Raw genomic sequence first — 57,671 nt, 5'->3', positions numbered from 1 at the left:
AATCGGATCAACCACAAAAACAGCTTTTTCATTTTGGTTCGGACTTGGCTCCCTCTTGGGGACGCACCAGCTCCAGCTTACGCATCAGCTGAAGAAAGCTGCGCTCCAGATCCCGGTAACGGCCGTAGATCACCCGGGTGCGGGCCACCACCACAATGTCATAGCCCGGCGCAAGCCGAGCTTCATTGGTACGGTACAGCTCCCGGATTCTCCGGCGGGCACGGTTGCGCTTGACGGCGTTGCCCAGCTTCACTCCTGTCGTGATGCCAAGCCGGCTAATTGGCCGGTTGGTCTTGCGGCAGTAGATGGCAAAATAGGGCGACACCGCGCTGCGGCCCTTGTTGTACAGGCGGCGGAATTCATGATTTTGTTTTAAGGCAATGGTGTGCTTCATAAATTCTACCTTTCCCCCTACTTTTCTCGAGAGAAAAGCAGGCAAAAGAGCTTTCCCGCTTTCTTGAAAGAAAGCTTGGCAAAGAACTTTCTGCGAAACTTTGTTTCGCTTCTGCTGTAAATCCAAAATGGTAGCTTCAATAGGACAAAAAAGCACAAAAAGTCCCGCATATGGGTGTATGCAAGAGAGAAACCAGGTGGGCTTGTCCCTCAAAAATGGAGAGAGCCTTCGCATTTCGGTCTGTCATGTTTCGGGCTGGGCCCGCGGTCGGGTCGACAACTCCTCCGTCTTCGGACAGACCCAGTCCGGCTTAAGCCGTCCTTGGGCTCTGTCCATCCGCTCCGGAGTCAGTCTCCCCTGCTGGCCTGCCCTACACATTTCTCTGTATGCACCGCAGGGGCGGGGGAATCATTCCCACGCCCCTAAATATGCGTTTCTGAATTGTGTCCTTCTGCCATATCGCATAGGAAGATCCGGTGTGCCCAGGCCATACAACTCAGGCAAAAACGGGATCTGTCCAGCCCACGGATCAGTGGGTCAGACGAGCGCGGCCCTTCGCACGACGGCGAGCCAGAACCTTGCGGCCATTGCGGGTGGCCATACGCTTACGGAAGCCGTGCTCCTTGGAACGCTGGCGCTTCTTGGGCTGATAGGTACGAAGCATGGGGGACACCTCCTCACTTGAATTCAAGCCGGCATCACCGGCCCAACAACAGCCGTTTCCGGCTGCGGTCTGCGTCAAAAGCTGGGCCTGCGGGGGGCACAAAACCATCCCCGGGCATATCCAGTACGGATTATTATAGACGAAAGTTTTTCTCCTTGTCAACTATTTTCTTTTCCTTTTTCCATCTTTTTTCCGTTCCTCCCGAAAAAACACAACATCTTGTGTTCATATTGCTACCTGCCCCATTGCTGGAAAAAATCACCCATACTATTAAAATAAAAAATACCCCGGAAAACCAGGGAGAACGCCTTGCGGCAGGGTGGTTTTTTTGCTATAATGACGATGACGAATTGCGCCCATTTTTTGATTGCGTCCGGAAAACAAACACCAAATGGGTCCCCTGCCCAGTTCGGGCCGGCAGGGACCCCATTTTCTTTTTCCCCGCTTTCTTTCTCAGGGCCAGGCCCTGTATTTCGGAGCTGCCGCTTTCACGCCCCCGGCGCTCTTGTTCAAGGAGGTTTTTCCATGAATCCTGCCGCTGACGTCTGGGCAAAGGTTTTGACCCTCATGCAGCCGGAGATGACCGCCACCACCATCAACACCTGGTTTGACGACGCCACCGCCGTGGCGCTGGAGGACGACCGCTTTGTCCTCTACTCCCCCACCCGGTTCAAGCGGGACATCATTGCCACCCGGTACGTCTCCAAGATCCAAAACGCCCTGCGGGAGCTGTTCTCCGCCGAGATGGACGTGGTGGTCCTTACGGAAGGGGAACTGGACCAATACCAGCAGCCCGCTCAAAAAAATGATTTCTTCCCCGGGACAGAGGAGTACACCTTCGAGCGCTTCGTGGTGGGCTCCTCCAACAAGTTTGCCCACGCCGCCGCCCGCGCCGTGGCCGACAACCCCGGTCAGAGCTACAACCCCCTGTTTATCTATGGCGAATCCGGTCTGGGCAAAACCCACCTGCTTTACGCCATCGCTCATACCATTCATAAGAACCACCCGGAGTACAAGGTGGTCTACATCAAGGGAGACACCTTCACCAATGAGCTGATCCAGGCCATCCGGGAGGGCCGCAACGCGGAGTTCCGGGAGAAATACCGCGGCGCCGACGTGTTCCTCATGGACGACGTACAGTTTATCGCCGGTCGTGACTCCACCCAGGAAGAAATGTTCCATACCTTCAACACCCTCTATGAGCTGAAAAAGCAGATCGTCTTCACCTCCGACCGGCCGCCTAAGGAGATGCTGCGCCTGGAGGACCGACTGAAGACCCGTTTTGAGTGGGGCCTGTTGGCTGACATTCAACCCCCGGACTATGAAACCCGCATGGCCATCATCAAAAACAAGGCCGTGCGCATGGGGGTGGAGCTGCCCGAATTCCTGCTCCAGCTCATTGCCGAGAACATCACCGCCAACGTACGGCAGATCGAGGGTACCGTCAACAAGATCATGGCCTATCAGCAGCTCATGGGCGACTCAGTGGACAAGGACACCGTGGTCCGGGCGGTCAAGGACATGTTTAAGGAAAAATCGGACATCGTGCCCACTGCCGACGTCATCATCGACGAGGTGTGTAAGTTCTATAACATTGAGCCCGCCACCCTCCGTGGCCAGGGCCGTGCCAAGGATATCTCTCTGGCCCGCCAGATCGCCATGTATCAGATCCGCCGCATGACCAACCTCTCTTTGAAGGAGATCGGCAAGGAGTTTGACAACCGGGACCATACCACGGTGCTGCACTCCATTGAGCGGATTGAGGATTTGGTCAAGACTGACCCGGAAAAGGCGGAGATCATTAAGGATATTACTTCGAATATCAATATCCGCTACGAATAACCTACTTTTCTCGAGAGAAAAGTAGGAAAAAGAGCTTTGTCCGAAACGAGTGTCCTTTTCTGAGCGATCAGAAAGGGACGAAAGAATCGCCGGGGAACACTTCGCCTGTGGCGGTGTTCCTAGGCGGCTTATCCCCGGACCCCTGTTTACGAGAGCGTGTCCCTTGGGCTGTTTGGTCTTTTCCGGCGTTCCTAAGTTTTGACCGTGCTCCTTTCTATTCTCGGCCCACTGGGGCCTGATGCCATTCAAATTTGAGAGTTCTTATATTCTAACGCACACCGCCTGGTGCCTGCCTACCTGTTTGGTGCGGCGATGATTGAGCGGACAGACCGCTCACGCCCAGCCGCGGACCAGCTGCCCTGGCTTTGCCGGAGTAGGCGGTGTCCGTACAGCGCAGACACTTTTAAATTTCTACCTTGCAGGCCCCAGTGGGCCGAGGCAAGAAGGACCAGCCTGTCCTGATTTTGCCCGCCGGAAGGTTATTGCTAAGAAAACAGGAGGGCGTCCCCCGCAATTGGGGGTCTGGGGGCAATGACTGTGAGCACCGCCGCAGGCAAGGTGCTCACCGGAAGCGGCCCCCAGCGATTCTCAAGGTGAATTGCCCCAGAGGGGCAAGAGAGGGTGGCCTGGGCCATTGGTTCCTTTCTGATCGTTCAGAAAGGAACATCGTCTCTCCCCCGCCCCGCTGGGCGGAATACTTTTAGTAGAACCATCTATTCCCAGTGTAATTGAATATTGATTGCATAAGTATTCATTTTATATACGCATAGTATCGAAAATCCCAGGCCGAACTGCATCTTAGTTATCCACACTTAAATGTGGATAACTTGGTGCATGTTGTGGAAAACTCCCGTGGGCACCACTACCTGTGGAAAGGGACCAAAATTCTTCCCCACCCCCTGTGGACGCGCTTTCCGTTGCGAGAGTAAGGCTGGAGGCGTTTTTCCACATTTTTTCCCCCTACGGGCTACTATTACGAAATTTAATCCTCTCCTCTCTTTAGAGAGAGCGGGGAGGAGCGACGCGAAGGAGGCAAACCCATGAAATTTTCCTGTGAAAAGGCACTGCTCACAGCGGCTGTATCCATTGCATCAAGAGCGGTTGCAGCGAAAAGCTCCATCCCTGCCATGGAGGGAATCCTGATCGAAGCCGACACTCGACTCCGCCTCACCGGTTATAATTTGGAAACTGGTATCCAGGCCACCGTCCCCGCTGAGATCAAGCAGCCCGGCTCTTTGGTGCTTTCTGCCCGCCTTTTTGGTGAAATTATCCGAAAAATGCCCGATGATGTTGTGGTTTTCACCTCAAAAGATTACATGGTCAACATCAAGTGCGGCATGAGCGAATTCAATATTTTAGGTACCGATCCCGAGGAGTTCCCCGAGCTGCCCACCGTGGACCAGCAGAACTCCATCACTCTGGAGCAGTCTGCTCTGCGCTCCATGATTGCACAGACCCTGTTTGCCGTCAGCGACAACGAGAGCCGCCCTGTCCACACCGGTTCCCTCTTCGAGGCGGACCACAACGATTTGACTGTGGTGTCCGTGGACGGCTACCGCTTGGCGCTGCGCCGGGAGAAGGCCGATAAAATTGAAGGATCGGAACAGTTTTCTTTCGTGGTGCCCGGTTCTGCCCTGAGTGAAGTGGAGAAGATCTGCTCCGGAGAGGGACCTGTTACGGTAAACCAGGGCGCCCGCCACATTCTGTTCCAGGCCGGAGACACCGTGCTGGTCTGCCGCCGGCTGGAGGGCGAGTTCCTTCCCTACCGCAACGCCATCCCCCGCAACAACCCCATTCAGATCCAGTGCGACACCCGCGCCCTCCTCTCCTCCATTGAGCGCGTCTCCTTGATTATCAGTGAAAAGCTCAAGAGCCCGCTGCGCTGCGTGTTTGGAGATGGTATGGTAGATATTACCACAAAGACCGCCATTGGCGATGCCGCCGACCAGTGCCCCATCGATGGAGACGGCCAGGGCCTGGAGATCGGGTTCAACAATAAGTATTTGATGGATGCGCTGAAGGCTGCCCCGGCGGATAAGCTGCGTCTGGAGTTCTCCTCCAGTGTGGCTCCTTGCGTGATCCTGCCCGCCGAGGGGGAGGAGACCTTCGTCTACATGGTGCTGCCCGTCCGCCTGAAGGCCAACTAAATTCCTTTTTTCGAGAAAAAAGGAATCAAAAAAGCTTTGTGCAAAGCTGCGCTTTGCTTCTGGGAGAGCTGCCCTGCGGGGCGGCTTCCATCAGAAAAAGATTTGAGACGATAGTTCGGTTTTGAAAATAAGGAGTGACTATGGAAAAAGAGACTGTCCAGATCCGCACGGAGTTTATTAAGCTCCAGGATCTGCTGAAATTTGCCGGAGCCGTGGAGACCGGCGGCGATGCCAAACTGATTATTCAGGAGGGCCGGGTCAAGGTGAACGGGGAGACCTGCACCATGCGGGGCAAGAAAATGCGCCCCGGCGACGTGGCCTGCATTGACGACCAGCTGGAGCTGACCGTCCAATGAAGCTAAACCGGCTGGAGCTGGACTTTTTCCGCAACTATGCCCACGTGGAGGCCACCTTTCACCCGCGGGTGAATCTCATCTACGGGGACAACGCCCAGGGAAAGACCAATCTGCTGGAGGCCATTGCCTACCTCTCCTCTGCCCGGTCCCACCGGGCCAGGTATGACCGGGAGCTCATCATGTTGGATCAGCCCCAGGGCTACATCAAGGGAGAAGTGGACAGCCGGGAGCGCACCTTTATTCTGGAGGCCAAGCTCTGCCGGGGCAAAACCCGACAGCTTTGGTCCAACGGCCTGCGGCTGAAAACCGCCGGGGAGCTGGCGGGAATTTTGACCACTGTCCTCTTCTGTCCCGAGGACCTCTACCTCATCCGAGAGGGTGCCGCCGCCCGGCGGCGCTTTTTAGATGGGGCAATCTGTCAGCTGCGGCCCAGGTATGCTCAGGCGCTGGCGGAGTATAACCGCCTCTACGAGCACAAGACCCGGATTTTACGGGACTGGCAGGAAAATCCCTCCCTGCTGGATACGTTGGACGACTTTAATCTCCGTATGGCCCAGTTTGGAGCCCGGATCATTCACTACCGGGCCCACTTTGTCCGGCGGCTGGGGGAACAAGCCCCCGCCATCCACGCCGATTTTTCCGGCGGACGGGAGCAGCTTGGACTGCGGTATGAGACGGTTTCCACCGTTCAGGACCCACTGGGCAGCGTGCAGGACATTTTTGAAAGCCTGATGCGCCACCAGGAGAGCCACCGCCGGGCGGAGCTGGACAGCCGCCAGTGTCTCAGTGGTCCCCACAAGGACGATCTGGTGGTGGAGCTGGACGGACAGAGCGCCAAACAGTTTGGCTCCCAGGGCCAGACCCGGACGGCGGCCTTGTCCCTGAAGCTGGCTCAGCGGGAGATCTTTCAGCAGGAGACCGGCGAGTGGCCGGTGCTGCTGCTGGACGACGTGCTGTCTGAATTGGACGGAAAACGGCAATCCTTTGTATTGAACCGCATTCAGGGCGGCCAGGTGTTCATCACCTGCTGCGAGCCAGAAAAGCTGGACGGCCTGGAGCGCGGTAAAAGCTTTCAGATCCAGGGAGGGAGCGTTCTCTCCCAGCGCTTGGTGTAAAGGAGGCGGCGGGATGCCCATTGTCATTGGAATTTTCTTTCTGCTGCCCCTGTTTTTCGGCGCTTTGGCGGAGTATCTGTGCTGTCGCCTGCCCCGGCGCCGGTTTTGGCGGTTTCTTCCGCCCGTGATTGCGGTTGTATTTCTGATTGTGGCCGTGTGTGTCCGGATACAGAATTGGGAGAGCAAAGACGTCTCCCCCCTCACCCAGTTGATCATTTTCCCCGGCGTGCCCGCGGTGGCGCTGCTGCTGGGGGTCTATCTGGGATGGCGGTTTTGGAAGTATCTTTGGTCGCCCAGAATCATTGATGATTTGAAATGAAAATAGGGTTCCGCCCTGTGGGGCGGGAGAGGGCGAAGTGTTCTTTCCAGCGATGGAAAGAACCAAAGATCGCCGGGGGACGGCTCCGATGAGCGCCTTCGCGCAGCGGGCGCTCATAGTCACCTTTTCCCCGGACCCCTATTTACGGGAGTGTGTCCCTTTGGGTTTATGTATGTTCCCGGCGGGCAAAATCAAGATCTGTTTCCGTACTACTCTCGGCCCACTGGGGCCTGTTGCCATCAAAATTTGAAGGCATTGCCACGCTAACATACACCGCCTCCTGCGTCCCTACCTGTTTGGTGCGGCGGTGGTTGGTTAGATCCCCAGCTACTGCCCAGCTGCCACAGCTTTTCTGCACCAGGCGGTGGCATTTCAACGGTATTTCTTGCAAATTTCAAATATGTAGGCCCCAGTGGGCCGGGGCAAGTGGTATCACAGATCTTGTCTTCGGGCCGCCGGTAGGTTTTAATCAAATCCCCAGGAGGGCGTCCCCCGTAACCGGGGGTCTGGGGGGCAGATGACTGTGAGCGCCCGCTGCGCGAAGGCGCTCACCGGAATCAACCCCCAGCGCATCTTTGGTTACTTTCTGTGCGAGCAGAAAGTAACATCCGTCTCTTAACAACGGAACCCGCCCCGCAGAGCGGAACCCTCCCCCAACAAACCAAATCCACAAAACAGACCATGAATGTGGAAAAAGGAGGCCACCATGTATCTTCATATCGGACAATCCGTGGTGGTCCCCTACCGCCAGATCTTAGGCATCTTCGATTTGGACAACGCCAGCTGGGCCTATAAGACCCGGGAGTTCCTGGAGCGGGCCGAGCGGGAGGGCCGGGCGGTCTGGCTGGGCGACGACCTGCCCAGATCGTTCATTCTGGTGGGCGAGGGAAACGCCCCACCCACCGTCTACATCTCTCAATTATCCACCGCAACTCTGCTGCGGCGGATGGAAAATAACTCCTTTGAGTAATATCTACCTATCAACAATACGGAAAGTTGAGAGGGGAGAGGGAAGAAGTCCCTTCTTTCCCCTCCCCTCTCAACCCTTCCAACGACTTGACCGGAGGTAAGCATATGGCAGAAAACAACGAGCTTCAGCAGCTCAATTCCACCCAGGTGGAGCACGAGTACGGCGGCTCTGAGATCCAGGTTCTGGAGGGCCTGGAGGCGGTGCGCAAGCGCCCGGGCATGTACATCGGCTCCACCAGTGAGTCGGGACTTCATCACCTGGTGTACGAAATTGTGGATAACTCCATCGACGAGGCCCTGGCGGGCTACTGCACCGATATCACCGTGACCATCAATCCCGGCAACACCATTACCGTCACCGACAACGGCCGCGGTATCCCCGTGGACATCCAGCCCCAGACCGGCCGGCCCGCCCTGGAGGTCGTCTTCACCGTTCTCCACGCCGGCGGTAAGTTCGGCGGCGGCGGCTACAAGGTCTCCGGCGGCCTGCACGGCGTAGGCGCCAGCGTGGTAAACGCTCTGTCCGAGTGGCTGGAGGTTCAGGTCCACAAGAACGGCGAGATCTATGAGATGAAGTTTTCCCGGGGAAAGATCACCCAGGAGATGAAGGTGGTGGGCAAGACCGATCACACCGGCACCACCGTCACCTTCAAGCCCGACCCCGAGATGTTCGACACCCTGGAGTACAACTACGAAACCCTCCACACCCGCATGCGGGAGGAGGCCTTCCTCAACGCCGGACTGCGTATCCAGACCGTGGACCTGCGTCCCGGCCAGGAAAAAGAGGACGACATGTGCTACGAGGGCGGCATCCGGGAGTTTGTCACCTTCATCAACCGCAACAAGACCCCTATCCACGACGGAGTGATCTACATGTCCGGCGCCCGGGAGGACTCCATGGCCGAGATCGCCATGCAGTATAACGACGGCTATCAGGAAGTCATGGTCTCCTTTGCCAACAACGTCCACACCCCCGAGGGCGGCATGCACGAGGAGGGCTTCCGCCGGGCGCTCACCAACACCCTCAACGCCTACGGCCGGAAAATTGGCGTCCTGAAAAACGACGACAAGGTGTCCGGCGACGACTGCCGCGAGGGCCTCACCTGCGTCATTTCCGTCAAACTCACCGAGGCCCAGTTCGAGGGCCAGACCAAGGCCAAGCTGGGCAATGCGGAGATCCGCACCCTGGTAAACGCCGTGGTATCCGAGAAGCTGGAGATCTTCCTGGAGGAGAACCCCAAGGTGGGCAAGCTCATCCTGGAGAAGGCCATGATGGCCAACCGGGCCAGAGAAGCCGCCCGGAAGGCCCGGGAGTCCATCCGGAGAAAAACCGCACTGGGCGGCGCGGCCATGCCCGACAAGCTCCGGGACTGCAACGAGGCCAACCCCGAGCTCACCGAGCTCTACATCGTCGAGGGTGATTCCGCCGGCGGCTCGGCCACTCAGGGCCGGGACAGCCGCTTCCAGGCCATCCTCCCCCTGTGGGGCAAGATGCTCAACGTAGAAAAGGCCCGGGCGGACAAGGTGTATGGTAACGATAAGCTCACCCCCGTCATCACCGCTCTGGGCGCGGGCATCGGGGACGACTTTGATCTCAATAAGCTGCGGTATCACAAGGTTATCATCATGGCTGATGCCGACGTGGACGGCGCCCACATCCGTACCCTGCTGCTGACCTTCTTCTTCCGCTTCATGCGGCCTCTCATCGACAACGGCTATGTGTACGCCGCTGTCCCTCCCCTCTATAAGCTCACCAAGGGCAAGACCACCCGGGTGGCCTTCTCTGACGAGGAGCGGGATAAAATCTCCGCCGAGCTCCGTGGAGACAACCCCAACGCCAAGGTGATCATCAACCGCTACAAGGGCCTGGGCGAGATGGACCCCCACGAGCTGTGGGAGACCACCATGGATCCCGAGAAGCGTACCCTCAAGCGTATCGAGCTGGACGACGCCGTCCGGGCCGATGAGATCTTCACCCTGCTCATGGGCGAGAAGGTGGAGCCCCGCCGGGAGTATATCCAGGAGAACGCCAAGAAGGCGGTCAACCTGGACTTCTAAGTGGTCCTTTGTCCCTGTTTTTTCAGCCATCCTTCAAGGAGGAAACGATAGATGAGTAAAAAACCCCAATACGATCCCGAGGAGATCCGTTTCCCGGACCAGGTGATCAAGACTGCTCCCCTGGTCAAGGAGATGGAGGACTCCTACATTGAATATGCCATGTCCGTCATCGTGGGCCGGGCTCTGCCCGACGTGCGGGACGGCCTGAAGCCGGTACACCGCCGCATCCTCTACGCCATGTACGAGGACGGCCTCACCAGCGACAAGCCCTTCAAAAAGTCGGCCACCTGCGTGGGCGACGTGCTGGGCCGCTACCACCCCCACGGCGACCAGTCCGTCTATGACGCCCTGGTGCGTCTGGGCCAGGACTTCTCCATGCGCTATGTGCTGGTGGACGGCCACGGTAACTTCGGCTCCATCGATGGCGATCCCCCCGCCGCCTACCGTTACACCGAGGCCCGTATGTCCAAGCTCTCCAACGAGATGCTCCGGGACATTGAGAAGGAGACGGTGGACTGGGACCCCAACTTCGACGAGAGCCGCAAGGAGCCCCGTGTCCTGCCCAGCCGCTTCCCCAACCTGCTGGTGAACGGCTCCTCCGGTATCGCGGTTGGCATGGCCACCAACATCCCCCCCCACAACCTTACCGAGGTTATCAACGCCGTCATCTGCGTGCTGGACAACGAGAACGCAACTCTGGACGACCTGATGGAGCACATCCAGGGCCCCGACTTCCCCACCAAGGGCATGATCATGGGCCGCAGCGGCATCCGGGCGGCCTACGCCACCGGCAAGGGCCACATCCGGGTCCGCGCCCGCACCGAGTTTGAGGAGTTCGGCAAGGACCGCACCCGCATCATCGTCACCGAGATCCCCTACCAGGTCAACAAGCGCATGCTCATCAAGAACATGGCCGACCAGGTGGAGGACAAGCGTCTGGAGGGAATCTCCGACATCCGGGACGAGTCCGACCGCAACGGCATGCGCATCGTCATCGAGCTCAAGCGGGACGCCAACCCCCAGGTGGTCCTGAACCGCCTCATCGCCCAGACTCAGCTCCAGGTGACCTTCGCCATCAATATGCTGGCTCTGGTCCACGACCAGAAGCAGCCCAAGATCCTCACCCTGCGGGAGATTCTGGACGAGTACATCGCCTTCCAGGAGCAGATCATCACCCGCCGCACCATCTACGACCGCCGCAAGGCCCAGGAGCGGGCCCATCTGCTGGAGGGTCTGCTCATCGCCCAGGATAACATTGACGAGGTCATCAAGATCATCCGCACCAGCTATGACAACGCCAAGGAGCGCCTGATGACCCGCTTCGGTCTGGACGATGTGCAGGCTCAGGCCATCCTGGATATGCGCCTGAAAGCGCTCCAGGGCCTGGACCGGGAGAAGCTGGAGGCCGAGTACAAGGAGCTGGAGGAGCGCATCGCCTATTATGACAAGCTCCTTTCCGACGAGGGGCTGCTGCGCCAGGTCCTCAAGGACGAGCTCACCGAAATCCGGGACAAGTACGGCGACCAGCGCAAGACCGAGATCGCCTTCGTGGAGGACGACCTGGACATCGAGGACCTCATCGAGGAGGAGCAGTGCGTCTTTACCCTCACCCAGGCGGGCTACATCAAGCGCACCCCGGTGAGCGAGTACGCCGCTCAGTCCAAGGGCGGCCAGGGCCGCAAGGGCATCACCACCCGGGATGAGGACTGCGTGGTGGACGTGTTTACCGCCTCCACCCACGACTACCTGTTCTTCTTCACCGACACCGGCAAGGTGTACCGAAAGAAGGGCTACCAGATCCCCGAAAGCGGTAAGACCGCCAAGGGCACCAACATCGTCAACATTCTCCAGGTGGAGCAGGGTGAGAAGGTCCAGACCATGATCCATACCCGGGAGCTGGACAACCCTGATCTGTATCTGGTCATGGTCACCCGCAACGGTACCGTCAAGCGTCTGCCTGTTACCGCCCTGAAGAATATCCGCAACAGCGGCATCCGTGCCCTGCGCCTGGAGGAGGGCGACCAGCTCATCTCCGTGCGGGAGACCGACGGTACCAAGAAGATCCTCATCGCCACCCACGACGGTATGGCCGTCTGCTTTGACGAGAACGACGTGCGGCCCATGGGCCGTGACGCCGTGGGCGTGCGCGGCATCCGCCTGCGGGAGGGCGACTATGTGGTCAGCGCTGCCCGGGCCACCGCCGGCCGCACCGTCCTTACCATCACTGAGAAGGGCTACGGCAAGCGCACCCCCGTGGAGGACTACCGTGTCACCAACCGCGGCGGCATTGGCATTAAGAACTACGCCGTCACCGAGAAGACGGGCAAGATCGTGGGCATCAAGGTGGTGGACGGCAGCGAGGACCTGCTGCTGGTCACCCAGGCGGGTATCCTCATCCGCACCCACGTGGACGCCATCCGGGAGGCCGGACGTGCCACTCAGGGCGTCATCGTCATGCGCTTCAAGGAGGAGGGGGACAAGGTGATCTCCCTGGCTTTGGCGGAGCGGGAGGAGACCGCCGAGGTCACCCAGCCCGAGACCGCGGAAGCGGAAACCATGGAAGCAGAAGCCACCGAAACCCCGGAAGAGACCCAGGCTGATCAGGAGTGATGGATCGCTCCTGGTGAGAAAAGGAGGTTTGTCCCGTGAGAAGACGTCGTGTGACCTATCGCCCCAGTAAGGCCCAGGGGGCATTTAGCGTAGTCGTCGGTATCGTCTTTGTGCTCATTGGTTTGTTTGTAGTTATCCCCGGAGGATTTGGAATCTTCGGTATTCTATGGACGCTGATGGCCTTGGGAATCACAGTGATGAGCGGATACCAGGCCTTCGGAAAGGGCTACACCGGACCGGAAATCACCATTGAGGAGGACGAGGAGCCCCGCCGTGGGGCATCCTCCTCCCCTGCTCCCCAGACCCACGACCACATTCCTTCCACGTCTCTGGACGTAAAGGGACGGCTGGAGCAGCTCAAGGACCTGAAGGAGGCCGGGCTGCTCAGCCAGGAGGAGTATGACAAGAAGCGGCAGGAGATTTTGAAGGGGCTTTGAGTAAGGAGGACAATCCGATGCAAAGACGCCGTATGATCGACCGACCCAATCAGGTCCAGGGAAAAAGCTGGATCTCAGTGATTTGGGGCGTGATACTTCTTATCGTTGGTTTTGGAACGATGATGTCTACATCCGCTGCCTTTGGCGCTGTGTGGACGCTGGTTGCCGTGTTTCTGATCGTGAACGGCGTCCGTAAGGCCGTTTCCCCCAAGAATGCCTCCAAGCTGGACGACAGTGTGGAGAAGGTTGTGTCCCGGATTCAAAATAAGGCTCCCGAGAAAAAAACAGTCCGCAGCAAACAGGAGACCCACGACCATATTCCCTCCACCACCCTGGATGTGGAGGCGCGGCTGGAGCAGCTGCGCAGCCTGAAAGAGGCGGGGCTGATGGACAATGCGGAGTATGAGCAGCGGAAGCAGAAGCTGTTTAAAGGACAGTAAGTAGAATTCCGCCCTGCGGGGCGAGAAGGGGCGATGTGCCTTTCTGAACGATCAGAAAGGCACGAAAGAATCGCCGGGGAACGGCTCCGATGAGCGCCTGCGCGGAGCGGGCGCTCATAGTCACCTTTTCCCCGGACCCCTAATTACGAAAGTGGGCCACTTTGGTTTGTTCGTCATTTCCGGCGGGCAAAATCAAGATATGTTTCTGTCCTACTCTCGGCCCACTGGGGCCTTTTGCTATCAAAATTTGAAGGTATTTCCCCTCTAACGTACGCCGCCTACACCCTACCTACCTGTTTGGTGCGGTGGGTGTCGTTCTAGTGCCCCCGCAACTGCCTAGCTGCCACGGTTATACCCAGCCAGGCGGTGTCCGTACAGCGCGGATAATTCTAAATTTTTGACCCGGTAGGCCCCAGTGGGCCGGGGCAAGTGGTATCACAGATCTTGTCTTCGGGCCGCCGGGAGGTTTTAACCGAACTCCCAGGAGGGCGTCCCCCGTAAAATGGGGGCTTGGGGGCAAGCCGCCTATGAGCGCCCGCTGCGCGAAGGCGCTCATCGAAGGCGCCCCCAACGCATCTTTGGTTACTTTCTGTGCGAGCAGAAAGTAACACCCGTCTCTCCCCGCCCTGCAGGGCGGCCCCCTCCCTTTCCCTGCAAAAATAGTACAAAACCACTCTCTCCCAAGGAGAAATGAATGAAAACAGTCACCATTTACACCGACGGCGCCTGCTCCGGCAACCCCGGCCCGGGCGGCTGGGGCGCGATTTTGATGTACGGCCCCCACAAAAAGGAGATGTCCGGGGGAGAGCCCCAGACCACTAACAACCGCATGGAGCTTACCGGGGTGATCTCCGCCCTGCGGGCCTTGAAGGAACCCTGCGTGGTGGAGCTCTACTCCGACTCCAAGTACGTCATCGACGCCCTGGAGAAGGGCTGGGCCAAGGGCTGGCGTGCCCGGGGCTGGGTCAAAGGAGATAAAAAGCCCGCCCTCAACCCCGATTTGTGGCAGCAGCTGCTGGAGCTGTGCGAGTACCACACCGTCAACCTCCACTGGGTCAAGGGCCATGCGTCCAATCCCTATAACAACCGCTGTGATGAACTGGCCGTAGCCCAGAGCCAGAAGTTTAAGTGAGCCACTTGGGCAGAAAGTAAGGGATTTTGTGACAAAATCCCCTTGACAGCGGAAGATTTGTCCAGTAGAATGTCATCACAAAGCTGTGACAGAGAACAGTACCCCCCGCCGGGGCGCAAGAGAGAGGATGGTCGGTGTGAATCCTCCGAAGGCGGGTCGGGGAACGGCCCTCTGGAGCGCGGGCAGGAAATGGCCCGCCGGTCCCCGCCGTTACCGGGAACGAAGTGCGTACCAGCCAGGTACGAATTCAGGTGGAACCACGGACAAAGAAGCGCAGAGTCGTCGCGAACAGCAGACTAAGACGCGGAACGGAGCAAACGGACTGCCGGCCCGGAGGGCCGCTAGCCGGCTTGCGCAGTTGAAGCGGCTTAGGCTGCGTTGTGAGCAGACGGAGCGTGACAACTGTTCGCCCTGAGCCGAAAACCGGCTCAGGGCGTTATTGTTTTTGGCGAGAAAATACACTGCTCTGAGCCAAATCAATCAGAAAAGGAGCGTATCACCATGAAAAACAGCGAAAAGACCATGGAAAAGATCGTTGCTCTGTGTAAGGGCCGCGGCTTTATCTTCTCCGGCAGCGAGATCTACGGCGGCCTGGCCAACACCTGGGACTACGGCCCTCTGGGTGTGGAGCTGAAGAACAACGTCAAGAAGGCCTGGTGGAAGAAGTTCGTTCAGGAGAACCCCTATAACGTGGGCCTGGATGCCGCCATCCTGATGAATCCCCAGACCTGGGTGGCTTCCGGCCATCTGGGCGGCTTCTCCGATCCTCTGATGGACTGTAAGGAGTGTAAGGAGCGCTTCCGCGCCGACAAGCTCATCGAGGACTGGTGCAGCGAGAACGGCGTGGAGCTGGACAAGCCCATCGACGCCTTCTCCCAGGAGGAGATGAAGAACTTCATCGAGGAGAAGAACATCCCCTGCCCCACCTGCGGCAAGCACAACTTCACCGACATTCGTCAGTTCAACCTGATGTTCAAGACCTTCCAGGGCGTCACCGAGGATGCCAAGAACACCGTGTATCTGCGTCCTGAGACCGCCCAGGGTATCTTCGTCAACTTCCAGAACGTCCAGCGCACCACCCGCAAGAAGCTGCCCTTCGGTGTCTGCCAGATCGGTAAGTCCTTCCGCAACGAGATCACCCCCGGTAACTTCACCTTCCGTACCCGTGAGTTTGAGCAGATGGAGCTGGAGTTCTTCTGCAAGCCCGGCACTGACATGGAGTGGTTCCAGTATTGGCGTTCCTTCTGCCGCGACTGGCTGCTGAACCTGAACATGAAGGAGGAGCACCTGCGGCTGCGTGACCACAGCCCTGAGGAGCTGTGCTTCTATTCCAAGGGTACCACCGACTTTGAGTTCCTGTTCCCCTTCGGCTGGGGCGAGCTGTGGGGCGTGGCCGACCGTACCGACTACGACCTGACCCAGCATCAGACCACCTCCGGCAAGGATATGACCTACTTCGACCAGGAGACCGGCGAGCACTATATCCCCTACGTGGTGGAGCCCTCCCTGGGCGCCGACCGTGTGACCCTGGCCTTCCTGGTGGAGGCCTACGACGAGGAGGTCGTGGGTCAGGACAAGAAGGGCAACGACGACGTGCGCGTGGTCATGCACTTCCACCCTGCTCTGGCTCCCTTCAAGGCCGCCATCCTGCCTCTGTCCAAGAAGGAGGTCCTGGCTGGTCCTGCTCAGAAGCTGCGTGATGAGCTGAGCAAGTACTTCATGGTGGACTACGACGACACCGGTTCCATCGGCAAGCGTTACCGCCGCCAGGACGAGATCGGTACCCCCTACTGCATCACTCTGGACTTCCAGACCGTGGGCGACGAGAACACCCCCGCCGACAACTGTGTCACCATCCGTGACCGTGACACCATGGAGCAGGTGCGTATCCCCATGGACCAGGTGAAGAGCTGGCTGGAGGAGAAGCTGGCTTATTGATCGCTTTCTTGAAAGAAAGCTTGGCAAAGAACTTTGTGCGAAACTGCGTTTCGCCTCTGTTATAAAAAACGTGGGAGTGACCAAATCCGGTCGCTCCCACGTTTTTTTAGCTTATACAGGATAAAGATGTTCCTTTCTGAGAGATCAGAAAGGAACCAAAGAATCGCCGGGGCCGCCTTCGGTGAGCACCTTCGCGCAGCGGGTGCTCACAGGCGGCTTGCCCCGGACCCCATTTTACGGGGGCGTGTCCCTTCGGTTGGTACGGAAATTCCGGCGGTCCTAAGATTTGACCATGCGTTCTTCTCATCTCGGCCCACTGGGGCCTGCTTCCATACAAATTTGAGGGCCGTTGTATTCTAACGTACACCGCCTGGTGCCTGCCTACTTGTTCAGTGCGTGCGTGATCGGGCAGGCGCGGCCAGCAACTACGGACCAGCCGCCCTGGTTTTGCCAGGGGAGGCGGTGTCATTTCAACGCACTTTTCTACCAAATTTTGTACCGGTAGGGGCCAGTGCCCCCGAGGCAAGAAGAATGCATGGTCTTGTGTTCGGAGCCGCCGGACGCAAGTGCTTGGCTCCCAGTAGAGTACCCCCGTAAAACGGGGGTCCAGGGGGCGACGCCTATGAACACCGGCGTAAGCCGAGTGTTCATCGAAGAAAGCCCCTGGTGCCTTTTTAGTTCCTTTTTGGGCAAGCAAAAAGGAACAGAACCGTTTTTCCGGTACAAAAAGGAACTAACGAGATAAAAGCTTCTTCATCCCGTCCTCCAGCCCCTCCACCGTGAGGGGAAACATGGGGAAGATCCGGGCAATGGTGTCATAGGTCTGGGTCCAGTACTGCCCCCAGGTGGGGCGCTGGCTGGGGTTGAGCCAGATGACATTGGGATACTTCCCCCGGAAGCGGTGGAGCCAATCCAGCCCCGTTTTTGGGGCGTTGGGGTCCCGGTTGGGCGAATAGGAGTAGTCGCCCATCAGCTCATAGGGAGCCATCTGGGCGTCGCCCACGAAAATGACCTTGTACTCACTGGAGATATTGTCCAGGATCCACTGGGTGTTCTGCCCGTACTCCGAGAGCATGGTGGGTGAGGTAAACACCCGGCCATAGGGGCAGTTGTGGAAGTAGTAGACCTTCAAATCCTTGAAGTGTCCCACCTTGCTCACTGCCTGGAACAGGGCGGAGCACAACTGGGCGTAGTAGTCCATAGAGCCGCCGGAGTCCATGAGCAGCAGGACCTTGACGGTATTCTCCCGGGGCCGTTTGTAGCGCACCTTCAGCATGCCGCCGCTGTCGGCGGTGTCCTTGATGGTGTTGTCCACATCGAACTCCGTGGGAGGCAGGTCCACCAGGCCGGAGAACTGGCGCAGGTGCCGCAGAGCCACCTGGAACTGGCGGGTGTCCAGGGTGTTGTCCCGGCGGAAATCCCGGAACTTCCGCTCCCCCGCCACCCGGAAGGCACGCTTGTACATGCTCTGGCCGCCCACCCGGATGCCTTTGGGGGACAGGCCGGAGTTGCCGAAGGTGGACATGCCGTGGGTGCCCACCCAGTAGTTGCCGCCGTTGTGCTGCTCCTTCTGCTCCTGCATGCGCTCTTTCAGCATGCGCTCAATTTCTTCCTCGCTGAGACCCATATTTTTCAGGGCCTGCTCCTCGTCCCAGTTAGCGTAGTCCTGGAGCACGTCGGGCCGGTCAAGCCAGTCCATCAGCTCCTGGGACACCTCCTGCTGGAAGGGCACGTCCTTGAAATATTCCAGAAAACAGCGGTCGAAGCGGTCAAAATCGGCCTCACTCTTCACCAGCAGACAGCGGCACAGGTGGTAAAACCCGGTGAAGCTGGAACCGTGGAGCCCCTTGTCCATGGCCTCCATGAGGGCCATCCACTCGGTGAGGGAGACTTTCAGGCCGTTTCGCCGCAGCAGGTAGAGAAAATCCTCAAACATGTTGGTTCCTTTCCATTCCACAGCCGGGAAACATCCCTGGTATCCCGCGCCGGAGCATGGGAAAACAAGCCGTGGAAGTTCTTTTTGGTTCTTTTTCTTTCAAGAAAAAGAATCACCGCCAGACGCGGCGCAGGGCGTCCATGTCCTCGTTCTTCTTCAGCAGCACGCCCAGATAGGGCACCTCCTTGCCGATGCGGCTCACGTCCACGCCGCCGTGCTGGAGAGCCTGGATCCAGTCGATGATCTCGCTGGTGGAGGGCTTCTTCTTGATCTGGGGCAGCTGGCGGATCTTGTAGAAAGCCTCCAGCACCTGGGTGAGCAGCTTCTCGTCCAGATCAGGATAGTGGACCCGGACGATGTCGGCCATCAGCTCCTTATCAGGGAAAGCGATGTAGTGGAACACGCAGCGGCGCAGGAAGGCGTCGGGCAGCTCCTTCTCGGCGTTGGAGGTGATGATGACCACCGGGCGGTGCTTGGCCTTCACGGTCTTGCCGGTCTCAGAGATGTAGAACTCCATGCGGTCCAGCTCCCACAGCAGGTCGTTGGGGAACTCCAGGTCGGCCTTGTCGATCTCGTCAATGAGCAGGATGACCTGCTTGTCGGCGGTAAAGGCCTCGCCCAGCTTGCCCAGCTTGACATACTTGGCGATGTCGTCCACGCCCTGGCCGCCAAACTGACTGTCGTAGAGGCGCTGCACCACGTCGTACACATACAGGCCGTCCTGGGCCTTGGTGGTGGATTTGATGTTCCAGATGACCAGCTCCTTGTCCAGAGCCTGGGAGATGGCCTGGGCCAGCATGGTCTTTCCGGTGCCCGGCTCGCCCTTGATGAGCAGGGGCTTTTGCAGTACCATGGCGATGTTTACTGCCCGGAGCAGCTCCTCATCGGCCACATAATTTTGACTTCCTCGAAATTCCTTCATGGTCTGATTCCTTCCCGGCCCAAGGGCCTTTGTGTGCTTATTCTTTGGAATTGTATAATCTTTTTTGAGTAAATTCAAGTATTTTACCTTATTTTTTGAAAAAGGAAAAACAAGCGCGTCCGGATCGATTCAAACCCGGACGCGCGTTTTGGTTGAAAACATTACCCAATCAAAAGCATCAAAATGGGGATACTGATAAAGCTGGCCAGGGTGCTCAGACAGGCTCCCGTGGCGGCGTACTGCTCGTCGGCGCCGAAGGCTCCAGACAGCACCGGAACCTGGCTGACCACGGGCAGGGCGCTCTCCACCACAAACACCTGCATGGCCAGACCGGTCACGCCAAACAGATGGCAGATGCCCCAGCAGATGACAGGAGCCACCCCAAGCCGCACCACCAGCATGGTGGGCAGGCCGGGCAGCAGGCGCAGGTTTTTTAGACCCACTTCCCAGATGATGTAGCCGCAGTAGATGAGCGCAAGCGGAGATACGGTGTCTCCGATGTACCCGGAAAACTTCATCACCACGGCCGGCAGCTGCAAATCCAGCACCAGCATTAGAATGGAGAAGATGACCCCCAGAATGGGAGGTTTGCTCAGCAGGTTTTTGAAAAAGCCAAGCACCGTGGTTCGGGTGCCTTCGGCGGTGCCGGAGCGCTGAATGAGCATAATGCCCAGAGATTGGAGGAAACTGGTGTTTCCCAGGTAATAAATCATCACGTAGGGGAGGCATTCGTCCCCAAAGAGCTGAGTACATACGGGCAGGCCAATAAACAACGTGTTGGACAGGCCGGTCATGACCACAAAGACGCCCCAGCGGGAGCGGGGCAAGTGCAGAAGCTGAGCCAGTCCCGCAGCGAGCAGCAGGGTGATCGCCATACCAAGGACAGCGGCAATCAGCATAAAGCCCGCCTGAACCAGCATGTCATGACTGAGATTGGAAAGCAGTCCGGTAATACAGGTGCAGGGCACAGCAATGTTGACGATGTACTTGCTTAAAAATTTCTTTTCCGACGGGCCCATCCAGCCCCGCCAGCCCATAAAAAAGCCCACGCTCATCAGAGCCATCAGGATGAGGGAGGCGGACAGGGCGTTAAAAAATCCGGACACAGGCTACCCTTCTTTCCATCATAAAGCCAGCAGGCCCCCGCTTTCGCGGGGGCCGTATAAAATCATTTACTCTGCTTTCGGGGCGCCGGAGTCGCTCCCATTTCCTCTGGGACGGCGGCGGCGGGGACGGCGGCGCTTCTCGCCGCCCTCAGCGGGAGCGGAGGACTCGCTTTTAGGGGCGCGGTCGGCAGGCTTCTCCTGAGGCTTTTCCTGCCGTTGGGGGCGCTCCTGCTTGGGACGGGGAGGCCGGGCAGGCTTTTCCTGCCGCTGAGGACGCTCTCCCTCCTTCTGCTGAGGTTTGGGAGAATCACTGCGGCGGCGAGAGCGGCTGCGGTCGGAGTTCTTGGCGGGCTTGGCGGGAGCGGGGGTGTCAAAGCCCTCGTACTGGGGAGTCTCTCCGTTGAACACCGCCTCCAGGGCGGCGGCCAGAGGAGACGCGGAGCCCTTCAGATCGGGCACCTCTTCCTTCTCCACGGGCTTGCGCAGCTTGGCCAGCTCCTCCAGGGGAGGCTCCACATAGCCCTCGGGGCGCTTGCCCTTGCCGTTGCGGACGATGCAGATCTCGCAGTTCTGATAGCACTTGGGGGTCTCCGGAGCGCTGTCCAGACGCACCTGCACCGTCTGGCGCAGCAGGTTGACGCTGGACACGGTGCCCGCTCCGTCGGGGGTCTCTACAAAGGACTCCTGCTTGGGGGAGTGTTTGACAAGATCCTCATAGGCGTCCTGCTCATATTTCAGGCAGCACATCAGCCGCCCGCAGGTGCCGGAAATCTTGGTGGGGTTCAAAGACAGGTTCTGGGTCTTGGCCATCTTGATGGAGACCGGCTGGAACTCGTCCAGGAACTGAGAGCAGCAGAAGGGCCGTCCACAGATGCCCAGACCGCCCAGCATCTTGGCCTCGTCCCGCACGCCGATCTGACGCAGCTCGATACGGGCGTGGATGGCGCTGGCCAGGTCCTTTACCAGGGCGCGGAAGTCCACACGGCCCTCGGCGGTAAAGAAGAAGAGCACCTTGTTGCCCTCAAAGCTGTACTCAGCCTCCACCAGCTTCATCTCCAGACCGTGCTGGGCGATCTTCTCCTGGCAGATTTGGAAGGCCTTTGCCTCCTTCTCCTTGTTGCGCTCCCGGACCTTCTCGTCCTCCTCAGTGGCCCGGCGCAGCACCGGGCGGAGAGGCGCGGTGAGCTCCATCTCATCGATGGGAGTGTTGCCCTGGGTACATTCGCCGTACTCCACACCCCGGGAGGTCTCGACGATCACCCCTTCGCCGGGCTGGAAGACCTCGCCGTTGGGGTTAAAATAGTACTGTTTGCCTCCGCTTTTGAAGCGGACGGAAATAATTTCAACCATGGTTGTTCTCCTTATAGGTTGTATCTCTCAATTTAAAAAGCAGGGTTCCGCCCAGCGGGGCGGGTTCCGTTATTTAGAGACGGATGTTACTTTCTGCGCGCACAGAAAGTAACCAAAGATGCGCCAAGGGGACTCCTTCGATGAACACCTCGCCGCAGGCGGGTGTTCATAGGCGTCGCCCCCCTGGACCCCCATATTACGGGGGACGCCCTCCTGAAAAACTTCTATACCCTCCCGGCGGCCCTAAGACAAGATCTGTACTCCTTCTCGCCTCGGCCCACTGGGGCCTACATGGGCAGAAATTAAAAAGGTTCTGCGCTGTACGGACACCGCCTACCTGGGCAAAACCGTGGCAGCTGGTCCGCCCGACCACCACCGCACCTAACAGGTAGGCAGGCATCAGGCGGTGTTGGATAGAACTGCCGAAGCGGAAAATTTAGGAATGGTAGGGCCTAAGGCCCGGGAGTAGAAGGGAGCATGGTCATGTCTTTGCCCGCCGGAACTTACGTACCAACCAAAGTGACCCGCCCCCGTAAAACAGGGGGACCGGGGGAAAGGTGACTATGAGCGCCCGCTGAGCGAAGGCGCTCATCGGAGCCGTCCCCCGGCGGCGTTTTGGTTACTTTGCCGCCGTGGGCAAAGTAACATCGTCTCTCCCCCGCCCCGCAGGGCGGAACCCCAGAGGCGAAGCGCAGCTTCGCACAAAGTTCTTTTGCCTACTTTTCTTTCAAGAAAAGTAGGGCACAGAGCCAGGGAAACAGGGCGGCGGGACCTACATTCAATCCCGCGGCCTGGCGCATTTCTTTCACGCCCTGAGCCGCCCGCAGCGCCCGGGCGCGGTCGGGGGCCTGGAGGATCTGATCCCCCAGAGCAGCGCCGGTGAGATCCAGCAGGCTCTGGGTGTCCTCCCGGCTCAGTTTGTCCAAGGTGAGGGAAAACTCCAGCAGCTCTAATTCCTGACCATTCACCAGCAGACGGGCCAGCTTGTTGGCCTTGTCCTGCAGGGCCTGGGACTGCTCTCCCCCGCCGGCCAGCTGTTCCACGGCCCGGCCCAGCAGGCCCTGGCAGCGATTGGCGGCGTCGGCAAGCTCATCCCGGCTGGCCTGGGGGAAACGCGCCTGGAGCCAGGAGAGGCACTCGTCGGGAGCCACCGGGTCTAAGGTGAGGGTCTCACACCGGGAGCGCACCGTCTCCAGGATGCCGCCCGCATTCTCCGAAAGCAGCAGAAAGGCGGCGTAGGCCGGTCCCTCCTCCAGCAGCTTGAGCATGGCGTTCTGGGCGCTGGCGTTCATCCGGTCAGCCCCCTCCAGAATGTACACCTTCCGCTCCCCCTCGTTGGGGCGGATGTAGGCGTCGGAGCGCAGGGCGCGCACCTGGTCCACATTGATAGGCTTGCCCTCCCCTGCTCCGGCAATCCAGGCGATGTCGGGGTGGATGCCGCCCTGGGCTTTGCGGCACTGGGGACAGCGTCCGCAGGGGCGCTGGTGTTCCGGGGCGGTACACACCATGGCCTGGGCCAGCAGGCCGCCCAGGGTGTGCCGTCCGGAGCCCACCGGCCCGGAAATGATATAGGCGTGGGACAGTCCACGGCCTCCCTCCTGCTGGGAGAGCTGAGCCTTCAGACGGCGGTTGCCCGCCAGAGCAGAGAGTTCCATAGCGTTCCTCACATACGGTAAAAGTTTAACGATTTGATGTCAGAGGCACATAACGGGGACATCTGAATTATTATATCCTATTTCCCGCAAATAGGCCAGTTCTTTTTCCCCAATCACCTCGCCGGGAGCCACCACCGGCACGCCGGGAGGGTAAGGAGCCAGCTGGCCTGCCGCAACCCGGCCCAGGCAGTGTTCCAGGGGCAGCCGCTCCACCGGGGCAAACAGGGCTTCCCGCAGGGAGCGCACGGGTTTCGGCATCGGCGGCGGGGGCAGGATGGGGGGTGTGCCCAGCAGGTTCCGGTGCCGCTGGAGAGCCTCTTCCAGACGATGAAGGTCGTCCTCGCTGTCCTGAGCGGTGAGGATAAGCACCACATGGCCGCTGTCGGCCATCTCGGGCCAGATGTTCTCCCCTTCCAGGGCTTGTGCCAGGGCATTCCCATCCGGCGAGATCAGAGTCAGCCGGGTAGGGTCTAAGCGCAGCTCTCCCTCCTGCAAGCTGGGGAAGGCGGCGCGGAGGGCGGCAGTGCGCCGGGCCACCCGGCGGTATTCCTCCGTTCCTTTCCCGTCTAAATAGTCCCGGGCACAGTCCAGGGAGATCATCATGGGGTAGGACGGGCTGGAGCTGCCAAACACCGAGGTCATCTGCCGCACCCGACGGGGGTCCACGCCGTTGGTGAACAGCAGGGCGGACTGACCCAGGGCGGGCAGGGTCTTGTGGGCGGAGCAGATGAGGGCGTCACAGCCGGAAAAGGCGTCCACTCCCAAAAAGGGCAGGTGGGCTCCATGGGCGCCATCCACGATCAGGTTTCCACCTCGGGCGTGAATGATGTGGGAAAGTTTCTTTACATCAGACAACACTCCGGAATAAGTTGGAGATGTAATACAAACAGTTTTGACATTTGGGTGGGAATCCAGCAGGTTTTCCACATCCTGTGGGGAAATGGGACCGGCGATCCCCTCCCCTGCCCGCCAGGGCCGGGGCAGATAGACGGGTTTTAAGTCCAGCAGAGCCAGGGCGTTATACACCGCCCGGTGGCATCCCCGGTCGATGAGCACCTGGTCGCCGGGACGGCAGAACAGGGCCAGGGCGGCGTGAAGTCCCAGGGTGGAGCCGCCGGTAAGAAACAGGCAGTTGTCCATGCCGAACCGCTCCGCCCACAGCTTCTGGGCCGTGTCAAAGGGCTCGCCGCCGGAAAAGAGGTTGCCGGTGGGCGCCACCTCGGTCACGTCCAGCGGAGTGATGGACTGAAGCTCCGGGACGGGCAGAAAGTTGCCCTTGTGGCCGGGCATGTGAAACCGGGTAGGTTTTTGTGCGGCGTAGGCGCGGATGGCGTCATAGAGTGGGGTCATGGTCTGCCTCCTGTGGACCGGTCAGTCCTGACCGGTGGGGTCGATTTTGTGCTGGCGGTAATACTGGACGTAGAACAGGTCGTTGACCAGCTCCTCCTGCTCCTCCTCCAACGTGTCGGTGAGTTGTCCATCCGGAGTCAGGTAGAGGCCCTGCTGGTGGACCAGAGGAGTGGCCTGGCGTACTTCCCGGGTAAACTGGAGATAAGACGGGCCGGTCCAGCCGCACTGGTCAAAGAGCTCCTGCATCAGGAAGCAGGGAGAGAAGTCCCCGCCGTCCCCCTCAAAATCGTTGTTCAGTACCTCTTTAGCCGCCGAATTGGCCCAGATGAGGTAGGGGGTGGAGTAGTATTCATAGAAGCTCTCCAGGCTGGTCATGGAGAAGTCGGCTCCGATGCCCTCATAGGCAGAGTTGCCGTTACCGCCCCAGGGCTTGTGGTCGCCGAAAAGGACCACCACCACAGGCTCCTCCATCTCCTCCAGGTCGTGGACCATGCCGGTGAGGGCGGAGATGGTCATGCTCACGCCGTGGAGGTAGTTGTTGAAGATGTGGCAGCTCTCCTCGGGCAGGCCGGTCTCCTCCGGGTCCAGATAGGCCTCGTTAGCGGTGTAGGTCCACTCGTAGGGACCGTGGTTCTGGTAGCTTACGGAGAAGGAGAAGACCGGGCCGTTGTCCTCCTCCAGCTGGGTCTGCAGATCGTTGACGATCTCATCTACCAGCAGATAGTCGGAGTTCCACTGTGCGCCCACCGGGTCCACCAGCTCCTCATAGTGGTTCTCACTGAACCAGTATTCCTGGAAACCCAGGTACTGGTTGACGTTCTGGCGGTTGTAGAACCAGCCGTAGCCGGGGTGGCTGCCCCGGGTGTTGTAGACCTGGCGGTCAAAGTACCAGACATAGGAGTCGGTGGGCTGGGTAAAGTCGTCGTAGCTGCTGTATCCTGTCAGGAAGCACCACTCCGTGTCCACGGTGCCGCCTGCAAAGATGTTGGTCAGCAGGTTGCCGGATACCGAGTGCTCCTCCAGCCAGTGCCAGGGGGCGTATACATTTTGTACCGCCTCCACCTCGCCCAGGGCGGAGAAGTCGGTCAGGTCGCAGAAGGCCTCCAGCATGATGCCCACCACGTTGACCTTCTGATCGGCGGGGATGTCCTCCTCCTCATAGCTTTCCAGAATGGTCTGGGCCACCTGGGCGTCGTAGCCCTGGGGCTGGGAGGGCAGCAGAGTCTGCACCGTGTACAGGAAGGGATAGAGCACGCCGTGGGAGACGTAGACCTCAGAGTCGGACCAGGGGTTGATGAGCTCCTCACCCGGGGTGGTCTGCTGGTAGAGGTGGCTGCTGAAGTGGGAGCCCCACAGGGCGGCGGCAAGGATGGCCGCTGCGGAGAAAAAGCCCATCAAGCGCACGGAGAGGCGGCGCACACCCCGGGGCAGCAGGAGCAGCGCCAGCAAAAGGCCCAGCCCCGCCCACAGCAGGGTGTTCTGGATCAGCGGTGTGATCTCCAGGGTGTAGCCTCCCACGATGCCGCCGGCCTCGTTGATCAGCTTGAGATCGGAGGCCAGCAGCGGGTCGCCCCGCAGCTGCATCTTGTAGAAGTTGGCCAGGGCGATGCCCAGCACCGGCAGGGCGGTGAGCAGGTAGGCGGCCCAGCACCGGCCGATCAAAAAGTAGAGCAGCCAGATAAGCAGCACCGGGGCCAGCAGGTTCAGCCACAGCAGCATGGGGTGCTGGAGGTAGTAGTCCATTAAGGCCTGGCTGGACAGCTCCGAGTCGGCCGCGGCCGCCAAAGGCAGGGTCAGCCAGCCCAGCAGAACCCCCAGGGCGGTGAGCCCCAGAGAGAGCCACAGATGGTGCCAAACCAGGTATCGGGGGTCGCTTCCTTTGGGGAAGCGGATGACACGATAGAGATGGGCCAAGAAGATCCCTCCCAAAGAAAATGTAAAATGCACGTAAAGCGCAAAGAGCAGTATAACATATTTTTTGTCAAAGAAAAAGGTATGAAGTGTGAAAGGTGCACATTTTCCACCGACTTTTCCACACCCCCGCTTTCTTGAAAGAAAGCTTAGCAAAGAACTTTGTGCAAAGCTCCGCTTTGCTTCTGGGGATGCCGCCCTGCGGGGCGGGAGAGGGCGAAGTGTTCTTTCCAGCGATGGAAAGAACCAAAGATCGCCGGGGGACGGCTCCGATGAGCGCCTACGCGTAGCGGGCGCTCATAGTCACCTTTCCCCCGGTCCCCCTGTTGCGGGAGCGGGTACCTTTGGGTGTTTGGTAAATTCCGGCGGGCAAAATCAAGTTCTGTTTCCGTTTTACGCTCGGGCCTTAGGCCCTGTTTCCATTAAAATTTGAGGGCTTTTGTCTTCTAACGCACACCGCCTGGTACATCCCTACCTGTTTGGTGCGGCGGTGGTCGGGCGAACCAGCCGCCACAGTTTTTCCGCACCAGGCGGAGTGAGTACAGCGCAGGCACTTTAAATTTTCACTGGGTAGGGGCCTGTGTCCCCGGGGCAAGAAGAACGCATGGTCTTGTGTTCGAAGCCGCCGGACGCAAGTGCCAAATTCTCAGGAGGGAGTCCTTCGTAAGCGGGGTCCGGGGCAAGCCGCCTATGAGCGCCCGCTGCGCGAAGGCGCTCATCGAAGGCGGCCCCGGCGCATCTTTGGTTACTTTCTGTGCGAGCAGAAAGTAACACTCCTCGGAATCTAAAAAAAGGAAAACGTATAAAAAATCCGGCCGCCAGAGCTTGGCGGCCGGGTAAGAAGAAAAACAAGTTAAGGCAGATAAGATAGGGGATTTACGGCGGTTCCGTTCACGCGGACCTCAAAGTGACAGTGCACGCCAGTGGAGCGTCCGGTGGAGCCCGCCTTGGCGATCTGCTGTCCCTTGTACACCTTGTCTCCCACCGAGACCAGCAGAGAGGAGTTGTGAGCGTAATAGGTCTGGGTACCGTTGTCGTGGGTGATAATGACCAGATTGCCGTAGGAGCCCTTGTAGCCGGCATAGGTGACCGTGCCGCCGTCGGCAGCGCGGATGGCAGCACCGTAGGAGGTGGAGATGTCCAGGCCGGAGTGGTAGCTGTAACTGCCGAAGATATACCGCCCGCCGAAGTAGGAGGTGATGCGGCCGCTGATGGGCCACTGGAAGCTGCCGGTGGAGGCCGTCTTGGGCTTCTCCTTGGTACCCACCGCCTTGACCGTGGTGGTGGCCTCACGCAGAACGGTGGTGGAATTCACCACGCGGTTGGTCTCTTGACCGTTGACGTAGGTGACGGTGGCATTCACTTGGGACTCGCCCTCCACACCCTGGGTGATGATCTTGCTGTTGCCCTTGTACATGGTGGGGTCTTCCCGGGTCTCCACGGGACATTCAATGGCCTCGGTGTAGGTCACGTCCTCCACCGTCTGCACGGACAGCACAGGAGTCAGCTCCTTCACGTTGAGCACATCGCCTACCATCAGGCGGTCCAGATTGGCCTGGGGGTTCAGGGCCATCAGGTCGCTCAGGGACATGTCGTTGGCGTAGGCGATGCCGTAGAAGGTGTCGCCCTCCACCACGGTGTAGGTGGTGGAGCCGTTGCTGTTGGCCCGCAGGGCCTGCTCCATCTCATCAATGGTCAGGATGGAGTCCACGGCATACACGGGCTTGATTTCCACCGTGTTCAAGAACTCCACCGAAGTGGTGTTCTCCGTGGTGTACTGGTCCTTAAAGCTCTGAAGCAGGTCGTTCAGGGCGTCCTGGTCCTTGACCACGCCCACCGCCTTGCCGTCTACCACCACCTGGTACTTGCGCAGCTCGCCGCTGAGATCGTCCAGCTGGGTGTAAAAGTAGTTCTGGATGTCCTGCTCCGAGGACAGGTCGGAGCGCAGGGAGATGGTGAATTCATACTCCAGGTTGCCCTGTACGTGGTAGTCATAGCCCAGAATGGAGGAACCGGTGGACTCCACATTGGCAATGGCCTCATCCACCACCGAGGCGTCGGCCACCACGCCCACCGTCTCCCCGTTCACCGTGACGGCATAGCTGGGAGAGTAGAGGGCCAGCAAGGTCATGGCCACGCCCACAGCGGCGGAGCCAGCCAAAAAGGAGATGGGGCCGGTGGCCCGGTTGCCCGCCACCACGTTGTGCAGGCGGTGAGCCGCCCGCCGTCCGTGGATGCGGGACCACTCCCGGGCAGTCTTCCACCACGCCTTGGCGTTCTTTTTCCAATTTTCCCACCGCTCCCGCTCTGCTCCGGCAGATTCGGAGGGCTGAGCGGCAGGGGTCTTCAATTCGGTGATCTCCTGCATAATCTACCTCAAATCATACGGTCAACTCTGTCGCCAAAAGAAATGACAGAGTGGAAAAGAAATGATTACAAATTGGTTACAAAGCTACTATACACGCAAACGCACATGCCGTCAACACCTTTTTTCCAGGGAAATGATGAATTTTTTTATAACAAACCGGGAAAAGTGCTTTTTTTGCAAACACTCACCCATCCAACTCCCAGGGGACGAAGGTGAAGGACACGTCCCAGGGACTCTGGCGGTAGACCAGGTAGGAGATATCTCCCTTGCCGGGAAACTCGTTTGTAACCCACCCGTTAAAGGGGACCAGGGGAAGGGTGACGGACTGGGCGCCTGCCTCCACCTGCTCCCAGGCGTATTCCAGGCGCTGGTGGTAGACGGTAAAATTACAGGCATAGAGGGCCACCAGCAGCACGCACGCCCCGGCCAGCGGGAAGCGCAGCCAGTTCATACTCTTCAGACCTTGGGTACGGGCGCAGGTGTACAGCTCTCCGGCCACCAGCATGAGGACCACATAGCCGCAAAACAGGTTCCGGGGTCCCACCGGGGAGACAAAGAGCAGCGGCCCGTTGAGTACGCACAGGGACAGGGCCAGCAGCAGAATTCGGATTTTGGCCGCTCCGCCCCGCCACTGGAGCAGAGCAATGAGCCACACGGCGGCCATCAGAAGGCCCAGGACCAGCTGTCCGTCGCTGTAAAGACTCTCCGTCCGGAACAGGTCGCCCACGGCAAAGAAGAGGCAGACCAGATGAACCAGCCCCAGCACGCCGCCCCACAGCTTCCACCAGGAACAGTCCTGGCGGCGCAGCAGCCACACCAGCAGGAAGCTAATGAGCGCGGTGGCCACAACAGGGAGCACAAAGGTGTCGGTGACAATGCGGTGGAGGTTGTCCCAGGCCAGGTCTAGTCCCACCGAGCGGGTGTCGCTGCCCGTCTGGGCGTAGCCGGGAGACAGGAACATGATGGCTGCCCCCAACCAGCTGCCCAGAGCCAGAGCAAGGGCTCCCGGAAGCCGGTCTCGGCAGAAAAACCAAGCCCAGACCAGCACAGCCAAGGCCGCCAGAGCCAGATAGATGGTCACTGTCTCCATAAAAAGGCAGCAGGCCAGGGCCAGCAGAGCGGTGCGGGCCAAAGAGGTGGGGCGTTTGGGATTCTTCTCCATCCAGCCCAGCAGGATCAGCAGCCCCAACATGGGCAGCAGATAGTTGACCAGCGCTGCACCCCAGGAGTAGACCTGCTGCCATAGCCCCCGGGAGGAGATGACTACCAGGGCGGCGGAGAGCAGGAAGGCCTCTCCCCTGTCCACCGCTCTGGAGCGGAAGCGCCGGGCCAGCAGCAGGACCAGGGAGATGAGCGCGCCGCCCAGCAGCACGCCCCGGAGAAAGGCCAGGGGGGTGACATACAGCTTGGCCTGGAGCACGCCCAGCAGGTTGCCCAGGTAGCGGCCGTTGTGAGGGACGCCCACCACCAGGGCGTCCTGGGTGTTGGGCCGGGTGAGGAGCAGGTCCTGCCAGCTGTCAAACTTCCAGAAGATAAAGTAGCAGTCGTCACACTCGGGGACAAACAGCAGTCCCAGCACCAGCAGAGCCAGCAAAACAAAAGGAATCGCCCAACGGGGGGCGGAAGAATGTGATTTCATGTCAGACTCCAGCGTGATTGGCCCGGGAAACGGGCGGTGATAGAGAAGCCCCCGCAAGCAGCGGCTGCTTGCGGGGGGATTGCGAAATAAAGCTGTGCGCCTTTAAAAGGCTCCCAGGCGAGGGGCAGGGAAATCAGTGATGTTTCTCCCCTTACGGGGGCAGAAGCGAAACGAAGTTTCGTAAAAAGCTTTTTTGCATACTTTTTTCTCGAAAAAAGTATGGCTTTCTTTCAAGAAAGCGGCTTAACCTTTCTTTTTAGAAGCCAGCTTCATGCGCTCGCCGTGATCCAGGATGCGCTTACGCAGACGCAGGTTCTCGGGGGTGCACTCCAGCAGCTCGTCGTCGGCCAGGAACTCCAGGCACTGCTCCAGGCTCATCTGCTTGGGAGGAGTCAGGCGCAGGGCGTCATCGGAACCGGAGGCGCGCATGTTGGTCAGCTGCTTCTTCTTACACACGTTGACGGAGATGTCCTCAGCCTTGGGGGTCTCGCCCACGATCATGCCGGCGTAAACGGGCACGCCCGCGCCGATGAACAGAGTGCCGCGCTCCTGGGCGTTGAACAGACCGTAGGTGACGGCGTCGCCGGTCTCGAAGGCCACCAGGGAGCCGGTGCTGCGGCGCTGGATCTCACCCTTCATAGGGGCGTACTTCTCAAAGACGGAGGCCATGATGCCCTCGCCCTTGGTGTCGGTCAAAAACTCGTTGCGGTAGCCGAACAGGCCGCGGGAAGGAACCAGGAACTCCAGCTTGGTGCGGTTGCCCACGGGAGTCATGGACTGGAACTCGCCCTTGCGGGAGCCCAGCTTCTCCATCACCGCGCCCACGCAGTCGTTGGGCACGTCGGCCACCAGGCGCTCGATGGGCTCGCACTTCTTGCCGTCGATCTCCTGGTAGAGCACACGGGGGGGAGAAACCTGGAACTCATAGCCTTCCCGGCGCATGGTCTCCATCAGGATAGACAGAGACATCTCGCCGCGGCCGGCCACGTTGAAGGAGTCGGTGGAGTCCTCCATCTCGGTGACCCGCAGGGACACGTCCTTCAGAGTCTCACGGAACAGGCGGTCCCGGAGCTGACGGGAGGTGACGAACTTGCCCTCCTTGCCCGCGAAGGGAGAGTCGTTGACGGAGAAGGTCATCTCAATGGTGGGAGCGGAGATCTTCACGAACTCCATGGGCTCCACGCAGTCGGGGGCGCAGATGGTGTCGCCGATGGTGATGTCGCCGATGCCGCTCATGGCAATGATGTTGCCGGCGGTGGCCTCCGTGACGGGTACCTTGGCCAGACCGTCAAACTGATACAGAGCGGTAGCCTTGGCCTTCTTGGCGGGAGCGTCGGGATCGTGGTAGTTGCACACGGCGATCTCCTGGTTCTGCTTGATGGTGCCCCGCTCGATGCGGCCGATGGCGATACGGCCCACGAACTCGCTGTAATCGATGGAGCTCACCAGCATCTGGAAGGGAGCTTCCTCGTCCACGTCGGGAGCGGGGATATACTCCAGAATGGTGTCGAAGAGAGGCTTGAGGTCGCTGCCCGCCTCGTCAGGCTGGACAGAGGCAGTGCCCTGACGGCCGGAGCAGAAGAGCATGGGGCTGTCCAGCTGCTCGTCGGTGGCGTCCAGATCCATCAGCAGTTCCAGCACCTCGTCGATGACCTCATAGACGCGCTGGTCGGGGCGGTCGATCTTGTTGACCACCACGATAACCCGGTGGCCCAGCTCCAGGGCCTTGGAGAGCACGAAGCGGGTCTGAGGCATGGGGCCCTCGGCGGCGTCCACCAGCAGGATAACGCCGTTGACCATCTTCAGGATACGCTCCACCTCGCCGCCGAAGTCGGCGTGGCCCGGGGTGTCTACGATGTTGATCTTCACGTCGCCGTACTGTACGGCGGTGTTCTTGGCGGTAATGGTGATGCCGCGCTCACGCTCCAGATCGTTGGAGTCCATCACGCGCTCCACCACAGTCTGATTCTCACGGTAGACGCCGGACTGCTTGAGCATCTGGTCCACCAGGGTGGTCTTGCCGTGGTCGACGTGAGCAATAATGGCGATATTTCTCAGCTTCTCATTCTTCATCTGCAAATTCCTCCTGTATGCCGTCAGCCGCTCCCCTGCGAAGCAGCACAATACGCTTTGACGAAACATTATACCGCCAGATGGCGGAAAAAGCAACGGTCCGTGAAAAAATCTCACACAAATTTGACTCAAAACCACCCCTCTCTTCCAGAAAAAAAGACGGCAGGGCGGTGGAAAGAGATGTGGAAAAGTGTGTGGAAAGTGTGTAAAACTGAAAAGATGTTCGACAGCCCTTGACAAACTCGAACATATGTTGTATCTTACGAATAGAACATCTGTTCTTAGCTCCCGTGGAGCAGGAACTGGAGGATACAGGGAGGGAACGCCATGCAGACCGTATATCAGACCATCTCCATCCGACCCCGGTGGGAGGCTCCCCGGGCGGAGGAAAAGATCATTGATCTGGCCCAGTACCGCCGGAAGCTGGAGCGAGAGCAGCGGCAGGAAGTGCTGGAAGAGGCGGATGTGCAGCCTCGGGTCCGGTCCAGCCAGCGGCGCAACCGCTGGGGGCTCTACTGGGATGCGGTGGCCAGTTTGGGTGTGGTGGCTATGGCGGTGACCTTCTGCGTGGAGCTGCTGTTGTAATTCTTACGTAGTTTTATAGGAGGGTTCCGCCCTGCGGGGCGAGGGGAGCGATGTTCCTTTCTGAGCGATCAGAAAGGAACCAAAGAATCGCCAAGGGGGCTCCTTCGATGAACACCTGGCTTACGCCGGTGTTCATAGGCGTCACCCCCCCTGGACCCCCATTACGGGAGACGCCCTCCTGAGAACTTGGCACTTGCGTCCGGCGGCTCCGAACACATGACCTTGCGTCCTCCTTGCCCCGGGGCACTGGCCCCTGCTTGGTTCAAAATTAGGAGGTGTCTGCGCTGTACGGACACCGCCTACACTGGCAAAGCTGTGGCAGCTGGTCCAGTCACGTCCGCACCCAACAGGTAGGGACGCACCAGGCGGTGTACGTTAGTGTGCAAATTCCTGCAAATTTAAATGGCAGAAAGGCCCTGTGGCCTGAGAGTAGGACGGAAACAGATCTTGATTTTGCCCGCCGGGGTTTACCAAAAGCCCGAAGTTGCCCGCCCTCGTAAACGGGGGACCGGGGGAAAGGTGACTATGAGCGCCCGCTGCGCGAAGGGGCGCATCGGAGCCGTCCCCCGGCGGCGTTTTGGTTACTTTGCCGCCGCGGGCAAAGTAACACCCGTCCCCATAAAAACAAAAACTTATCCACATTTTTATTAAAGTATGTGGACAAAAAACCGGAACCTGAGCAGCTCCAAGAGCTGCCAAGGTTCCGGTTTTCTTCTTGTTTCGTTAAAAGGTAACATTAGGGAGAAACACAAATCCCCAGCACCCGCTGCCCCAGGGCATCCAGCAGAAGCACGTGCTCGCCGGTCCGGGACAGGATCACGCAGCGGCCCACGCCGCCTTCCACCGCCTGGAGGGCCAGCTTCAGCGTCTCGGCCAGAGCGGCGGGCAGCGAACCCTCTTCCAGAAGGGCGGCGGCCTTTTTGCCGTCCATGCGGAGAAGCTCCGCCTGGCGGTTCTCTCCCAGAGCCAGGGAGGGCTCCTCGTCCACAAAGTAGACGAGTTTATCCACATGCATGCTCTGCGCGGTGGACAAAGCCTGTGCCCGGTCCTGCATTAGCACCGCCGTGCCGCCCGCGGCCGTGATGGCGGCGGCATCGGCGGCAATGTCCTGGCCCTGTTCCGGCAGACAGATGACAAAGGCCTTTCCCTTCACCTGCTCCAGAGCGGGCAGAGTCTCCAGCGCCTTCTGGGCCGGAGCGGCGGGGGTGAGACGGTGGCGCAGGTCGTACTCCTGCAAAAAGGCCTGGACATATTCCACGTCGGTGGGGGTGTCGATATACTCGGTGCCCCGCTTCTGCCGGGTCTCCCGGCCTTTGCCGGTGAGCAGCAGCACCGTGGGCTTTTCACTCTCCAGCACCGCCTGGCGGATGGCCTCGCCCCGGTTGGGGATGATGCGGCACTGGGCCTTGCCCTTTTCCACGTTGGGGCGAATTTCGTTGCAGATGTCCAGAGTGTCCTCCTCCCCGCTGTCCTCCTCGGTGAGGTAGACCCGGTCACACCAGGCGCCGGCGGCCTCGCCCAGGTCGTGGCGGCGGTCGTAGGCCTTTTTGCCCGGACAGCCAAACACGATGGCCAGCTCCCGCTCGGGGTATTCCGCCCGGACGGAGGAAAAGAGGGTCTCAAAGCTCAGGCGGTTGTGGGCGTAGTCCACAATGGACAGCACCCGCCCGTCGGCGTTGGCGTACACCTCCATGCGGCCGGGCACCCGCGCCCGCACCAGCCCGTCGTACACCGCCCATTCGGGGATGTCCAGAGCCTCACACAGGGCGGCGGCTCCCAGGGCGTTCTCTACGTTAAAGAGGCCCGGCATGGTCAGCCGCATCTGGCGGGTGTACCGGGGGGTGCGCAGGGTGAAGAGGATCTGCCCGTCCTCCTTGTGTACGTCGCTGGCGTACACCTGGGCGGCGGGGTCCTTCTGGGAGAAGGTGATAATGGGTGCTCCGGCGGCCTGGGCGGCCTCCATCACCCGCTGGGCGTGGTCACAGTCCAGGTTCACGCAGCTGATGTGGGCCTGGGCAAAGATCTTCAGCTTGGAGGCAAAATAGTCCTCAAAATCGGGGTGCTCAATGGGGGAAATGTGGTCGTAGCCGATGTTGAGGAAGCAGGCGGCGGCAAACTCGGTGCACAGGGAGCGGTGGTATTTCAGCGCCTGGCTGGACACCTCCATGGTCACATACTCCAGCCCCGTCTGGGCCGCGTTGGCGAAATGGCGCTGGAGGTCCAGAGGCTCCGGGGTGGTGAGGTGGGACTCAAAGCGCTCCACACCGTCGTAGGTGTCGATGGAGGAGACAACGCCCGTCTCCCCTCTCCCCTGGCTCTCCTGGTAGCGGTCCAGGATGGATTTCATATAGTAGGCGGTGGACGACTTGCCCTTGGTGCCGGTGATGCCGATGACCTTCAGCTTGCCGGAGGGATGGTCGTAGAACCGGTCGGCCAGAGGGGCCAGCACCTTTCGGGTGTCGGTAATGGCGATGCGGGGCAGGCCGGGGACGGTGTCCTCCTCCTGGCTGACGCAGGCCATGGCGCCCTGGTCCCGGGCCATCTCCAGAAATTTGGGCTGGAAGTGGGCGCCCTTGCGGATGAAGAGGGTGCCGGGGGCCACCTGCCGGGAGTCGCAGGTAAGGCCGGTGACGCGCTGGCTCCGGTCCAGGCCGTCAGGGATAGGGGCGGCAAGCAGGTTCTGCTCCGAGAGCAGGTCCAGGTAGTCTCCCAAAGTATGGACAGGGATGGTCATAACAGACACCTCCGGGGGATTATTTTCGGAAAATGGTGCGCAGAGGCTTGTGGCACACCTCGATGGAGCGCTGGGCCAGCACCTCCATGGCGTCCACGTAGAAGGAGGACAGGTGGTGCTCACTGGCAAAGACGGACAGTTCGGTGCAGGCCAGCACAGCGCAGTCGCAGCCCTGCTCCACCAGGTCTTTGGTGAAGGCGGCAAACTTCTCCGGGTCTCCCGCTTTGCCCGCTTTGATGTCGTCGTAGATAAGGGACATGACCTGCTTTTGGGCGGCAGGCCGGGGTGCGGCGGCGTAGATGCCGAAGGCGGCAAACTCCCGCTGGTACAGACCGGTGCGGATGGTGCCGTCGGTAGCCAGGATGCCCGGGCGCTTCTTCCCCTGGCTTACCAGCAGCCGGGCAGTCTCCCGGATCATGTGGACGATGGGGATGGAGATTTGCTCCTGCACCCGGTCCAGGAAGTAGTGGGAGGTGTTGCAGGGTACCGCAATAGCGGTGCACCCAGCGCTCTCCAGCATGCGGGCATCGGACAGCAGGCGCTCGTAGACCTCGTCCTTCTGTGCCTGGGTGCCCAGGATGGCCGCGGTGCGGTCGGGCATGGCGCAGTCGGAAAAAATCAGCACCGAGAGGTGCTCCTGATCGGTGCGGGCGTCGGTGCGGTCGATGATATATTGATAAAAGGTGTTGGTGGCCTGGGGACCCATGCCCCCGATGACGCCAAGACGGTCGTTGCTCATCTAAAATACCTCATTTAATTGGGGCGAATATATCGTAGGGGCGACCTGCGGTCGCCTAAGGAGACGGATGTTACTTTCTGTACGCGCAGAAAGTAACCAAAGACGCGCCAAGGGGGCTCCTTCGACGAACACCTGGCTTACGCCGGTGTTCATAGGCGTCGCCCCCCTGGACCCCCATTTTACGGGGGACGCCCTCCTGAGAATTTGGCATTTGCGTCCGGCGGCCCGAACACAAGATCTTGCATCCTCCTTGCCCCGGGCCTTAGGCCCTATGTGTGCAAAATATGGTGGACAAGTGCGTTGAAATGACACCGCCTACATAGGCAAAACCAGGGAGGCTGGGCAGTTGCCGACAGCAATTCGACCACCGCCGCACCCAACAGGAAGGGATGCACCAGGCGGTGTGCGTTAGCGTGCCAATGGCCTCAAATTTGGATGGCAGTAGGCCCCAGTGGGCCGGGAGTAGAATGGGAACAGAACTTGATTTTGCCCGCCGGAACTGACTGCCGGACCAAAGTGACCCGCTCCCGTAAACAGGGGGGCCGGGGGAAAGGCGACTATGAGCGCCCGCTGCGCGAAGGCGCTCATCGGAGCCGTCCCCCGGCGATCTTTGGTTTCTTTCCATCGCTGGAAAGAAACTCGCCAAAGGCGAAAAACTTAATCCTGCGGCTTCTTGTTATACTTCTCAAACCGCTTCATATTTCCCAGGTGATTCTTCCACACCCGCAGGCGGCGCTTGAGGGACCCATCCCCTTCATACACCAGAGAGTGGTGATCGGCTCCGGCGCGGATGAGGGACTTCATCTCCTGGTGGTACTTCTTGGGAGTGAAGTCAAAGGCCACCTTTTTGGGTACCATCCGCCACAGAGAGCGGTTCTTGGTGATCTCAAAGGGCAGCTCCTTCTCCTCCACCCGGTCCTCCACCACCAGCTTGGCAATATTATGCCCCGATCCGGTGACATAGTAGTTGCTCCGGCCTTGGCGGCAGTTGATTTCAAAGGCCTTGTACTTGCCGTCCCGCTGGTCGTACTTGATGTCAAAGTTGGAGAAGCCGGTAAAGTGCAGGTCCTCCAGCAGGCCCTTGATCTTCTGGGACAGCTCCTCGTCGTGCTCGGTAAGGATGACGGCGTGATTGCCGATGCCGTGGGGGGAGTGCTCCTCCAGCAGCACATGGCCCAGACACATGAGCTTTACCTTGCCGTTGCGGTCGGAGTAGTTGGTCAGCACCCGCATGTAGGTGTCGTCTCCGGGGATGAACTCCTGGAGCACCATGTGGTCGGGGTAACCGGCGGCGTACACCTGGTCCAGGGCGGCAAGCAGTTCCTCCCAGCTCTGGCAGATGTAGACCTTGGCCAGCTCATGGACGCCGCAGGCCCAATAGGCCACAGAGTCGGCAGGCTTGGCGATGTAGGGCGGTCCCCAGGGCAGGGTGAAGTCGTGACCCATGGATTTGTCGTAGATGAAGGTGGCGGGGTGGTCGATGCCGTGCTGGTCACACAGGGCGTAGAACTTCTCCTTGTTGATGAGGGTGTCCAGCAGCTCGCCGTCAATGTAGGGGGCGATGGCGTTTTCCGGCAGCTGGTCCTTGCAGTGGGCGGCCAGCTGGACATAGCTGTCGCCGCAGCCCATGACCAGGACCTTCTTGTCCGGAAATTCCTTGCACACCTGAGCCACATTCTTGCGGAAGGCGTCGGCGCTCTCGTTGTCGGCGCACACCCGGTAGTCGATGATGGCGCTGCCGTGGCAGGGGAAGGAGGGGTAGCGGCCATAGGCAATGCTCTTGACGCCGTAGGCCTCATGGAAGGCACGGGCCACGCTGTACACGTTGATATCGCCGCCGAACAGCAGCGGCTGGAAGGATAACTCACTCATAGCAGGATGACTCCTTTTGTTTCCTTATGGTAATATCTGCGGAAAACCCGCATTATCGAAATTCAATGGGCATACCCCGGGCGTAGAGGGGATCCAGATCAAAGGCGGCCACATCTCCCGCGGAGCACTTCACATCGGTGACATTCAAGATGGTCTCGGAGGCGCCGATGGAACCGATGACCCGCACCCGCTGGCCGTTGAGACGCACGGTACGGTTGCGGCTGCGCCGCCAGGCCCGCCACAGCTCCAGCAGGCTCTGACTTCTGGGGCGCTCCACCCCAAAGCCGTTCTGGTAACCCACCGGCAGGACAGCCACCCGGGTGGGCTTTTTCATGGCGATGAGCTTGTCCGCGCCCACGGTGTGCCCCTTGGGCAGCCAGCGCACCTCGGTGATGGAGGCCTCGCCGTAGCCCACGGTGGTCAGCCCGTCCCCTTTCGTGCGGCGGCAGCGGCCCAGAATGGCCGACCCGGCCCGCACCGCGTCCAGGCGGGCGTCATCAAAGTGCATCAGGGCGAAGGAACCGGCGGCGTGGACGGTGCCGGTCTCGAAACCTGCCTGGTGGATGGCCTCCAGCACTTGCTGGAATTGCCCCAGCTGGCCGTCCACCTCCTGGCTCTTGCCGGTGACGGCGTGGAGCTGGGTGTAGATGCCGGACAGAGCCACGTTGGGCAAAGAGCGGTAGGCCAGCAGGATCTTCTCCGGCTCAGAGATCAAAAAGCCGCCAAAGCCCAGGCCGGTGTCCACCTGAATGTGTGCCTCGGCCACGGTGGAGCGGTTCTCCGCCACGGCGTTCAGGGCCAGGCCGGTGTCCACGGACGAGACGGTGCACACCACGCTCAGGTCCACCAGCCGCTCCAGCTCCTCCCGGTCCACGGTGGAGCGCAGCATCAGGATCTCCTCGGTCTCAAAGCCCGACTCCCGCAGCAGCTGGGCCTCCTCCACCGAGTTGACGCCGAAACGGGTCACACCGGCGTCCCGCAGCAGCCGGGCCAGGCGCACGGCGCCCACACCGCCTCCCTGACCGGACACCACGCCGTACAGGGCGGCCCCCTGGGCCCGCTCCTTGATCACTGCCATGTTGTTTCGGATGGCGGAGCGTTCAATGATCAATCTGCGCATCGCGGTATGACTCCCTTCTCTGTCTGCCGGCAAGCTTGGCCGTGGGATCTCCTGGAATGTTTTATTTTATCACCATATCGGGGAAAAGGCAACGGAACGCAAGGGGCCGTGGAGAGAAACCAGGGGTAGTTTTCCCAAGGTTTACAAAAAGTTTATAAATCTTCCCACCCCCCTCCGGCCTTGTTTCAGGGGCCAAAAAATGATACAATACTATGATTAAACCAATAAATTAGTATGGAGGACTCCATGGAACGTAATACAACCACCATTTCCCGGGAGGACATCGCCCGGCAGATGGATCATTGTCACGCCGTCGCCCAGATCAATGCCCAGCGTCCCCAGCCCCCGCTGGCCTTTGTGGACACCTACGGCTGTCAGCAGAATGAGGCCGACTCCGAGCGCATCCGCGGCTATTTGCAGGAGATGGGCTACGGCTTTACCCAGGACGAGGAGCAGGCCGACGTCATCGTCATCAACACCTGCGCCATCCGGGAGCACGCCGAGCAGCGGGTGCTGGGCAACCTGGGCGCTCTGGTGCACGTGAAGCGCCGCCACCCCGGCCAGCTCATCTGCCTGTGCGGCTGCATGGCTCAGGAGGCCCATGTGGCCCAGAAGGTGAAAGAGTCCTACCGCCATGTGGACCTGGTCTTTGGTCCCCAGGTGCTGTGGCGCTTCCCCGAGTTCATCCACAGCCTGCTCACCGCCCGGGGCCGGGTGTTCCAGACCCCCGACCTGCCCGGCTCCATCGCCGAGGGCATCCCCGTGGTGCGCCAGGACAAGGTGAAGGCCTGGGTGTCCATCATGTATGGATGCAACAACTTCTGCTCCTACTGCATCGTGCCCTATGTCCGGGGCCGGGAGCGCTCCCGAGAGCCGGAGGATATCCTCGCGGAGGTCCGCCAGCTGGTGGAGGAGGGGTATAAGGATATTACCCTGCTGGGCCAGAACGTAAACTCTTACGGCAAAGACCTGGAGAATCCCATGGACTTTGCCGACCTCCTCTCCAAGGTCAACGAGATCCCCGGGGACTTCCTCATCCGCTTTATGACCTCCCACCCCAAGGACGCCACCCAGAAGCTCTTTGAGACCATGGCCCGGTGCGAGAAGGTGGCTCCGGTGCTCCACCTGCCCTTCCAGGCGGGCAACGACCGCATCCTGAAGGTGATGAACCGCCGCCACACCCGGGAGCAGTATCTGGAAAAGATCCGGGCCCTGAAGGCCCTCATCCCGGATATTGTGCTCACCTCCGACGTGATTGTAGGCTTCCCCGGGGAGACCACCGAGGAGTTTGAGGACACCCTGAAGGTGCTGGAAGAGGTGCGCTACGACGCCCTGTTCACCTTCATCTACTCCCCCCGGGTAGGCACCCCCGCCGCCAAGATGGACGACCCCATGCCCCGGGAGGAGAAGCTTGCTAATTTCAACCGCCTGGTGGCCCTCCAGGACAAAATCTCCGAGGAGAAGCACGCCGCCTACATCGGCAAGACGGTGCGCTGCCTCATCGACGGCCAGGGGGATGATGCTGAGTATCCCTTTACTGCCCGGACGCCCGGCAATCGGCTGGTCAGAGTGAAGGGCGGTACTGCCGATGATGTGGGGCAGTTCCGGGAGATCAACATTATTGGGGCCAATAAGTGGTCGCTTTACGGAGAAGTGGCAGAGAAATAACTATTTTTTGTAGAGACCGGAGTTGTTCTTTCCAGCGATGGAAAGAACCAAAAATCGCCGGGGGACGGCTCCGATGAGCGCCTACGTGGAGCGGGCGCTCATAGTCGCCTTGTCCCTACCCCCTCTGGCCCTTTGGGCCATCTCCCCCTGACAGGGGGAGTCGGCCCCCGGTCCCCCTGTTTACGGGGGCGGGTCACTTTGGTTTGTTGGTAATTTTCGGCGGTCCTAAGCTTTGACTGTGCTCCCTTCTCCTCTCGGCCCACTGGGGCCTACCCATCTAAAATTTATAGGAGGGCGGCTCTAACGCACACCGCCTGGTGCGTCCCTACCTGTTTGGTGCGGCGGTGGTCGGGTGGACCAGCTGCCACGGTTTTGCCCAGGCAGGCGGTGTCCGTACAGCGCGGATGCTTCTAAATTTCTGACCCGGCAGGGGCCTGTGTCCCCGAGGCAAGAAGCATCACAGATCTTGTCTTTGCCCGCCGGATGGTTACCACCCAACCATCAATAGGGCGTCCCCCGTAGCTGGGGGTCCGGGGGTAAGAGACTATGAACACCCGCCGTTGGCGAGGTGTTCATCGGAACGCAACCCCCGGGGCATTTTTGGTTCCTTTTTGGGCAAACAAAAAGGAACCCGCCCCGCAGGGCGGAACTCTTTAAATACAGAAAAAAGAAACTCACAACGCAGAAAGACGGTGAACCCATGGCAGAACTGACCCCCATGATGAAACAATATCTGGAGATGAAGGACCGCAATCCCGACTCCATTTTGTTTTTCCGACTGGGCGATTTTTATGAAATGTTCTTCGACGACGCCAAGCTGGTGTCCAAGGAGCTGGACCTGACCCTCACCACCCGGGACCGGAACAAGCCCCCGGAGGAGCGCACCCCCATGTGCGGCGTGCCCTACCACTCCTGTGAGAGCTACATCGCCCGGCTCATCGCCAAGGGCTACAAGGTGGCCATCTGCGAGCAGACCGAGGACCCTGCCACCGCCAAGGGGCTGGTGGACCGGGATATCATTCGCATCATCTCCCCGGGCACCGTTATTTCTGCCTCCATGCTGGAGGAGGGAAAAAACAACTTCCTCAGCGCCGTCTATGCTGACGAGTCAGGGGTAGGCCTGTGCCTGTGTGATATCTCCACCGGCGAGGTGTTTGCCACCTCCTTCCCTGCCGGACCGGAGGCCCGGGACCACCTGGAAAACGAGCTGGGCCGCTTCCATCCCACCGAGGCGGTGCTCTCGGAGGGTGCCTGGGCGCTGGCGGGTCTCACCGACTTTTTGAAGGACCGCTTGGATTGCATGTGCCAGCACTGGGAGGAGGAGGGCTTTGCCCTGGAGAACGCCCGGGAGATGGTGAACAAGCAGTTTACCGCCGGGCTGGAGACCCTGCCTGCCGGGGACACCGCCGCCGTCCAGGCCACCGGCGGGCTGCTCCGCTACCTCTACGACACCCAAAAGACCGATCTGGGCCACATCGCCGCCTTCTCCTACTACACCACGGGCCAGTTTATGGAGCTGGACCTCACCGCCCGGCAGACCCTGGAACTTACCGAAACCCTGCGGGGCAAGGAAAAGAAGGGCTCCCTCCTGTGGGTCATGGATAAGACCCGCACCCCCATGGGCCATCGCCTCATCCGGGGCTGGATGGAGCGGCCCCTTCTCTCCCCCGTGCAGATCGCCCGGCGGCAGCAGGCGGTGGGCGATCTGGTGGAGGACATCATCACCCGGGAGGAGCTGACCCTCACCCTGCGGGAGGTCACCGACCTGGAGCGGCTCATCGGCCGGGTAGTGTACGGCACCGCCGGAGGCCGGGACCTCACCGCCCTGGCCACAGGCCTGGGTAAACTGCCACGCATCCGGGAGCTGCTCTCTCCCTGCTCCTCTGCCCTGCTCCAGTCCTTGGCCGAGCAGCTGGATGATCTGCCGGACTTGCGGGAGCTTCTCCAGCGTGCCCTGGTGGACGAGCCTCCCTTCTCCGTGCGGGAGGGCAAGTTTATCCGGGAGGGGTACAGCGAAGAGGTGGACCGGCTGCGCAACGTGATGGACCACGGAGCGGACATGCTGGCCGACCTGGAGGCCCGCACCAAGGAGCAGACCGGCATCAAGAACATGAAGGTGGGCTACAACAAGGTCTTTGGCTACTACATCGAGGTAGCCAAGTCCCAGACCAACCTGGTGCCTGAGGGCTGGGTGCGCAAGCAGACCACCGTCAATTCCGAGCGTTACATCTCCCAGGAGCTGAAAGACCTGGAGCACACCATTCTCTCCGCCCAGGACAAGGTGGTGGCCCTGGAGTATCAGCTCTTCTGCGAACTGAAGGACACCGTCTGCCGCCACGTCACCCAGGTGCAGAAGAGCGCCGCCACCGTGGCCCAGGTGGACGTGCTCAACTCCTTTGCCACCGTGGCCGCTGCGGGCAATTACTGTATGCCTCAGGTGGACAATTCCTCGGTGCTGAACATCGTAGAGGGCCGCCACCCGGTGGTAGAGAAGATGCTCAAGGACTCCCTCTTTGTCCCCAACGACACCCACATGGACGACGGGGACGACCTGTGCGCCATCATCACCGGCCCCAACATGGCGGGTAAATCCACCTACATGCGCCAGGTGGCCCTCATTACCCTCATGGCCCAGATGGGCTCCTTTGTCCCCGCCAAGTCCGCCCACATCGGGGTGGTGGACCGGGTGTTCACCCGCATCGGAGCCAGCGACGACCTGAGTGCCGGCCAGTCCACTTTCATGGTGGAGATGACCGAGGTGGCCCAGCTGCTGAAAAACGCCACCCGCCGCTCCCTGCTCATCCTGGACGAGATCGGCCGGGGCACCTCCACCTACGACGGCATGGCCATTGCCCGCTCGGTTCTGGAATATTGCGCCGACAAGCGGCGGCTGGGGTGCAAGACCCTTTTTGCCACCCACTACCATGAGCTTACCGTCCTGGAGGGCGAGATCCCCGGGGTGAAAAATTACAACATCGCCGCCAAAAAGCGGAAAGACCAGGTGATTTTCCTCCGAAAAATCGTCCGGGGCGGGGCCGACCAGAGCTACGGCATCGAGGTCGCCCAGCTGGCCGGCGTGCCCGACCGGGTCATCAAGCGTGCCCGGGAGATTTTGAAGGACCTGGAGGCCGGAGGCGTGGAGCGTCCGGTGGTTTCCGTCCAAGAGGACAGCGGGCAGGTTTCTCTGGGAGATCTGGGAGGCGAGACGGTGCTGAAAAAACTGCGGATGACCGATGTAAATATCCTCTCCCCCATTGAAGCACTGAATCTGCTCAATGAATTGAAGCAGGATTTAAACTAAGGAACTTTAAAAAGACGCTTGTTCCTTTTTGCTTGCCCAAAAAGGAACCAAAAAGGCCCTGGGGGCCGCCTTCGATGAGCGCCTACGCGCAGCGGGCACTCATAGGCGGCTTGCCCCCAGACCCCCATATTACGGGGGACGCCCTCCTGTCAGATAGTAAAATCCTCCCGGCGGCCGAAGACAAGATCTGTGATTTTTCTTGCCTCGGCCCATTAGGGCCTACAAATTAAAAATTTGAAAGATGTGCAGTTGAAATAACACTGCCTGGTGCAGAAAAACTGTGGCAGCTGGTCCATCCGACCGCCGCCGCACCAAACAGGTAGGGATTCACCAGGCGGTGTGCGATAGAGCAGCAATGCCCTCAAATTTTGATGGCAAAAGGGCCTAAGGCCTGAGAGAAGAGGGATGCACGGTCAACGCCTAGGACCGCCGGAACTTACGGACCAGCCAAAGTGACCCGCTCCCGTGAATGGGGGCCTGGGGGGCAGATGACTGTGAGCGCCCGCTGCGCGAAGGCGCTCACCGGAATCAACCCCCAGCGCATCTTTGGTTACTTTCTGTGCGAGCAGAAAGTAACATCCGTTTCCCTCCCCCAAAATCGACCCATTCCCCCTAAAAGATAATGTAAAGGCAAAAACTTTACAAGCAACCCATAAAAATTTGACCTCAAGCATTTTGGAGGTACCTATGCCAACCATTCAAGTATTAGACTCCCACGTGGCCGACCTGATTGCCGCCGGCGAGGTGGTGGAGCGGCCCGCCAGCGTGGCCAAGGAGCTGATGGAAAACGCCATTGACGCCCGGGCCTCCAAGGTGACGGTGGAAATTTCCCACGGCGGACTCACCTTTCTGCGGGTGACCGACGACGGCAAGGGCATCCCCGCCGGGGAGCTGAAAACCGCCTTTCTCCGCCACGCCACCAGCAAGCTGCGCACCGCCTACGACCTGGAGGCCATCGGAACTCTGGGTTTCCGGGGCGAGGCTCTGGCGGCCATCTCGGCGGTGTCCCGGGTGGAGGTGATGACCCGCACCGCAGATGCCCCCCTGGGGGCTTCCCTCTCCCTGGAGGGGGGCGTGCCCGGCGAAATCGAGGAGGCGGGCTGTCCCCTGGGCACCACCATGGTGGTCCGGGACCTGTTTTACAACACCCCCGCCCGGCTGAAATTTATGAAAAAGGACTCTGCCGAGGGGGCCGCCGTCTTTGCAGTGGTCCAGCGGGTGGCCCTGTCCCACCCGGAAGTGAGCGTCAAGTTCATCCGGGACGGCAAGCAGGAGCTGCTCACCCCCGGAGACGGCGCGCTCCAAAGCGCGGTGTACGCCGTACTGGGCCGGGAACTGGCCCTGGGCTTCCGGGAGGTGAAGAGCGGCGGCGACGGGATCAAAGTGACCGGTTTTGTCTCCCAGCCCGCCTGCTGCCGGGCCAGCCGGAACTGGCAGTTCTTCTTTGTCAACGGGCGGCAGGTGAAGTCCCGCCTGCTCATGGCCGCTCTGGAGCAGGCCTATCAGAACCAGAAGATGGTAGGAAAATTCCCCGCCTGCGTCCTCCACGTGGAGGTCAAGCTGAGCCAGGTGGACGTAAACGTCCACCCCGCCAAGACCGAGGTGAAATTCGGCAGCGAGCGGGAGGTATTCAATGCCGTGTACCACGCCGTCCTCTCCGTCCTGGAGGGGGACCGCAGCCATCCCCAGGCCACCTTCTCCCCTGCTCGGCCTAAGCAGACGCCCGGCCAGACCACCATGCCCGGACTGTCCGCCCAGACCTACCGTCAGCTCACCGTGGCTGACGTGGCCGCACCCCGCTTTACCCCCAAGCCCCGTCCCACCTGGACGCCGCCTCCCGCCGCCGCGCCCCGGCCTTCTGTCCCGAAAAAGGCCCCCTATGTGGAAAGCGGTGTGGAAAACTTGGTGGAGAAAGTGGACAACTTCGTACACCCTGTGGAAAACTTAGTGGACAAAGTGGATAAGATTCCGCAGGAAACCTTATTAAACTCCAAAAAGCTGGAGAAACACGCACAAGTTATCCCTTCCAAACCTCAGCCCCAGCCCATCCCGGAGCCAGTGGCCGCGCCGGAACCGAAGGACGAGCCGGTGGAAAAATCTGTGCAGATGCCGGAGGTAGAGAGAGAGGCCGAGCCTGTTCCTGAGGTGGAGCCCTGGCGCTTGGCCGGAGAGGTGCTGAATACCTATATTATTGTGGAGCAGGGAGACAAGATCCTGCTCATCGACAAGCACGCCGCCCATGAGCGGATGAATTTTGACCGCATGAAGGCCCAGGGGTACCAGGCCATGGCCCAGACCCTGCTCAGCCCGGTAATTTGCCGTCTGGCCCCGGAGGAGCAGGCGGTGCTGCTGAGCAATTTGCCCCTGTTGGAGGAGTTTGGCTTTCAGGTGGATGACTTCGGCGGCGGAGCCCTGGCGGTGCGGGAGGCTCCGGACTATCTGGATGTGGAGGACATCCCCGATACCCTCTCCCAGCTGGCCCAGAAGCTGCTTACCACCGGACACGCCGATCCCGCCGCGGCCCGGGACGAGCTGCTGCACACCGTGGCCTGTAAGGCGGCCATCAAGGGGGGCTGGAAGACCAGCCCTCAGGAACTGGAGCGGGTGGCTCAGGCAGTGATGGATGGAAGCGTCAAGTATTGCCCCCACGGGCGGCCGGTGGCCATTGAGCTGACACGGAAGGAATTGGAGAAGCAGTTTAAGAGAGCTTAATACAGGGGCGGCATTGGCCCGCCGGAAGATATGGGATGTGACTTTCTGAGCGATCAGAAAGTCACCAAAGAATCGCCGGGGGTCTCCTTCGATGAACACTTGGCTTTCGCCAGTGTTCATAGGCGTCGTCCCCCGGACCCCCGGTTACGGGGGCGGGTCACTTCGGCCTTTTGATAATCACCGGCGGGCAAAATCAAGTTCTGTTTCCGTCCTACTCCCGGGCCTTAGGCCCTTTTGCCATTAAAATTTGAGGGCTTTTGCCTTTTAACGCACACCGCCTGGTGCCCACCTACCTGTTTGGTGCGGCGGTGGTTGGGCGAAGAACGGCGCGTGCCCGAATACGGACCAACTGCCACAGCTTTCCTGCACCAGGCGGTACCATTTCAACGGTGCTTTTTTAAATTTCAAATATGTAGGCCCCAGTGGGCCGAGGCAAGAAGGATGCAAGATCTTGTGTTCGGAGCCGCCGGACGCAAATGCCAAATCCTCAGGAGGGCGTCCCCCGTAATGGGGGTCTGGGGGTGGGGCGACTGTGAACGCCCGCGCTCCGCGAGGCGTTCACCGGAGACATACCCCCAGGGCATTTTTGGTTTCTTTTTGGGCAAACAAAAAGAAACCCGCCCCGCAGGGCGGAACCCTCCTCCCCTGACAACATAAGAAAGGAGCCCTGTTATGAGCTGGAATGCCGCACTATACTATTACCACCTCTCCCGGGGTGGGGACTACTTCGGCCTGCCCAAAGAGGGGTGGGAGAGCTCGGCCCACGCCGCCCTGGTGCTTCCCCGGGACAAGGGTCCAATCCACATTTCACCCTGGCTGGACAACTATGGCCGCTACGGGGTAAGCTGGAAAGTGGCAGTTACCTGCCAGGTGGAGCTCCAAGCCCCCTATACCTTGAAAATCACCGGCGGCGGCGCGGTGCGCCGGGGGCTCAATACCGTGCTGGATGGGCTGGAGCAGGGCTATAAGATGCTGGGCGGCAAGGGAGAGCTCACCCCGGATTTCGGAGCTCCGGAGCTGGCGGCTCAGCGTGGCCTGAAATCGGATAACGCCCAGTTTACCCGGTGGGTGCTCCAGAGCAATGAGCTGCGGCAGGGCTTGAAAAAGTTGGAGAAGGCTTCGGTGCGGGTGGAGCCCCTGCTTCCTGATAGTACCCAGCATATGGTCTGTGTCCTGACGGATATGGACAGCTTTGATGTGGACGATGTCATGCTGGAAGACTGGAAGCGGAAGAGCGCTTATGAGGAGACCGGCGTGTTTGAGCGGCTGGATGCCCTAGTGGAGCTGCTGGAGACCGCCCGGAACGCAGTGACCGCCTGGCCCATGCCCCAGACCTATGAGGGGCAAAAATAGACCATTGACCGGGGGAGTATAATAGAGGTAAACTCCCCAGCAAGAGAGGACACCGCCCCGCAGGGCGGAATCCCAGAGGCGAAACGCAGTTTCGCAGAAAGCTTTTTTGCTACTTTTTTCTCGAAAAAAGTAGGGCCAAGCTTTCTTTCAAGAAAGCGGGAAAGAGGTGAACCCCCATGCCCCCTAAAATCTTAGTGATCGTCGGCCCCACAGCCTCGGGCAAGACCCGCATGGCGGTGGAGCTGGCCCAGCGCCACAACGGCGAGGTGATCTCCGCCGACTCCATGCAGATCTACCGCACCATGGACATCGGCACCGCCAAGCCCACCAAAGAGGAGATGGGGGGCGTCCCCCACCACATGATCGACGTGGCCGACCCGGAAGAGGACTTCTCTGTGGCCCGGTACGTGGAGATGGCCGCCCGGTGTGTGGACGATGTGCTGGCCCGGGGCAAGCTGCCCATTGTGGCCGGTGGAACAGGGCTGTACATTGACTCCCTGCTGTCCGGACGCACCTTTGCCTCCTTCTCCCCCGACAGCGCCCTGCGGGGCGAGCTGGAGCAGGAGCTGGCGGAAAAGGGCGGGCAGGCCATGCTGGAAGCCCTGGCCCAGGTGGACCCGGAGGCGGCACAGCGGCTCCACCCCAACGACCACAAGCGCATTATCCGCGCCCTGGAGGTCTACCGCTCCACCGGCAAGACCATCACCCAGCACAACCGGGAGACCCAAGCTATCCCGCCCCGGTATGACGCCCTGACCATCGGTCTGGCCTTCCAGGACCGGCAGGCCATGTGGCGGCGCATCGACCAGCGTGTAGACGAGATGGTAGCGGCGGGTCTGGAGGACGAGGTGCGCCGGCTGCTCACCAGCGGCATCTCCCCCAAATGCACTGCTATGCAGGCCATCGGCTACAAGGAGTTTACCCAGGCGCTGTCCGGGGAGATGACCTGGCAGGAGGCCGCCGACGTGGTAAAGCTGCGCTCCCGCCAGTATGCCAAGCGGCAGCTCACCTGGTTTGGCCGCAACCCCAACACCCGCTGGGTGCGGTGGGACGATCCCCCGGAATTTGAGCAGGGGCGGCGGGCTTCGACAGAATATATGGAAGAATTTGGTATATCATAGGGGCACTCAGGCCGGGATTCCGGCCATAGAAAAAGGAGTGCTACATATGCAGAAAACAAATAATCTTCAGGAGATCTTTCTCACCCAGGTCCGCCGGGAGCGCCGGAATGTCACGGTTTTTTTGATGAATGGCTATCAGATGCGGGGCTATGTCACCGGGTTTGATGCCTTTACGGTAGTCTTGAGCAGCGACGGCAAACAAATGGTCATTTACAAGCACGCCATTTCCACCATTGTACCTGAGCGGCCCATTCCCCTCACCTCTCCCCAGGAGACCTGATCCCCTCCGGAGACCGATCCAGCCCCCTGCCAGCGGGCAGAAAGAGAGAACGCTATGAAACAAGGACGACCCCTTATCACCTTTGTCATCGCCCTGTTTGCCGGGGCGCTGGTCCTGTATTTCCTGATCAGCCTGTGGAAAACCTTCCAGGACCCCTTTACCACCACCTATACGTACAGCTATACCCTTAACGACAGCATCCAGACCGAGGGCCTCATTATTCGGGATGAGCAGGTGCTCTCCGGCAGCGGCGGCATTGTGGATGTGACCCGGGGCGAGGGCGAAAAGGTGGGCGTCAACCAGACGGTGGCTCTCATCTACCGGGACGACCAGGCCCGCCAGAGCCAGGAGCAGCAGGAGGCCCTGCGCCTGGAGATCACCCAGCTGCAATATGCCCTGGGCCAGGGAGAGGATGTAAGCTCCGCGGCCAAGCTCAACGACGATATTTTAAACGCCATGGTGTCGCTGCGCACGGCCAGCGCCCAGCAGGACTTCAGCGACCTGGAGGACCAGGTGCTGGAGGTCAAGGGCAAGGTGCTGCGCCGGGAGTACACTTACAGCGACGAGCTAAGCGCCGAATCTCTCACCACCCGGCTTCAGGAGCTGGAGACCCAGTATCAGACCCTGCGCAATCAAAGCTACTCCGCCATTACCCAGGTCACCGCGCCCACGTCGGGCACCTTCTCCACCCTGATGGACGGGTATGAGGGGCTCATCAATTCGGAGAGCGCCGGGAACCTTACCCCCCAGGCCCTGCAGGACCTGCTGAATCAGAATCCCTCCGGCGACAGTGCCGCCGTGGGCAAGCTCGTCTCCTCCGACAAGTGGTACTTTGCCGCCGTGGTCACCCAGGAGGAGGGCGAGCGGCTGGAACAGGCCGGGACGCTCACCCTCCGCTTTGCCGGAGATTTTACCCAGGATATCTCCATGAAGGTGGAGAAGGTGAACCAGGACGGCCAGGGCCAGGCGGTGGTCCTTCTCTCCAGCGACCGTTATCTGGAACAGACTACTTTGCTGCGCCGGGAGACGGCGGAGCTCATCTTCAACAGCCGAACCGGCCTGCGGGTGCCCAAGAGCGCCCTGCGCATGGTCACCACCACCTCCACCGACGAGGAGACCGGTGAGACCACCGAGACCGACACCCTGGGGGTCTATGTGGTCACTGCCGGACGGGCGGAGTTTAAGCCTGTGACCATCCTCACCGAGGGGGACGATTTCTATGTAGTCCAGTCGGTGCGGGAGGACAAGAAAGCTCTGCGGGCAGGGGACGAGGTCATCGTCCAGGCCACAGGACTGTACGACGGACAGCTGCTGCTGTATTGATGGAAACAGCCCGCCCCATAAGGGCGGAAGGACAAAAGAAAGAAGGAAACAAAGATGTCCATTCAGGAGCATGTGAACGCAGTACGGGAAAAGATGGCGGCGGCTGCCAAGGCCGCCGGACGGGATCCCGGGGAGATCACCCTGTGCGCTGCCACCAAGGTGCAGACCGACGACACCATCCGGGAAGCCATTGCCGCGGGAATCATGGTATGCGGCGAGAACCGGGTGCAGGAGCTCACCGCCCACCTGGAGGCCAACGCCTATGAGGGCGCTCAGGTACACTTCATCGGCCACCTGCAGACCAACAAGGTGAACAAGGTGGTGGGCAAGGTGGACCTCATCCACTCGGTGGACTCGGAGCGGCTGCTGCGGGCCATTGACCGCCAGGCGGACAAGCTGGGTCTGGTGCAGGACGTGCTGCTGGAGGTAAATGTTGCCGGGGAGCTGAGCAAAGGGGGCTGTACCCCCGATGAGGCCTGGGAGCTGGCCCAGCTGGCTCAGTCCTTGGAGCACGTGCGTCTGCGGGGTCTGATGGCGATTCCGCCCATCGCCCAGAAGCCCGGAGACAATACTCCTTATTTTTCCATTATGAAGAAGCTTTATGTTGACATAAAGGAAAAAATAGCCCATAATCAAGATGATATGGATTGCCTGTCCATGGGGATGAGCGGCGATTATGAGGACGCCATTGCCCAGGGCGCCACGCTGGTGCGGGTGGGTACGGCCCTGTTTGGGCCTCGGCCCCCCATGGCAAAACAATAACGCAGAGATATATTCCAGAGAAAAGAGGGTTACTACCATGGGATTTTTAGACGAGTTCAAGCGCCTGGCCCACCCCTATGAGGATGAGGAAGAGGACGAGTTTGACGAAGATTTTGATGCGTCTCCCCGTCCCGTGGAGCGCCGGGAGCGTCCCGCCCGCAGCGAGCAGAGCTATGCGCCCATCGACGAGCTGGAAGCCCGCCGCAGCAACAAGGTGGTCAACATCCGGGCGGCCACGCAGCTGCAGGTGGTGCTGGTAAAGCCCGAGCGCTTTGAGAATGCCAGTGAGATCGCCGACCACCTGCGGGAGAAGCGCACGGTGGTGCTCAACCTGGAGTCCACCAACAAGGAGATCGCCCGCCGTCTGCTGGACTTCTTGTCCGGCGTGGCCTACGCCAACGAGGGCAAGATCAAGAAGGTGGCTATCAGCACCTACATCATCACGCCCTACAACGTGGACATCCTGGGCGATCTCATTGACGAATTGGAGAACAACGGGCTGTATTTCTAAATAGCCTTGCCCTGCCCGGTTCCGGGCACAACAGATAAGATTTTGGGGGGATTACTATGCTGACTCCGCAGGAGGTTTCTGAGCGCGCCTTTCCCAAGGCGTCCTTTGGCGGATACAATATGGCCCAGGTGGACGAGTTCCTGGACGTACTGACCGAGGATTACAGCGCCCTTTACAGCGAAAACGCGGTGCTGAAGAGCAAAATGAAGGTGCTGGTGGAAAAGGTAGAGGAGTACCGTTCCACGGAAGAAGCCATGCGAAAGGCGCTGATGACCGCCCAGCGGATGGCGGACGAGCTGGTGAAGGAAGCCCAGGACCAGCGGGACCAGATGCTGCAGCAGGCCCAGGCTGAGGCCCAGCAGCAGGTGGAGTCCATCCGCAAGGAGGTGGAGGCGGAGCAGTATCGTCTGTCCTGCGCCAAGCAGGAGACCGCCGCCTATGTGCAGAAGGTGAAGGCCCTGCATCAGCAGGCCCAGACCTATCTGGACCAGCTGGACCAGATCACGCCCCAGCAGCCTCAGGCGGAGCAGCCCGCCCAGACCGATGCGGTAGACCAGGCGGTCTCCGACATTGACGACAGCGTGCAGCGTCTGGTGGCCAAGGCCATGGCCGAGGCCAAGGAGGAGAACGAGAAGGCCCGCCAGGGCCAGGACCTGTCCGACACCGCCGAGTTCCCCGCCCAGGGGGGCCAGGAGCCGGAGCACGACGAAATGGAGCAGACCACCCGCATCGACTTCGGGGAGCTGCAGTTCGGCCGGGACTACGAGATTAAATAAGATAAAATATCCCCCGGAATTTAAGATTCCGGGGGATATTTATTGCCATTTGTTCTACGCATAAAAAATGGGAGCGACCTGAGCAGTCACTCCCACAAAAATCTCTTTTACGGGCGCAGAAGGGAAACGAAGTTTCCCATAAAGTTCTTTGCCAAGCTTTCTTTCAAGAAAGCGGGCAAAAAGCTTTTTTGCCTACTTTTTTCTCGAAAAAAGTAGGTTGACAAACCATTCAGGCAGGGGGCACTCCAGTTCCACCGGCTGTCCGGTGGTGGGGTGGATAAAGCGCAGCCGCCGGGCGTGGAGGCACTGGCCTGCCAGGCCGGGCACCGGCTTTTTTGACCCATACACCGTATCGCCCAGCAGGGGATGGCCCAGATAGGCCATGTGGACGCGAATCTGGTGGGTGCGGCCGGTCTCCAGACGGCACTCCAGGTGGGTGCAGCTGGGATAGCGCCCCAGCACCTTCCAGTGGGTCACCGCCGGACGGCCCTTGGGGTCCACCGCCATCTTCTTCCGGTCCACCGGGTAGCGGCCAATGGGGGCGTTCACCGTGCCGCTGTCCTCTTTGAAGCCGCCCACCGCCACCGCCTCGTACACCCGGGCCAGGGTGTGGTCCTGAAGCTGGGCGGCCAGAGCCAGATGGGCGCGGTCGTTTTTGGCCGCGATAATAAGGCCGGAGGTGTCCCGGTCAATGCGGTGGACAATGCCCGGGCGCAGCTCCCCGTTGATGCCTGACAGGGAGTCCCCGCAGTGGTAGAGCAGGGCGTTGACCAGGGTGCCATCGGGGTGTCCGGGAGCGGGATGGACCACCAGCCCCACCGGCTTATTCACCACAATCACGTCGTCATCCTCGTATACCACGTCCAGAGGGATATTCTGAGGCACGATCTCCACCGGCTGAGGGTCGGGAAGCAGCACCTCCACCACCATGCCGGGGGTAGTCTTGGCGTTCTTTTTCAGAGGCTTTCCACCGCTGGTCACCGCCCCCTGTTCCAGCAGGCGCTGGGCGGCGGAGCGGGTCAGGTCCTCCACCTGGCTGGCCACAAAGGCGTCCAGCCGCTCGCCCCCCTCCTGGGCGGTCAGAATGAGGGGGGTCACAGGTTGTTCTCCCGGGACTTGGGTCCCTCCAGCTTGTCCCACAGCAGCAGGTAGTACAGGGCGGCCCCGATGCCGCCCACTACCACGCAGATGTCGGCCACATTAAAGACGGCAAAGTTCATAAACAGCACATTGAACATGTCCACCACGTAGCCCTGAAGCGCCCGGTCGATGAGGTTGCCCACGGCTCCCGCCAGCAGCAGGCTGAGACACACCCGGCCCAGAGGATGGCGGAAGAACTTTTTTACCAGAGCCACCGCCAAAACTACCGACATCACCAGGGAGATCAGAGTCAAAATCCAGGTGTGCTCGTTGAACAGGGAGAAGGCGGCGCCGGTATTCTGCACGTAGGTCAGGTCCAGAATGTAGGGCAGAAAGGGCACGTGATGCCCCAGGGGGATATTTTGAACCACCAGATATTTTACCAGCTGGTCCAGGGCCACCAGAGCGGCCGCAAGCAGGGCGTACAGCATAAGAAAACTCCTTGAAAGGCGACATAATACAAGTAAGATGGACTCTATTTTATCATGTTCTCTGCCCGGGTACAACGGGGAATTTCCAGACAGGATGTAGATTTTTGCCTTCCCCCGTACAGCGCCAGGTGGTAAAATAGAAAAAGCAAGAAAACGAAGGAGGGGAACGGTCATGGAGATCCAGGGCCTGCAAAAAATGACCCTGCTGGACTACCCCGGCAAGGTGGCCTGTACGGTTTTTCTGGGAGGGTGTGACTTTCGCTGTCCCTTCTGTCACAACGGGGAGCTGGTCCTCTCCCCTGCCCCGGCGGAGATGAACCAGCAGGAGCTGCTGGCCTTTTTGAAAAAGCGCCAGGGGCTGCTGGACGGGGTGTGCATCACCGGCGGAGAGCCGCTGCTGCGGCCTGACCTACCCCAGCTGCTGGAGGCGGTGAAGGCCCTGGGCTACCCGGTGAAGCTGGATACCAACGGCAGCCACCCCCGGGCTCTGGTGGACCTGGTGGAGCGCAAGCTGGTGGACTATGTGGCTATGGATGTGAAAAACAGCCCGGAGCGCTACCCGGAGACGGTGGGGGTGCCGGGTCTGGACGTGGGTCCCATCCGGGAGAGTGTGGACTTTTTGCTGGAGGGCCTGGTAGACTATGAGTTTCGCACCACGGTGGTGCGGGAGCTGCACGACGAAGACAGTTTTCGTGCCATCGGTCCCTGGCTTTCCGGTGCGAAGCGATACTTTTTGCAGTCCTTTGTGGACCGGGACACGGTGATCCGGGAGGGGCTGCACCCCTGGGACCGGGATCATCTGCAAGGATTTGCTGAACTGGTGCGGCCCTGGGTGCCTTCCGTGGAGCTGCGGGGCGTGGATTAAGAAAAACAGGCGGTGATTTTCCAATGGAAAATCACCGCCTGTTTTTTTAATTCGGCTTATTCTGTGGTGTCCGGGCAGTTTTCCGCCAGGTCCAGAATGATGTCCACACACTTGTCGATCCCCAGCACGCTGGAGTCCAGACACACGTGGTAGTTTTGAGACATGCCCCACTCCCGGTCGGTGTAGTGCTTGTAGTTGATGCGGCGGCGGGTGTCCTTGTCCTGGAGGCGCTTCTCCGGGGCCACCTCCGACTCGCCGTACAGGCGCACGATGCGCTTGGCACGGAAGTCCATGCTGGCGTGGATAAAGGTGTGCAGACAGTCGGTGCGGTCCTTCAGAATGTAGTCGGCGCACCGGCCTACGATGACACAGGGACCCTTGTCTGCCAGATCCCGAATGACGTTGTGCTGGATGGTCCACAAAAAGTCGGCGGCGGTCATGCCGCCCATGACACCGGGGACGCCCCGGCCCAAAAAGGAGAAGGCAAAGTGGGTCTTGCCGGGGGCAAACTCCCCCTGCTCCTCAATGTACTTGGGGTCAAAGCCGCTCTCCAGAGCCACCTGTTTGACCAGTTCCTTGTCGTAGTAGGGGATTCCAAGGCGCTGGGCCACCGTCTTGCCGATGGTGCGTCCGCCGCTGCCAAACTCCCGACTGACGGTGATGATACTTTTCTTCATAACCGATTAACCTCCTTCGCCGGGCGGGAGACCGCCAACGATTTGACTATATTATACAACATCCAAACTGATTTTGCATGTGTTTTGCAGCGGCAGTCAAGAGAAAAGCGGGTGGACAAAGGGCCTGAGGTGTGATAAGATACCGGCGACGAGTTTGTATCTGTCTCGTCCAAGCCCGAAGCGCGGAGGCGTGCGAAACAGCGCGGATGGACCGGAGCGAGGGCAAATGCCCAGGACCCACCCAGTGGGGCCGGGATTTGTCCGAGTCGAAGGGAAGCCGCGCGTTGTGAAGCCGCCGCAGCGTGACAATGCGAAGCGCGGAGGACAGGCCCATAGGGGAGCTTGGAGCGGAGCGAAGGGCGCAAACCAAGACCGGCATGTGCCGGGCTGTTTGTGCCCTGAGACGAAGTGAAAGCGACCCGGCCATGGGCCCAGTCCGCAGCGTGACACCACGAAGCGCGTAGGACGGCCCATAGGGGAGGGCCGTGTATCCAATTCGTAGCGTGATCACGCCATGCCTTGTTTCGGGTTCGTTCGGGGGGCAACAAAAATGCCCCGCCGTTCTCTAAATAATAAAATGGAGGTTTTTTTATGCGCAAATTTACCACCCGAGACCTGTCTCTGGCCGCCATCATCGCGGCGGTGTACGCGGTTCTCACCCTGATCCTGCCTATCCCCGCCTTTACCGGCATCCAGGTGCGCCTGTCTGAGGCCCTCACCGTGCTGCCCTTCCTGCTTCCTGCTACGGCGCCGGGACTGGTGATCGGCTGCTTCATTGCCAATTTGTTCTCCCCCTTCCCCCTGGATATCATTTTTGGCACTGCTGCAACCCTGCTTGCCTGTATTCTGACCCGGCACATGCCCAACCGGTATCTGGCTCCCCTGCCCCCGGTTTTGTGCAACGCGGTCATCGTGGGCGCGGAGATCGCCTGGAGCGAGACGGGCTTTACGTCCGCCTTCTGGCCCGCCT

Annotated in this window: 45 protein-coding genes (2 of these 45 only partly in view); 25 read left to right on the top strand and 20 right to left on the bottom strand. The window is 60.0% G+C overall.

What is annotated here, in order from left to right; translation table 11 throughout:
* From yidD to rpmH, 3 genes are all read right to left on the bottom strand, one after another.
* Positions 1-32, bottom strand: partial view of a membrane protein insertion efficiency factor YidD gene (gene yidD / locus ACEVJL_RS10460; protein ID WP_374737809.1) — the 5' end (the start) only. It extends 187 nt beyond the left edge of the window; the window shows 32 of its 219 coding nt (coding positions 1-32); it begins with the start codon at positions 30-32; its stop codon lies off the left edge, out of view.
* A complete protein-coding gene (rnpA, locus tag ACEVJL_RS10455) occupies positions 29-394 on the bottom strand; it encodes a ribonuclease P protein component (RefSeq protein ID WP_008982334.1) in 366 nt (121 codons plus the stop codon). Before rnpA ends, yidD begins: the two co-directional genes overlap by 4 nt.
* Before the next feature lie 529 nt (positions 395-923).
* Positions 924-1,058 carry a 50S ribosomal protein L34 gene (gene rpmH / locus ACEVJL_RS10450; protein WP_040649988.1) on the bottom strand — a complete coding sequence of 45 codons (135 nt, stop codon included), beginning with the start codon at positions 1,056-1,058 and terminating at the stop codon, positions 924-926.
* A gap of 525 nt (positions 1,059-1,583) precedes the next feature.
* Between rpmH and dnaA the strand changes: the two genes are divergently transcribed.
* The 12 genes from dnaA to ACEVJL_RS10390 all read left to right on the top strand — a co-directional run bounded on the left by dnaA (position 1,584) and on the right by ACEVJL_RS10390 (position 16,421).
* Positions 1,584-2,900 carry a chromosomal replication initiator protein DnaA gene (gene dnaA, locus ACEVJL_RS10445; RefSeq protein WP_020989978.1) on the top strand — a complete coding sequence of 439 codons (1,317 nt, stop codon included), beginning with the start codon at positions 1,584-1,586 and terminating at the stop codon, positions 2,898-2,900.
* Between the two features lie 1,040 nt (positions 2,901-3,940).
* Positions 3,941-5,047, top strand: a complete 1,107-nt coding sequence (dnaN, locus tag ACEVJL_RS10440) for a DNA polymerase III subunit beta (RefSeq protein WP_302670650.1) — start codon at positions 3,941-3,943, stop codon at positions 5,045-5,047.
* 140 nt (positions 5,048-5,187) lie between these two features.
* A complete protein-coding gene (locus tag ACEVJL_RS10435; RefSeq protein WP_008982339.1) occupies positions 5,188-5,403 on the top strand; it encodes an RNA-binding S4 domain-containing protein in 216 nt (71 codons plus the stop codon).
* On the top strand, positions 5,400-6,518 hold the full coding sequence (gene recF / locus ACEVJL_RS10430; RefSeq protein WP_302667624.1) for a DNA replication/repair protein RecF: 1,119 nt from the start codon (positions 5,400-5,402) through the stop codon (positions 6,516-6,518). Before ACEVJL_RS10435 ends, recF begins: the two co-directional genes overlap by 4 nt.
* Positions 6,519-6,531: 13 nt before the next feature.
* Positions 6,532-6,837, top strand: a complete 306-nt coding sequence (locus ACEVJL_RS10425; protein WP_302670652.1) for a Tat pathway signal protein — start codon at positions 6,532-6,534, stop codon at positions 6,835-6,837.
* Between the two features lie 706 nt (positions 6,838-7,543).
* On the top strand, positions 7,544-7,807 hold the full coding sequence (gene remB, locus ACEVJL_RS10420; protein ID WP_008982342.1) for an extracellular matrix regulator RemB: 264 nt from the start codon (positions 7,544-7,546) through the stop codon (positions 7,805-7,807).
* 104 nt (positions 7,808-7,911) lie between these two features.
* On the top strand, positions 7,912-9,864 hold the full coding sequence (gene gyrB, locus ACEVJL_RS10415) for a DNA topoisomerase (ATP-hydrolyzing) subunit B (RefSeq protein WP_110441640.1): 1,953 nt from the start codon (positions 7,912-7,914) through the stop codon (positions 9,862-9,864).
* 51 nt (positions 9,865-9,915) lie between these two features.
* On the top strand, positions 9,916-12,474 hold the full coding sequence (gene gyrA / locus ACEVJL_RS10410; RefSeq protein ID WP_374737808.1) for a DNA gyrase subunit A: 2,559 nt from the start codon (positions 9,916-9,918) through the stop codon (positions 12,472-12,474).
* 35 nt (positions 12,475-12,509) lie between these two features.
* On the top strand, positions 12,510-12,911 hold the full coding sequence (locus ACEVJL_RS10405) for an SHOCT domain-containing protein (RefSeq protein WP_374737807.1): 402 nt from the start codon (positions 12,510-12,512) through the stop codon (positions 12,909-12,911).
* 17 nt (positions 12,912-12,928) lie between these two features.
* The gene (locus ACEVJL_RS10400; protein ID WP_374737806.1) at positions 12,929-13,351 is read left to right on the top strand and encodes an SHOCT domain-containing protein; all 423 of its coding nucleotides are present in this window, start codon (positions 12,929-12,931) and stop codon (positions 13,349-13,351) included.
* Positions 13,352-14,045: 694 nt separating this feature from the next.
* Positions 14,046-14,483 carry a ribonuclease HI gene (gene rnhA, locus ACEVJL_RS10395; protein ID WP_008982347.1) on the top strand — a complete coding sequence of 146 codons (438 nt, stop codon included), beginning with the start codon at positions 14,046-14,048 and terminating at the stop codon, positions 14,481-14,483.
* 501 nt (positions 14,484-14,984) lie between these two features.
* Positions 14,985-16,421 carry a glycine--tRNA ligase gene (locus ACEVJL_RS10390; protein ID WP_008982348.1) on the top strand — a complete coding sequence of 479 codons (1,437 nt, stop codon included), beginning with the start codon at positions 14,985-14,987 and terminating at the stop codon, positions 16,419-16,421.
* Positions 16,422-17,154: 733 nt separating this feature from the next.
* Here ACEVJL_RS10390 and ACEVJL_RS10385 read toward each other — a convergent pair.
* The 10 genes from ACEVJL_RS10385 to typA all read right to left on the bottom strand — a co-directional run bounded on the left by ACEVJL_RS10385 (position 17,155) and on the right by typA (position 32,731).
* A complete protein-coding gene (locus ACEVJL_RS10385) occupies positions 17,155-18,378 on the bottom strand; it encodes a vWA domain-containing protein (protein WP_374737805.1) in 1,224 nt (407 codons plus the stop codon).
* Between the two features lie 91 nt (positions 18,379-18,469).
* On the bottom strand, positions 18,470-19,279 hold the full coding sequence (locus tag ACEVJL_RS10380; protein ID WP_374737804.1) for an AAA family ATPase: 810 nt from the start codon (positions 19,277-19,279) through the stop codon (positions 18,470-18,472).
* 161 nt (positions 19,280-19,440) lie between these two features.
* Positions 19,441-20,385 (bottom strand): AEC family transporter, encoded by a 945-nt coding sequence (locus tag ACEVJL_RS10375; RefSeq protein ID WP_374737803.1) that lies wholly within the window; start codon positions 20,383-20,385, stop codon positions 19,441-19,443.
* 66 nt (positions 20,386-20,451) lie between these two features.
* A complete protein-coding gene (locus ACEVJL_RS10370; RefSeq protein ID WP_325207475.1) occupies positions 20,452-21,735 on the bottom strand; it encodes a PSP1 domain-containing protein in 1,284 nt (427 codons plus the stop codon).
* 716 nt (positions 21,736-22,451) lie between these two features.
* Positions 22,452-23,390 carry a DNA polymerase III subunit delta gene (locus tag ACEVJL_RS10365; RefSeq protein WP_374737802.1) on the bottom strand — a complete coding sequence of 313 codons (939 nt, stop codon included), beginning with the start codon at positions 23,388-23,390 and terminating at the stop codon, positions 22,452-22,454.
* 39 nt (positions 23,391-23,429) lie between these two features.
* On the bottom strand, positions 23,430-24,740 hold the full coding sequence (locus ACEVJL_RS10360) for an aminotransferase class I/II-fold pyridoxal phosphate-dependent enzyme (protein WP_374737801.1): 1,311 nt from the start codon (positions 24,738-24,740) through the stop codon (positions 23,430-23,432).
* 21 nt (positions 24,741-24,761) lie between these two features.
* Positions 24,762-26,654 carry a sulfatase-like hydrolase/transferase gene (locus ACEVJL_RS10355; protein WP_374737799.1) on the bottom strand — a complete coding sequence of 631 codons (1,893 nt, stop codon included), beginning with the start codon at positions 26,652-26,654 and terminating at the stop codon, positions 24,762-24,764.
* Positions 26,655-27,504: 850 nt separating this feature from the next.
* Positions 27,505-29,019, bottom strand: a complete 1,515-nt coding sequence (locus ACEVJL_RS10350; RefSeq protein ID WP_374737798.1) for a peptidoglycan DD-metalloendopeptidase family protein — start codon at positions 29,017-29,019, stop codon at positions 27,505-27,507.
* 184 nt (positions 29,020-29,203) lie between these two features.
* Positions 29,204-30,658: a hypothetical protein gene (locus tag ACEVJL_RS10345; protein ID WP_374737797.1), complete on the bottom strand. Its 1,455-nt coding sequence runs from the start codon at positions 30,656-30,658 to the stop codon at positions 29,204-29,206.
* A 243-nt stretch (positions 30,659-30,901) separates the two neighbouring features.
* Positions 30,902-32,731: a translational GTPase TypA gene (typA, locus tag ACEVJL_RS10340; protein ID WP_374737796.1), complete on the bottom strand. Its 1,830-nt coding sequence runs from the start codon at positions 32,729-32,731 to the stop codon at positions 30,902-30,904.
* Between the two features lie 327 nt (positions 32,732-33,058).
* Here typA and ACEVJL_RS10335 point away from each other — a divergent pair, with 327 nt between their 5' ends.
* Entirely contained in the window at positions 33,059-33,316 is a 258-nt protein-coding gene (locus ACEVJL_RS10335; RefSeq protein ID WP_235398516.1) for a hypothetical protein, read from the top strand.
* 736 nt (positions 33,317-34,052) lie between these two features.
* Here ACEVJL_RS10335 and ACEVJL_RS10330 read toward each other — a convergent pair.
* The 4 genes from ACEVJL_RS10330 to ACEVJL_RS10315 form a co-directional block, all read right to left on the bottom strand.
* On the bottom strand, positions 34,053-36,050 hold the full coding sequence (locus tag ACEVJL_RS10330; protein WP_325207384.1) for a UDP-N-acetylmuramyl-tripeptide synthetase: 1,998 nt from the start codon (positions 36,048-36,050) through the stop codon (positions 34,053-34,055).
* Between the two features lie 19 nt (positions 36,051-36,069).
* Entirely contained in the window at positions 36,070-36,789 is a 720-nt protein-coding gene (cuyB, locus tag ACEVJL_RS10325) for a cysteate racemase (protein ID WP_110441625.1), read from the bottom strand.
* A 657-nt stretch (positions 36,790-37,446) separates the two neighbouring features.
* Positions 37,447-38,661 (bottom strand): carboxylate--amine ligase, encoded by a 1,215-nt coding sequence (locus ACEVJL_RS10320; RefSeq protein ID WP_151074992.1) that lies wholly within the window; start codon positions 38,659-38,661, stop codon positions 37,447-37,449.
* Positions 38,662-38,713: 52 nt separating this feature from the next.
* Positions 38,714-39,781 carry an alanine racemase gene (locus tag ACEVJL_RS10315; RefSeq protein ID WP_374737795.1) on the bottom strand — a complete coding sequence of 356 codons (1,068 nt, stop codon included), beginning with the start codon at positions 39,779-39,781 and terminating at the stop codon, positions 38,714-38,716.
* Positions 39,782-40,027: 246 nt separating this feature from the next.
* Between ACEVJL_RS10315 and miaB the strand changes: the two genes are divergently transcribed.
* From miaB to ACEVJL_RS10265, 10 genes are all read left to right on the top strand, one after another.
* Positions 40,028-41,449, top strand: a complete 1,422-nt coding sequence (gene miaB / locus ACEVJL_RS10310) for a tRNA (N6-isopentenyl adenosine(37)-C2)-methylthiotransferase MiaB (protein ID WP_374737794.1) — start codon at positions 40,028-40,030, stop codon at positions 41,447-41,449.
* 700 nt (positions 41,450-42,149) lie between these two features.
* Entirely contained in the window at positions 42,150-44,750 is a 2,601-nt protein-coding gene (gene mutS / locus ACEVJL_RS10305) for a DNA mismatch repair protein MutS (RefSeq protein ID WP_374737793.1), read from the top strand.
* A gap of 687 nt (positions 44,751-45,437) precedes the next feature.
* Complete coding sequence (mutL, locus tag ACEVJL_RS10300) at positions 45,438-47,462, top strand: DNA mismatch repair endonuclease MutL (RefSeq protein ID WP_374737792.1); 2,025 nt, start codon at positions 45,438-45,440, stop codon at positions 47,460-47,462.
* Positions 47,463-48,134: 672 nt separating this feature from the next.
* Positions 48,135-48,815 carry a hypothetical protein gene (locus ACEVJL_RS10295; RefSeq protein ID WP_235396498.1) on the top strand — a complete coding sequence of 227 codons (681 nt, stop codon included), beginning with the start codon at positions 48,135-48,137 and terminating at the stop codon, positions 48,813-48,815.
* A gap of 176 nt (positions 48,816-48,991) precedes the next feature.
* Positions 48,992-49,936, top strand: a complete 945-nt coding sequence (gene miaA / locus ACEVJL_RS10290; RefSeq protein WP_374737791.1) for a tRNA (adenosine(37)-N6)-dimethylallyltransferase MiaA — start codon at positions 48,992-48,994, stop codon at positions 49,934-49,936.
* A gap of 46 nt (positions 49,937-49,982) precedes the next feature.
* Positions 49,983-50,216 carry an RNA chaperone Hfq gene (gene hfq / locus ACEVJL_RS10285; RefSeq protein ID WP_020989987.1) on the top strand — a complete coding sequence of 78 codons (234 nt, stop codon included), beginning with the start codon at positions 49,983-49,985 and terminating at the stop codon, positions 50,214-50,216.
* 54 nt (positions 50,217-50,270) lie between these two features.
* Complete coding sequence (locus tag ACEVJL_RS10280) at positions 50,271-51,539, top strand: biotin/lipoyl attachment domain-containing protein (protein WP_325207392.1); 1,269 nt, start codon at positions 50,271-50,273, stop codon at positions 51,537-51,539.
* A gap of 54 nt (positions 51,540-51,593) precedes the next feature.
* Positions 51,594-52,301: a YggS family pyridoxal phosphate-dependent enzyme gene (locus ACEVJL_RS10275; protein ID WP_325207393.1), complete on the top strand. Its 708-nt coding sequence runs from the start codon at positions 51,594-51,596 to the stop codon at positions 52,299-52,301.
* Between the two features lie 37 nt (positions 52,302-52,338).
* Positions 52,339-52,812, top strand: a complete 474-nt coding sequence (locus ACEVJL_RS10270) for a cell division protein SepF (protein WP_008982377.1) — start codon at positions 52,339-52,341, stop codon at positions 52,810-52,812.
* 56 nt (positions 52,813-52,868) lie between these two features.
* A complete protein-coding gene (locus tag ACEVJL_RS10265; protein ID WP_374737790.1) occupies positions 52,869-53,588 on the top strand; it encodes a DivIVA domain-containing protein in 720 nt (239 codons plus the stop codon).
* Positions 53,589-53,780: 192 nt separating this feature from the next.
* On the opposite strand, the gene ACEVJL_RS10260 is transcribed toward ACEVJL_RS10265, so the two are convergent.
* The gene (locus ACEVJL_RS10260; protein WP_374737789.1) at positions 53,781-54,686 is read right to left on the bottom strand and encodes an RluA family pseudouridine synthase; all 906 of its coding nucleotides are present in this window, start codon (positions 54,684-54,686) and stop codon (positions 53,781-53,783) included.
* Positions 54,683-55,159, bottom strand: coding sequence for a signal peptidase II (gene lspA, locus ACEVJL_RS10255; protein WP_302668755.1), 477 nt, complete (start codon positions 55,157-55,159; stop codon positions 54,683-54,685). The genes ACEVJL_RS10260 and lspA overlap by 4 nt, the downstream gene beginning before the upstream one ends.
* 172 nt (positions 55,160-55,331) lie before the next feature.
* Between lspA and ACEVJL_RS10250 the strand changes: the two genes are divergently transcribed.
* Positions 55,332-56,024 carry an anaerobic ribonucleoside-triphosphate reductase activating protein gene (locus ACEVJL_RS10250; RefSeq protein WP_235396487.1) on the top strand — a complete coding sequence of 231 codons (693 nt, stop codon included), beginning with the start codon at positions 55,332-55,334 and terminating at the stop codon, positions 56,022-56,024.
* 56 nt (positions 56,025-56,080) lie between these two features.
* Here the strand turns inward: ACEVJL_RS10250 and ACEVJL_RS10245 are convergent, their stop codons facing one another.
* Positions 56,081-56,701 (bottom strand): cytidylate kinase-like family protein, encoded by a 621-nt coding sequence (locus tag ACEVJL_RS10245; protein ID WP_302668753.1) that lies wholly within the window; start codon positions 56,699-56,701, stop codon positions 56,081-56,083.
* 591 nt (positions 56,702-57,292) lie between these two features.
* Between ACEVJL_RS10245 and ACEVJL_RS10240 the strand changes: the two genes are divergently transcribed.
* Positions 57,293-57,671, top strand: partial view of a QueT transporter family protein gene (locus ACEVJL_RS10240; protein WP_374737788.1) — the 5' portion only. The gene runs 167 nt beyond the window's last position; only the first 379 of its 546 coding nucleotides appear in the window; its start codon is at positions 57,293-57,295; the stop codon falls past the right edge of the window.

This window comes from Flintibacter porci (assembly GCF_041925195.1).
Lineage (GTDB): Bacteria > Bacillota > Clostridia > Oscillospirales > Oscillospiraceae > Lawsonibacter > Lawsonibacter porci.
Note: the sequence above shows the minus strand (reverse complement) of the source record. Positions and strands in the feature narration are given on the sequence as shown.

Coding starts and splice junctions, on each gene's coding strand:
- rnpA (WP_008982334.1), bottom strand. CDS start 394: ATGAAGCACACCATTGCCTTAAAACAAAATCATGAATTCCGCCGCCTG.
- rpmH (WP_040649988.1), bottom strand. CDS start 1,058: ATGCTTCGTACCTATCAGCCCAAGAAGCGCCAGCGTTCCAAGGAGCAC.
- dnaA (WP_020989978.1), top strand. CDS start 1,584: ATGAATCCTGCCGCTGACGTCTGGGCAAAGGTTTTGACCCTCATGCAG.
- dnaN (WP_302670650.1), top strand. CDS start 3,941: ATGAAATTTTCCTGTGAAAAGGCACTGCTCACAGCGGCTGTATCCATT.
- ACEVJL_RS10435 (WP_008982339.1), top strand. CDS start 5,188: ATGGAAAAAGAGACTGTCCAGATCCGCACGGAGTTTATTAAGCTCCAG.
- recF (WP_302667624.1), top strand. CDS start 5,400: ATGAAGCTAAACCGGCTGGAGCTGGACTTTTTCCGCAACTATGCCCAC.
- ACEVJL_RS10425 (WP_302670652.1), top strand. CDS start 6,532: ATGCCCATTGTCATTGGAATTTTCTTTCTGCTGCCCCTGTTTTTCGGC.
- remB (WP_008982342.1), top strand. CDS start 7,544: ATGTATCTTCATATCGGACAATCCGTGGTGGTCCCCTACCGCCAGATC.
- gyrB (WP_110441640.1), top strand. CDS start 7,912: ATGGCAGAAAACAACGAGCTTCAGCAGCTCAATTCCACCCAGGTGGAG.
- gyrA (WP_374737808.1), top strand. CDS start 9,916: ATGAGTAAAAAACCCCAATACGATCCCGAGGAGATCCGTTTCCCGGAC.
- ACEVJL_RS10400 (WP_374737806.1), top strand. CDS start 12,929: ATGCAAAGACGCCGTATGATCGACCGACCCAATCAGGTCCAGGGAAAA.
- rnhA (WP_008982347.1), top strand. CDS start 14,046: ATGAAAACAGTCACCATTTACACCGACGGCGCCTGCTCCGGCAACCCC.
- ACEVJL_RS10390 (WP_008982348.1), top strand. CDS start 14,985: ATGAAAAACAGCGAAAAGACCATGGAAAAGATCGTTGCTCTGTGTAAG.
- ACEVJL_RS10380 (WP_374737804.1), bottom strand. CDS start 19,279: ATGAAGGAATTTCGAGGAAGTCAAAATTATGTGGCCGATGAGGAGCTG.
- ACEVJL_RS10370 (WP_325207475.1), bottom strand. CDS start 21,735: ATGGTTGAAATTATTTCCGTCCGCTTCAAAAGCGGAGGCAAACAGTAC.
- ACEVJL_RS10365 (WP_374737802.1), bottom strand. CDS start 23,390: ATGGAACTCTCTGCTCTGGCGGGCAACCGCCGTCTGAAGGCTCAGCTC.
- ACEVJL_RS10360 (WP_374737801.1), bottom strand. CDS start 24,740: ATGACCCCACTCTATGACGCCATCCGCGCCTACGCCGCACAAAAACCT.
- ACEVJL_RS10350 (WP_374737798.1), bottom strand. CDS start 29,019: ATGCAGGAGATCACCGAATTGAAGACCCCTGCCGCTCAGCCCTCCGAA.
- ACEVJL_RS10345 (WP_374737797.1), bottom strand. CDS start 30,658: ATGAAATCACATTCTTCCGCCCCCCGTTGGGCGATTCCTTTTGTTTTG.
- typA (WP_374737796.1), bottom strand. CDS start 32,731: ATGAAGAATGAGAAGCTGAGAAATATCGCCATTATTGCTCACGTCGAC.
- ACEVJL_RS10335 (WP_235398516.1), top strand. CDS start 33,059: ATGCAGACCGTATATCAGACCATCTCCATCCGACCCCGGTGGGAGGCT.
- ACEVJL_RS10330 (WP_325207384.1), bottom strand. CDS start 36,050: ATGACCATCCCTGTCCATACTTTGGGAGACTACCTGGACCTGCTCTCG.
- cuyB (WP_110441625.1), bottom strand. CDS start 36,789: ATGAGCAACGACCGTCTTGGCGTCATCGGGGGCATGGGTCCCCAGGCC.
- ACEVJL_RS10320 (WP_151074992.1), bottom strand. CDS start 38,661: ATGAGTGAGTTATCCTTCCAGCCGCTGCTGTTCGGCGGCGATATCAAC.
- ACEVJL_RS10315 (WP_374737795.1), bottom strand. CDS start 39,781: ATGCGCAGATTGATCATTGAACGCTCCGCCATCCGAAACAACATGGCA.
- miaB (WP_374737794.1), top strand. CDS start 40,028: ATGGAACGTAATACAACCACCATTTCCCGGGAGGACATCGCCCGGCAG.
- mutS (WP_374737793.1), top strand. CDS start 42,150: ATGGCAGAACTGACCCCCATGATGAAACAATATCTGGAGATGAAGGAC.
- mutL (WP_374737792.1), top strand. CDS start 45,438: ATGCCAACCATTCAAGTATTAGACTCCCACGTGGCCGACCTGATTGCC.
- ACEVJL_RS10295 (WP_235396498.1), top strand. CDS start 48,135: ATGAGCTGGAATGCCGCACTATACTATTACCACCTCTCCCGGGGTGGG.
- miaA (WP_374737791.1), top strand. CDS start 48,992: ATGCCCCCTAAAATCTTAGTGATCGTCGGCCCCACAGCCTCGGGCAAG.
- hfq (WP_020989987.1), top strand. CDS start 49,983: ATGCAGAAAACAAATAATCTTCAGGAGATCTTTCTCACCCAGGTCCGC.
- ACEVJL_RS10280 (WP_325207392.1), top strand. CDS start 50,271: ATGAAACAAGGACGACCCCTTATCACCTTTGTCATCGCCCTGTTTGCC.
- ACEVJL_RS10275 (WP_325207393.1), top strand. CDS start 51,594: ATGTCCATTCAGGAGCATGTGAACGCAGTACGGGAAAAGATGGCGGCG.
- ACEVJL_RS10270 (WP_008982377.1), top strand. CDS start 52,339: ATGGGATTTTTAGACGAGTTCAAGCGCCTGGCCCACCCCTATGAGGAT.
- ACEVJL_RS10265 (WP_374737790.1), top strand. CDS start 52,869: ATGCTGACTCCGCAGGAGGTTTCTGAGCGCGCCTTTCCCAAGGCGTCC.
- lspA (WP_302668755.1), bottom strand. CDS start 55,159: ATGCTGTACGCCCTGCTTGCGGCCGCTCTGGTGGCCCTGGACCAGCTG.
- ACEVJL_RS10250 (WP_235396487.1), top strand. CDS start 55,332: ATGGAGATCCAGGGCCTGCAAAAAATGACCCTGCTGGACTACCCCGGC.
- ACEVJL_RS10245 (WP_302668753.1), bottom strand. CDS start 56,701: ATGAAGAAAAGTATCATCACCGTCAGTCGGGAGTTTGGCAGCGGCGGA.